General features: G+C 53.0%; 39 protein-coding genes. 6 read left to right on the top strand and 33 right to left on the bottom strand.

The features are described from left to right. Positions 1–237 precede the first annotated feature (237 nt). From Poly41_RS31720 to Poly41_RS31650, 15 genes are all read right to left on the bottom strand, one after another. Positions 238–540: a hypothetical protein gene (locus Poly41_RS31720; protein ID WP_146531390.1), complete on the bottom strand. Its 303-nt coding sequence runs from the start codon at positions 538–540 to the stop codon at positions 238–240. Between the two features lie 136 nt (positions 541–676). Next, entirely contained in the window at positions 677–2,566 is a 1,890-nt protein-coding gene (gene asnB, locus Poly41_RS31715; RefSeq protein ID WP_146531389.1) for an asparagine synthase (glutamine-hydrolyzing), read from the bottom strand. 89 nt (positions 2,567–2,655) lie between these two features. Beyond that, positions 2,656–3,297 carry an acyltransferase gene (locus tag Poly41_RS31710; RefSeq protein WP_146531388.1) on the bottom strand — a complete coding sequence of 214 codons (642 nt, stop codon included), beginning with the start codon at positions 3,295–3,297 and terminating at the stop codon, positions 2,656–2,658. Positions 3,298–3,374: 77 nt separating this feature from the next. After that, positions 3,375–4,490 carry a glycosyltransferase gene (locus Poly41_RS31705; protein WP_197231908.1) on the bottom strand — a complete coding sequence of 372 codons (1,116 nt, stop codon included), beginning with the start codon at positions 4,488–4,490 and terminating at the stop codon, positions 3,375–3,377. A 143-nt stretch (positions 4,491–4,633) separates the two neighbouring features. Beyond that, entirely contained in the window at positions 4,634–5,776 is a 1,143-nt protein-coding gene (locus tag Poly41_RS31700; RefSeq protein WP_146531386.1) for a glycosyltransferase, read from the bottom strand. Between the two features lie 73 nt (positions 5,777–5,849). Continuing rightward, entirely contained in the window at positions 5,850–7,220 is a 1,371-nt protein-coding gene (locus Poly41_RS31695) for a hypothetical protein (RefSeq protein WP_146531385.1), read from the bottom strand. 121 nt (positions 7,221–7,341) lie between these two features. Further along, positions 7,342–9,264 (bottom strand): glycoside hydrolase family protein, encoded by a 1,923-nt coding sequence (locus Poly41_RS31690; protein WP_146531384.1) that lies wholly within the window; start codon positions 9,262–9,264, stop codon positions 7,342–7,344. Positions 9,265–10,054: 790 nt separating this feature from the next. Further along, the gene (locus tag Poly41_RS31685; RefSeq protein ID WP_146531383.1) at positions 10,055–10,912 is read right to left on the bottom strand and encodes an FkbM family methyltransferase; all 858 of its coding nucleotides are present in this window, start codon (positions 10,910–10,912) and stop codon (positions 10,055–10,057) included. 163 nt (positions 10,913–11,075) lie between these two features. Further along, the gene (locus Poly41_RS31680; RefSeq protein ID WP_146531382.1) at positions 11,076–11,864 is read right to left on the bottom strand and encodes a class I SAM-dependent methyltransferase; all 789 of its coding nucleotides are present in this window, start codon (positions 11,862–11,864) and stop codon (positions 11,076–11,078) included. A 90-nt stretch (positions 11,865–11,954) separates the two neighbouring features. Further along, positions 11,955–13,073: a glycosyltransferase family 4 protein gene (locus tag Poly41_RS31675; RefSeq protein WP_146531381.1), complete on the bottom strand. Its 1,119-nt coding sequence runs from the start codon at positions 13,071–13,073 to the stop codon at positions 11,955–11,957. 6 nt (positions 13,074–13,079) lie between these two features. Then, on the bottom strand, positions 13,080–13,973 hold the full coding sequence (locus Poly41_RS31670; RefSeq protein ID WP_146531380.1) for a glycosyltransferase family 2 protein: 894 nt from the start codon (positions 13,971–13,973) through the stop codon (positions 13,080–13,082). A 131-nt stretch (positions 13,974–14,104) separates the two neighbouring features. Continuing rightward, positions 14,105–15,418 (bottom strand): O-antigen ligase family protein, encoded by a 1,314-nt coding sequence (locus Poly41_RS31665; RefSeq protein ID WP_146531379.1) that lies wholly within the window; start codon positions 15,416–15,418, stop codon positions 14,105–14,107. Between the two features lie 194 nt (positions 15,419–15,612). After that, positions 15,613–15,933 carry a hypothetical protein gene (locus tag Poly41_RS31660; protein WP_146531378.1) on the bottom strand — a complete coding sequence of 107 codons (321 nt, stop codon included), beginning with the start codon at positions 15,931–15,933 and terminating at the stop codon, positions 15,613–15,615. Next, on the bottom strand, positions 15,899–16,294 hold the full coding sequence (locus Poly41_RS31655) for a hypothetical protein (protein ID WP_146531377.1): 396 nt from the start codon (positions 16,292–16,294) through the stop codon (positions 15,899–15,901). Before Poly41_RS31655 ends, Poly41_RS31660 begins: the two co-directional genes overlap by 35 nt. 627 nt (positions 16,295–16,921) lie before the next feature. Continuing rightward, positions 16,922–17,965: a glycosyltransferase family 2 protein gene (locus Poly41_RS31650; protein ID WP_146531376.1), complete on the bottom strand. Its 1,044-nt coding sequence runs from the start codon at positions 17,963–17,965 to the stop codon at positions 16,922–16,924. 415 nt (positions 17,966–18,380) lie between these two features. Between Poly41_RS31650 and Poly41_RS31645 the strand changes: the two genes are divergently transcribed. Next, entirely contained in the window at positions 18,381–19,532 is a 1,152-nt protein-coding gene (locus Poly41_RS31645; protein ID WP_146531375.1) for an ISAs1 family transposase, read from the top strand. 50 nt (positions 19,533–19,582) lie between these two features. On the opposite strand, the gene Poly41_RS31640 is transcribed toward Poly41_RS31645, so the two are convergent. The 15 genes from Poly41_RS31640 to Poly41_RS31570 all read right to left on the bottom strand — a co-directional run bounded on the left by Poly41_RS31640 (position 19,583) and on the right by Poly41_RS31570 (position 43,271). Continuing rightward, positions 19,583–20,464, bottom strand: a complete 882-nt coding sequence (locus Poly41_RS31640; RefSeq protein ID WP_146531374.1) for a class I SAM-dependent methyltransferase — start codon at positions 20,462–20,464, stop codon at positions 19,583–19,585. Further along, entirely contained in the window at positions 20,461–21,135 is a 675-nt protein-coding gene (locus Poly41_RS35875; RefSeq protein ID WP_146531373.1) for an acyltransferase, read from the bottom strand. Before Poly41_RS35875 ends, Poly41_RS31640 begins: the two co-directional genes overlap by 4 nt. Then, positions 21,111–22,364 (bottom strand): ABC transporter ATP-binding protein, encoded by a 1,254-nt coding sequence (locus Poly41_RS31630; RefSeq protein ID WP_197231907.1) that lies wholly within the window; start codon positions 22,362–22,364, stop codon positions 21,111–21,113. The genes Poly41_RS35875 and Poly41_RS31630 overlap by 25 nt, the downstream gene beginning before the upstream one ends. Before the next feature lie 26 nt (positions 22,365–22,390). Next, complete coding sequence (locus Poly41_RS35295) at positions 22,391–22,615, bottom strand: four helix bundle protein (protein ID WP_231616115.1); 225 nt, start codon at positions 22,613–22,615, stop codon at positions 22,391–22,393. A 235-nt stretch (positions 22,616–22,850) separates the two neighbouring features. Continuing rightward, the gene (locus Poly41_RS31620) at positions 22,851–23,753 is read right to left on the bottom strand and encodes an ABC transporter permease (protein ID WP_146531371.1); all 903 of its coding nucleotides are present in this window, start codon (positions 23,751–23,753) and stop codon (positions 22,851–22,853) included. Between the two features lie 531 nt (positions 23,754–24,284). Beyond that, complete coding sequence (locus Poly41_RS31615) at positions 24,285–25,739, bottom strand: glycosyltransferase (protein ID WP_197231906.1); 1,455 nt, start codon at positions 25,737–25,739, stop codon at positions 24,285–24,287. 1,405 nt (positions 25,740–27,144) lie between these two features. After that, positions 27,145–28,083 (bottom strand): XrtA system polysaccharide deacetylase, encoded by a 939-nt coding sequence (locus Poly41_RS31610; protein ID WP_146531370.1) that lies wholly within the window; start codon positions 28,081–28,083, stop codon positions 27,145–27,147. A gap of 54 nt (positions 28,084–28,137) precedes the next feature. Beyond that, positions 28,138–29,031: a sugar transferase gene (locus tag Poly41_RS31605; RefSeq protein ID WP_146531369.1), complete on the bottom strand. Its 894-nt coding sequence runs from the start codon at positions 29,029–29,031 to the stop codon at positions 28,138–28,140. 109 nt (positions 29,032–29,140) lie between these two features. Then, positions 29,141–29,830, bottom strand: coding sequence for an exosortase-associated EpsI family protein (locus Poly41_RS31600; RefSeq protein WP_146531368.1), 690 nt, complete (start codon positions 29,828–29,830; stop codon positions 29,141–29,143). 252 nt (positions 29,831–30,082) lie between these two features. Then, positions 30,083–34,921, bottom strand: coding sequence for a tetratricopeptide repeat protein (locus Poly41_RS31595; protein ID WP_197231905.1), 4,839 nt, complete (start codon positions 34,919–34,921; stop codon positions 30,083–30,085). Between the two features lie 162 nt (positions 34,922–35,083). After that, the gene (locus tag Poly41_RS31590; protein ID WP_146531366.1) at positions 35,084–37,342 is read right to left on the bottom strand and encodes a polysaccharide biosynthesis tyrosine autokinase; all 2,259 of its coding nucleotides are present in this window, start codon (positions 37,340–37,342) and stop codon (positions 35,084–35,086) included. Between the two features lie 146 nt (positions 37,343–37,488). Beyond that, positions 37,489–38,571: an exosortase/archaeosortase family protein gene (locus Poly41_RS31585; RefSeq protein ID WP_231616113.1), complete on the bottom strand. Its 1,083-nt coding sequence runs from the start codon at positions 38,569–38,571 to the stop codon at positions 37,489–37,491. Between the two features lie 1,022 nt (positions 38,572–39,593). Next, complete coding sequence (locus Poly41_RS31580) at positions 39,594–40,085, bottom strand: hypothetical protein (RefSeq protein WP_146531365.1); 492 nt, start codon at positions 40,083–40,085, stop codon at positions 39,594–39,596. A gap of 956 nt (positions 40,086–41,041) precedes the next feature. After that, positions 41,042–42,313: a polysaccharide biosynthesis/export family protein gene (locus Poly41_RS31575; protein ID WP_231616112.1), complete on the bottom strand. Its 1,272-nt coding sequence runs from the start codon at positions 42,311–42,313 to the stop codon at positions 41,042–41,044. Between the two features lie 292 nt (positions 42,314–42,605). Continuing rightward, a complete protein-coding gene (locus tag Poly41_RS31570; protein ID WP_146531364.1) occupies positions 42,606–43,271 on the bottom strand; it encodes a hypothetical protein in 666 nt (221 codons plus the stop codon). Between the two features lie 344 nt (positions 43,272–43,615). Between Poly41_RS31570 and Poly41_RS31565 the strand changes: the two genes are divergently transcribed. Both Poly41_RS31565 and Poly41_RS31560 read left to right on the top strand, forming a co-directional pair. Further along, positions 43,616–45,115 (top strand): sulfatase-like hydrolase/transferase, encoded by a 1,500-nt coding sequence (locus Poly41_RS31565; protein WP_197231904.1) that lies wholly within the window; start codon positions 43,616–43,618, stop codon positions 45,113–45,115. Continuing rightward, on the top strand, positions 45,112–46,887 hold the full coding sequence (locus tag Poly41_RS31560) for a hypothetical protein (protein WP_197231903.1): 1,776 nt from the start codon (positions 45,112–45,114) through the stop codon (positions 46,885–46,887). Before Poly41_RS31565 ends, Poly41_RS31560 begins: the two co-directional genes overlap by 4 nt. A gap of 289 nt (positions 46,888–47,176) precedes the next feature. Here Poly41_RS31560 and Poly41_RS31555 read toward each other — a convergent pair whose 3' ends face one another. Both Poly41_RS31555 and Poly41_RS31550 read right to left on the bottom strand, forming a co-directional pair. After that, positions 47,177–48,544, bottom strand: coding sequence for a sulfatase family protein (locus Poly41_RS31555; RefSeq protein ID WP_146531362.1), 1,368 nt, complete (start codon positions 48,542–48,544; stop codon positions 47,177–47,179). 101 nt (positions 48,545–48,645) lie between these two features. Further along, the gene (locus Poly41_RS31550) at positions 48,646–51,018 is read right to left on the bottom strand and encodes a hypothetical protein (protein WP_197231902.1); all 2,373 of its coding nucleotides are present in this window, start codon (positions 51,016–51,018) and stop codon (positions 48,646–48,648) included. Between the two features lie 572 nt (positions 51,019–51,590). Here Poly41_RS31550 and Poly41_RS31545 point away from each other — a divergent pair. The 3 genes from Poly41_RS31545 to Poly41_RS31535 all read left to right on the top strand — a co-directional run bounded on the left by Poly41_RS31545 (position 51,591) and on the right by Poly41_RS31535 (position 56,933). Further along, complete coding sequence (locus Poly41_RS31545; RefSeq protein WP_231616114.1) at positions 51,591–53,924, top strand: PSD1 and planctomycete cytochrome C domain-containing protein; 2,334 nt, start codon at positions 51,591–51,593, stop codon at positions 53,922–53,924. A gap of 3 nt (positions 53,925–53,927) precedes the next feature. After that, the gene (locus tag Poly41_RS31540) at positions 53,928–55,391 is read left to right on the top strand and encodes a DUF1501 domain-containing protein (protein WP_146531359.1); all 1,464 of its coding nucleotides are present in this window, start codon (positions 53,928–53,930) and stop codon (positions 55,389–55,391) included. 138 nt (positions 55,392–55,529) lie between these two features. Then, positions 55,530–56,933 carry an outer membrane protein assembly factor BamB family protein gene (locus Poly41_RS31535; RefSeq protein WP_146531358.1) on the top strand — a complete coding sequence of 468 codons (1,404 nt, stop codon included), beginning with the start codon at positions 55,530–55,532 and terminating at the stop codon, positions 56,931–56,933. A 123-nt stretch (positions 56,934–57,056) separates the two neighbouring features. Here the strand turns inward: Poly41_RS31535 and Poly41_RS35290 are convergent. Next, positions 57,057–57,327 (bottom strand): hypothetical protein (locus Poly41_RS35290; RefSeq protein WP_231616111.1); only part of this gene is annotated, 271 nt, incomplete at its 5' end.

The following is a 57,327-nucleotide window of genomic DNA, read 5'->3' as shown; positions in this document are numbered from 1 at the left end:
CCCCGACGAGAGAATTAAACTTAAGTTCTAGTCCTTCAATAATATGTGCGTCTTGCATCAACGCATTATCGACGAAATAGGTGTTTTTCTCCTATAGCAGTTCGATACTTTATTTGCGGACGGTCCCTAGCGGAAGTCGCAGAGACTTTCGGACCGTGCAAAAATACACCAAGCTCATCGAAAGTCTCTGCGACTTCCGCTACAGCCCCCACCCAATCACTCCACGTCATTCCGCCCCTAGCTACTCGCTTCTAGCTCTTCAATAAACGCTACCAGCGTTGGCACATCGCGGTACGGGCTGGACTTGCGTGACATCGCTCGTGCGTCACTCAAACTTACCTCGACCCCTTCATCGGCCAGTGCATCTTCGATATCCATCAGCAGCGTGACCAACCCGAGCGACTCGAGCGGACTGCCTTGACCAAAAATCCGGGCGTCTTCGGTCGTATCGAGTTGCTGGTCGCTCTCACGGCCCAGGTTCAGGTTCGTGATTGCATCGAGAATCAAATCACGAATCTGACAGTCAGTTAACGTTGTCATCACTGGACTCCATAAGGAACAAAGGCGGCGCGTAGTGGAAGATCCCGTAGCGGAACTCGCAGAGAGTTTCGGTGGATTTGGGGATTCTGCGGGTCCGAAAGTCTCTGCGACTTCCGCTACGATTTCGAACGATAGCTTACGTATTTCTACCCCAAAGTTCTAGAAACAGCAAACTCCAGATCCGGTCACCGTGGCCCCAGTGGCCTGCTTGATGTTCGTGTAATATGGACTCGACTGCACTTGGCTCAAAGAACGAATGACAAAACGCATCCGACGACATCAGCATCTCGCGAGCAAAGCCCTTCAGGTCGTCTCGGAACCATCGGTCCAGCGGAACACTGAAGCCCATCTTCGGCCGCCTTCTCAATGATGGCGGAATCATTTCAAGAAACGTTTGCGTTAGCATCGGTTTGATCTTGCCAGGCTGTGACAACGCAGCGAACGAGAACCGCCCAGCCAACTCGACGACATGATGATCCAAGAACGGACTGCGGCATTCCAACCCATGGGCCATGCTGGTAATATCGACTTTCGATAACAAATCACATGGTAAATACGAACGCAAATCGGTCCGCATCGCTTGCATGCCAGGCGTCAAGGATGAAGATCGTCGCATCAAATTGGCAACGAACGAAAGTGATGCATCCGCAGAAACCTGATCACGAAACTCGGGGCGATACAGCGAATCACGGCGAGATGGTGGGAAACCAGTTAGCCACTGTGCATAGCGCTGATCCGCTGGCTCTCGCAAGATATCTAAACGATGCTTTAGTCGTTGGCGCACCGTCTTTTGCCCACCGCCAGGAATCAAATAACGCCACGGACCTGTCAACAATGCCTTCATGGGTCTCGGCAAACGATCGAAATACCTTAGTCGATCCACCGTTTGATAGCGATCGTAGCCAGCGAATAATTCGTCGCCGCCGTCGCCGGTCAGGGAAACTTTTACATGTTGCCGAGTCATTTGTGACAGGTAGTAGGTCGGCACCGCACTACTGTCCGAGTACGGTTCGTCAAACAGCCAGACCAACTTCTCCAGAAGGTCCAGCGAGTTTGGGGTGACTTCCATCGCACAATGATTTGTCTTCAGATACTCCGCTGCAGCGTGGGCATACTCGGTCTCATCAAACTCATCGACCGGAAACCCGATCGTGTAAGTATTGGTCGGCTGAGCCGCATGTTTCTGCATCAATCCGGTAATGATCGTCGAGTCAATTCCGCCTGATAAAAACGCACCCAATGGGACGTCGCTGCGCATGCGCAGCCGCACCGAGTCACTGAGCACGCACGTTAGTTGCTCTTGCAGCTCCAAAGTCGACGCTGTTTCATCAGGACAAAGCTCGGGATTCCAATAGCACGATGTTGTCAGGCGTCCAGACTCAAAAACCGCAATATGTGCTGGCGGCAACTTTTGGATCGAATCGTAGATCGTTCCCGGGTGCGGGATATAGCCATAGGTCAAGTATTCATCGACCGCTTGATTTCGAATTCTCAGCGGAACATGGGAGATCGCCTTGATCGCCTTAATCTCACTGGCGAATAGCAAACGATCCGCTTGATGGCAATAAACCAGCGGCTTCTGTCCAAGTCGGTCACGAGCTAGCACCAAGCGACGCCGCCGTTTGTCCCAAATGGCAATCGCGAACATGCCTCGCAAGTGGGTGACAAAATCGTCCCCGTACTGCTCATACAAATGGACAATGGTTTCCGTATCCGAATTCGTTCGAAATCGATGCCCCTGTTGCTCGAGTCCCGGCCTTAATTCCCGGTAATTGTAAATCTCGCCATTGAACGATATCCAGACCGATTCGTCTTCGTTGCACATCGGTTGCGCACCGCCACCAAGATCGATGATCGACAAACGACGATGGCCGAGCAGCACTCCAGATCCATCGTCGAAATCATCGCGATACACACCGCGACCATCGGGCCCGCGATGAGCAAGCGTGTCCGTCATCCGATCGAAATCAGCCGAATCGACGGGAGGGCTATTAGGCAACCAAACGGCGCCGGTGATACCACACATAGGAGATCTAGCAAGTAGCGGAACTCGCAGAGAGTTTCGTCACAACAGGAAAGACTAACTTCGGATATCGAAAGTCTCTGCGACTTCCGCTACGGGGAAACACATCGCCACTCGCGAACGACTTTCGCTGGCACGCCTACTGCGACGGCATAATCCGGGATCGGGCGATTGACGACCGCACCGGCTCCGATGATCGAATGTTCGCCGACATCCGCCATGATGATCGCGCCGGCACCAATCCAGGCGCCCTTTCCGATAAAGACCCGTGAATAGGTTTGACCTTGTTCGTGCATCGAAGCCTCAGAATCCTCGCGGTCGTGTTCGCGACCACCGCTAAGGATTTGGACTCCATCGGCCAGCATCACTTCCTCGCCGATATCGGCATACCCGATGCTGCAGTAACGACCGATGTACGCACGCTCGCCAACACGCGCTTCGGTCATTGAAAAAACACTGTTCCAACCCAAATAGACGTCACGCCCGCAAGCGTCAAGCACCGAGCGGTAAAACGCTTGACGCAAATAGACACCACGCAGACCGGGGATACGTGCGATCGATTCAGAGGACGAGGTCAGAGCTCGTGGACCCAGCAGTGCTTTCGCAAGGAAAAAACATGTAAGTCGAGGTAGTACGGCGATCAGGAATCCGAACTGAACCAGTCGCTTGACCAAAAACGACGCGGAGAGGCTCGGAGGACGAATTACTGTCCCGGGATCGTTCTTATTCATCATATCGTAGCGGAAGTCGCAGAGACTTTCGGACCGAGCAAAAAAAACGTCAACCTCATCGAAACTCTCTGCGAGTTCCCCTACTCTAACACTTGGTCATAGACAGCCGCCATTTTCTGCATCCGTTTTTCAAAGGCAAATTCTTCGATGACATGGTTACGAGCTGCAGCGGCAAATGCGCTCCGTCGATCGGGATCGTTCGCCAAATCATGGATCGCATCGGCAAGTGCATCGCGGTTCCCAGGATCAACCATTACCCCGTATTGACCTTCGCCGAGCAGTCGCGGCACTCCGCCAATCCGAGTTGCAACGATCGGTGTCTCAAGTGCCATTGCTTCGAGCAGCACATTGGGCAACCCCTCACTGATACTGCTGAGCACAAAAATATCCGCAGCCTGCAGCATGATTCGGGGGTCGATAACGTGCCCCATTAATCTAACCGACTGGCTCAATCCCAATCGCTCGATTTGCGCTTCGAGTATCCCCCGGCAACCTCCCTCGCCACCAATCCAAAGCGTGACGGGACATCCTCGGCTGTGAAGTTCAGCCACGCTGTCAATGAGGATGTCAAATCCTTTTTCCGCGGACAAACGCCCTAACGCCAATATGACGATCCCATCGTGTGCGTTAAGCTGCAGCTGTGTTCGGGCCTGTCGGCGAGACAAAGTTCGGCGAAACGAATGGGTATCGATTGCATTTTGAATCATGTATGCCCGCTTCTTTGAAACCCGCCAGCGCCTTGAGCTCAGATAAAGGTCATCCGAAACAGCAACCACCGCATCGTAGAACGGCAAACATGCTTTTCCCACCGTGGCATACAAGTGGTTTCGGCCGCCCACGACGCCCCATCCGTGCGTGGTGGTCACCAGTTTCATCGGCCAGTGACGACGGACCTGTAACCCCAGCACATTCGTCTTGTAATCATGTGCATGCCATATGGCGACGTTGCGATCCTTACAGAATTGCGACAATCGTTTGACCAGTTCAAAGTCGATCGGTTTGCCATCGGGCCAAGCAATCATCTCAGCCTCGGACTCAATCGCTTTTTGTTTCAGCACTTCAATCCCAGGGTCGCCGTTGGGATGCAAATACAGGCACGCCGAATCGTACCCAAAGTCCTGCAAATAGCGAGGCGAATTCAAAATCGTCTTGTCAGGCCCACCCCCCACATCGGTAACGATCCGCGTATGAAGCACAAAAGGTTTCGTAGCGGAAGTCGCAGAGACTTTCGGACCCATCGAATCCCCCGTAGCGGAAGTCGCAGAGACTTTCGACCCCATCGAGTCCCCCGTAGCGGAAGTCGCAGAAACTTTCGGACCGTGCAAAAATGACCTCACCCTTATCGAAACTCTCTGCGAGTTCCGCTACTGGACATCTGGCGATACAACCCTTGATAGGCTGCGTGCATCGTCGAATCACTAAAGAGTGTTTCGGCTCGCTCACAACCTTGCTCACCCATTCGTTTTCGTAGATCGGCATCCTTTGCGAGCCGCATAACGCTTGCTGCGATCGCTGCATCATCACCTGCCGGCGACAGCAATCCCGTCACACCGTCGAGGACAACTTCAGCAATCCCGCCCGCGTCGGTTGACACACAAGGAACTCCATTTGCCATCGCTTCGATCAACGTCAGCGGAATCCCTTCGGAAACACTCGTCATCAGGAACATGTCGGCGGCGTTAATCAATCGTGGTACATCGTTACGCGTACCCAGCAAGGTGATCGAACGATGGAGCCCGAGCTTATCAATCAGTCGTTCAATCGAGGGCCGTTCTTCACCATCACCCACCAAGAACAACCGCACCGTAGGGCAATCGGTTAGTCGCGCCCAAGTACGCACGGCGGTCCCATGGTCCTTCAAGGCATTTAGCCGTGCGACCTGAAACACCGCAATGTCCGCGTCGGAGATTCCGAGTTCTTGTCGCACCTCCGCTCGCACGCCGGGAGAGTGCCTAAACGCGTTGATGTCGATCCCGTTATAGATCACCTCAATCCGGTTTGCAGAGATTCCTTCGTTATCAATCAACGCTTGTTTGACTTGTTTTCCCACTGCAACGATGTGGTCGCATCGCCGCAACAAAACCTTGTTTGCGAAAACTCTTTTGGAACGACGATAATCCGGGAACGACCGTCCGTGTTCAGTGAACAGGATCGGAGGTCCGCCAAAAGGAATACGACTGAGTGCAGCGTAAAAAAACGGCGTGTACTGCTGAGCATGGATCACGTCGACGTTGTGTTCACGACACAAACGAGCGAGTTTGCGGGCGACCGCGAAGTCGAATCCGGATTGACGACCAAGCGTCTCCACAACCTGTCCATCCCGGCGCAAGTTTTCGCCGAGTGAACCGATCTCGTCGAGACAGGCAAACAGCGTATTGCACTGATCCCTGGACCGCAACGCATACTCCCGCGCGAGAATCTCGGCACCGCCGACATTCAAGGTATGGACGACCTGACAAACCTTCAATAAATCTTGATTCATATGAGGTGATGCGGACCGGTATTCCAAGACCTGACTACGAGAGTCGTACGATTTACCAGCCGACCAAACATGCCTAATTCGCCGGTTCTTTCTGTTCTTTAAACACGTGAATGACTGGCGTATGCTCGTAGAACTCTCCTGTTCGGTCAGCTTTTGCCTCAGCCAAGTAGAACAAATCCCTCTGTCTAATCAATGACGTACAAATCCGACACCGGCTTTGCGTTCTCCCTTCGCTATCAACGGAAGTGTCCCACAAAATGGATGTGATATCCTCGAACGTTATGTTCACATCCGACGCAAGTCGAGTTCCTTCGCACACTTCAATCAGTTCTTTCGCCTGAGCGAAAGCAAGATATGCATGGACCGGCGATGCGTGGTGTCCCTTATCCGGTTGCGACATATCGGGAATCCAATTTTCAGGCTTTGCAACAAAATTCCCAAAGCCATCTGTTCCATCTGCCATCCCGTACCATCCACCAACGCCATTTCGGTGCGGCCAGACGAAATAGTCGTCAATAAACACGCCGCTGCCGTCTGACATGTAGTTCGTTGCGAGCGAGTGCTGACAATCTCCTGTGTAATAGATGAGTTTTGACCATAAAAGAGAATCACCGGAAACCCTTAGTATGGACTGCCGTGGCCCATATGCCTTGTCAAGCCAGGAGGCTCGCGCCAGAAAATCTCCGTACTTTGCGAGCGGCGTCCCCGCTAAAGGTGTAAGTCGTCCATTGGGGTCCGATGGGTGCTGGCCTGTGAACGTCTTCCGATCCATCGTTTTAAACGGCGAGATTCTCTGTAAGGTGTGTGGATCGTATTCTGCCAACGAGGGTACGATGTCTCCTTGAACGTGATAGCCTCTCGCAAAGTTTAGGAATAGACGCCCCTCAGCGCAGCACATGCCAGACAGGCCCGACGAGAAGCCTTGATTGGCGTTCGCAACGTAATCAGATAAAACCTCAAAACGCTGGTCAGGGCACGGAACCGAGGGAGTCTGATTGGGATCCGCATGAGGATCCAATAACGATGGCTCCGGAACGTCGATGATATAAACGCGGGTTGCCGACTGTGCCCGTCCGGTGGCAAGATAGAGCCGTTTCCCATCAGGGTGCGGAGCAATCAGAGTTGTGGCCGCACTCAAATCTCGGGCAATGTCGCCCTGCTTAATTCGGAAAGCACCGAGGTACTCGAGGCATCCAAATACTTTCGCCGGTCCGTTCGGTTGGCCGGTCACTAAGTCGGACGACCTGCCATCGACCACCTCGTTGTCGAGACCGCTACTCGCAGACTCAGTCAGAACATCAATCGTTTTGCTCGTGCTCGGATCCGATGCTTCGTGATTAGCGTCACCTGGAGAAATTTGGGCGGAGGTGATGACAACTTCGTCGCAACCGCCACCGAACAGCGGCGTGAAGAGCAACAGCACAACGGAGGCAAGGTTTTCCATGCAAATTCTATTTGTTACCACAATTTTTGCTCCACGACAAAATGAGAAGACGGCTGAAATCGGAGGCCAGAGGGATCCTATTCGAATCGACAGGGCCTTGCACTGGATGACGGTACGATCTTCAACGCGAAAAATACCGATTGAGTCGCGTCGCCAAACTGGTTTGACGAAACGATCGTATCCAGGGTCTTGGACGCAGTGCCTGCCCGAGCATCGTGACCATGTCCCGAGGCGATCGCAACTGCTCGCGAATCCGTTGCTTTTGCGAGCGAAAAATCTGCTTGGGTTGCCAACTGCTTGATGATGTTGTGCCTTCGCTGGTTTGCAAGCGTGAACCAATTGACGACGCATACTGAAAAATCGGAAGTTGCTGTAACGCGATCGCAAGGGGGCGTGTGAAATCACGTGTGTTGAACGTTTGCAACTGGGCCCAAGCCGTACCAAACAAATCGCGTCCTCTTGCAAACATCTTCTCGCCTTCTTCGCCGCCCACGACGGAGTGACCAATCAACATCAACGTCGTTCCCTTTCGTAAATCTTGCGCCGCCCAAGTCTCGGTCGGAAACTCCAATTGCTCCGGTGCATCCAAGTAAAGCGATTCATTCTCTAGCATCCAATGCCCATACTGATCCAAGCAAGCACGGACGTAAGCATTCACTTCGTGACTTTGCGTACCGGCTATTTCTAAATATCGGATCAATGACTGCAAGCAAACGGTGTACGACCAGCGAAGTTCAGCATTGTCCAATTGCAATTCCTGCGGACAGTCGTTGGGGTGAACCACACGAAAAATCAGTTCAGTGGTCTTCTGCAAATACTTTTCATCGTGCGTTAACTGCCATGCATCCAGTAGTGCATTGATTGAATTACCTGCACCACGCCCTGGACCATGGAAATCAGCCTCCGACGTAGAACTCGCGTTTCCCGTCGGTGCACTACTGAGTGGCGCTAATAGATGTTGGCTGCCGTCGTCCATTGCGATCACCCAATCAGCCAGCGAAAGAACGGATTCTTTGCTGCGTTGGTCACCGGTCAGGAAATAATAGAGCAACAGCCCGGTCGTATAGTTGTGTTCGTTCCCAGGACCGCCACCGCCCGCAGGATGCCGTTGACCTAACATCGTTCGCGACATACTGCGGTGCGTACAAGTGCCCGCGTCGAGGTAATGTGCAGTGTGCCAGAACAACCCTCCATTATAAACCGATCGATCTAGTTGGGTGTGGTAAATGTCGATGTCGATGATGTGGCGTGCGAGTGGTGAGGCCAATTCCCACCATCGATTGTCGCCCGATAGGAGGTACTGCCGAAGCAAACCGTGCAGTAAATCATATTGATTGTTGAAATGGGATATCAGCGGTTTAGGTTGGGTGGCGTATGCTTCTTCATGATCGGCCCACGTATCGCCAAAATTTCGCCAACCGTACTCGTCAATTGATTCACGTTTGCGAAAAAAATTTCGCGGACCTTCTACGGCATCTTGAAGCAGATCGTGACAGAATGAATCATTGACGGAAGTCACCGGCGAAAACCACTCCAACCCACCACTATTCCTCAAACAATCGACCGTGGGAGCGGCGGTAGCTGGTTGATGCACCCAGTCCAAAGAACTGGAGTCCCCTTCGCCACACCCTAGCTCTAACCACAATGTGCTTGTGGTCTGTTCACCAGGCTGCAATTCATGAATCCACCCTTCTTGCTCTGGAAAGATTTGAACCTCAATATCCCCGCCATGAACATGAATCGCGTTGGGGAATTTTTGCCAGAATTCTGGAACGGCTACTTGAATATGAGCATCGGAACTGCACAGTCCAACGGAAGGTGAGGCGCGCTGTCCCTCGAAATGTTCCGATTCAAAAACGACTTGGTAACCGTTCGTAACACGGGGTGCTTTACCGTGTGCATCAAGATGTACACGGCTATTCCAGTTTTCGCCACCACTGGTTTCTTGAACCAGACGCCATTGCTCGGCATTCGTCTGGCGAGTCGGTTCGGTCGGTGATTCTTTCCAGAGGATTCGTCGATCAATTGGAAGTGATGTCGACAACTTTACGCTTAGAGAATGCAGGCGTTCAGAATTGAAATCACCCAAATCCCAAAAACCGCCGGGGTGCTCGGCCCTGCGTGGATTTCGAACCGAAATTTCGAGTTTCAGGAGCGGGCGATGACAAAACAACGTCAAATCTGCAAAGAACTGTATGCACCGTCGAGTTCCTAGATCGCCCTGAAGATGGACGGTTGAGAAGAGCGGACCTGTCGCGGTTAATTTCGATTTGCATATTTTGGCCTGCATTTTTTCGCCAGAATGACGATCTGCCGACATTCCGATTTCGAGCTTCGGTGTGGCATCGGTGTCTTCCCCCATGAGTACCAGTAATTGCTCGCTGCTGGCGTCGGTGGTGACGTGACCCCATGGCACGGTGAAGCATGCTTTATGTAAATCGAAAGTCGTTTCGTCAGAGATACGCGACACCTTTGGCACACAACTAAAAGAGAAGTGTTGCGTCTTCCCTGCGGTGATACTCACAAGAGTTGTAACAAGTATCCACCGCGGGTTTCCCGATGGCCAAGTCGCCAGGATTTGCGATTGGTTCGCACATTCCTCACCTCTCTCATCTGTAACGACCCAATTTGCTGTGTCCGACGTGTTCCGGTCAGGGACAGGGACACCGACGGAAATTGGCTCATCACACATGTTGCGGCACCGGGGTGCACGGATCCACCATTGAGCAACAATTTCTTGAATTTGCCTTATATCTGCAGAATTGTCGGCAGGTCTTATTGAATTCAATGTGATTCGTGCTAATTACTGTTAAAAGGTCGGCTGGAGAGTGTAATTACGAAGTAAATTCTGCGTCATTGCCTTGAGAATAGTCGCGATGGTACTTAGAAGGAGCCGCAACCTTTCGAGCAACATCCTCACGCGATTGGTGGATCGCAATGTAGTTGGGTCCCAGGAAATCCTCTTGGTCGTAACTGTAGGATGCAAAACGAACGCCGTTCGGCTCTAATTTCCCGATTTTAAAACCGAGCGGTACGAGCATCCCGTAGAAATCTTTAAGCAAAAAGTGCGTTTCGATATTCACTTGACCATACTCAAACTGAATCATGTGAATCTTCTCCGCTCGTAGCATCTGCTCGAACCCGGCAAGTACCCGATTCTCCGCTCCCTCTGTATCAATTTTCAAAAAATCAATTCTCTCGATATGTGCATTGCGACAAAATTCGTCTCCAGTTTCGAATCGCACCCGCATACTGTCGACATCCCCCTGGTTGTTCATTCTCACAAGTGAGCTTCGGGTAGGCCGTTCAGAGACCGAAAAAAACTGTTCTATTCCGCCGACATCGGACAACCCAAAATCAGATACATGCACCTTTTTTTCCTTGCCAAATCGTGCGAGTAACTTTGCATTCAAGTGGGGCAAAGGTTCAAATAGAAACAGACTTGCATCAGGCAAGGTTTGCTTACAAAGATGTGTCCAAGCTCCATCATGCGCTCCAACGTCGAACACACAGCCGATATTTAATCCTGCTAACTGATGAATTAACCATGCCTCACCATTTAATTCCATGTCGTAGCATGCCCTTCGTTTTGCAGACTCAACGATGCCAGCAACACGTCGCAACAGTGAACCTATTGGGCTATGCATTGATTGGGCTTTTTGCATCAGATATGCATAGATATGTTGTTTCAATTTCTACTTCCTCAGGCGATTCAATGATAAATGAGTTGAATTCTGCAATTGGTACCGCGAACTTACTGACATCAACCCTGCGACGAGCTCACCATCTTGAAAATGGTCACCAGCTTAAACCGTTTCAAATGAACCAGAGGATCACCATGTTCTCGCATGTTCATCAATCACTTTGTGGTTTCTTTGCGGCGGCGAGCATCGAGGCTCCGTTCGGCAGCATTCGAAACATCGAATAATCGCCCTGCATCAGCCATTCACGAAAAGCCGCAAATCGATACATCGGCGGCGTATAAGTTGCCAAAAATGAAAACAAATGGCTCCGCATTCGAAAAATGGGGCTTTCAAATCCGATACTACAAACACGATCAGCCGCTTCCGTGGTTCTTATCCTCCGTACGTGCGTTGGATCTTCCCATGTCCAGCGGCGGTATCCTTCTGGCGTTGATTCAATTTGGCCGCGTATCATTGACCACATGTGCTCTACCGAAAAGCGATTGCCGCAGGGCGTGGTCCAGACAAACGTGCCTCCTGGGCGCAATATCCTGAAAATGTCTCGGAGATAGCAATCCAGGTCTTGAACATGCTCCATAACCTCGACACTAATAACGTAGTCCATGCTTTCATCGGAATAGTCCGCCATCCCATTACGAATCATTCGGTAATGTGTCTTGCGTTCGTGGAAGTGCTGTGCGAATACACTTGCCGCAGTTTCGCTGATGTCGCAATAAAAGATGCGTTCTGGAGCAAACAACTCTTCCCACAAGGGCAGATGCAAGCCGGCGCCCGCTCCATAGTCTAGCACGTCGCAGTCTCGATTTACTCTACAAACTTTGCTCAAAAAGTGCTTCAGCGCCGCAAGTCTCGCGTACTCGCAACCCGACAATTGTTGACGATATCCGTCTTTGTACAAAGCATCGTAATCACTCGCCGTAGCCGCTTTTATCATGTTCATGTTCTTGCTTGTTCACGCAGTTTTCTAGATGAATGCTTTCTTTACATTGCACCGGCAAGATTACTCAGAGACTGAAAACATCCCGGCAGATCATGTTACTTTAAGGCAACGCCTAAATACCTGAAGGTGCAATTCCGCACTTTTTTCCCAACAGAAGGTTCTTGCCCAGAGACGACTCACCGCACGTGCATCTCGTTTCCCTTCAAAGCAGATCTTGAGTTGCTGGCACCATCCAGTGAAGTCCTCCGGTTCGACCACGATTGATGAGGGACCAACCAGCTCTTTGAGACTTCCCACCGCCGAATGCAGCACAGGAACCCCAAACGCATTCGCCTGCAAGACGGGAAATCCAAACCCCTCGTAGAGCGTGGGGTAAAGAACTGCGGTCGCGTGTGAGTAAAGAGCAGCAACTATTTCTTCACTTAGAAACGGAAATACGACGATGCGTGGTCGGATGCTTTCGGGGATCTCCGCCAGGAAATTCTTGTGGTGAATGGCGTCAACGCCAAGCATGACCAACTTAGCCGACTCAGACGCTGACTCGCTGAACACTTTGATGGCCCAGTCGGGGCGCTTCCGCGGGATGTTCCCTCCTACGTACAGTACGTAGGCGCTTTCGGACAATTGTTGCGGCAAATTCAGTCGGAACGCCTTCGGTTTTTCGCAGATGTCTTGGTACGAGGGGTCCAAACCGTGATGAATAACAGTGCAGCGGTTTCGCAAGAATGAAAAACGGTCTTCAATGTCTCGTTTGGACGAGTTGCTGATCGTGATGATTTCTCTGCACTTTCGATACGCGAGAGGCAAAAGCCGATGACGTATAAAACGGTCTCTAACGCCGAGCGAGCGTGATTGCCAGCCGATGGTGTCATGAATTGTAACGATTGTTGGAACCGGCTGCCAAAGCGGTACGTAAGTCCCAGGGCAAAATAAAAGGTCAACCCGACGTGCTTTGGCTCGCCGAGGCAGCCCGACTTGTTCCCATGCGGAAAAGCGATCACCTCGGAATTCAAAAATCTCGTGTTCGGCGTGTTCGTTTTCAGAAAAAGCAATTGGATATTCAGGACGATCAGCGAACAGTGTCAAATGAACCGAATTCGTTTCCAACAACTGCTCCATCAAACTTCGCAGATACGTACCAATTCCACGTACGAAGGGTAGATTTAAGCTGCGTGCGTCGACACCTAGGTGAATTTTTCGCTCGGTCATATTTGCCTACCAGCCCCGTAATCCAGACCAAGCAAGCATCGCTTTGAGAAGAAATTTGTACCCTACGAAATCAAACGGCATTTGCAGAGCCGACTTCGCAAACAAGGAAATCGCTGTATTCCACTGCCCTCTTCTTGCGGCTTCGGAAGCGACGACCCGGTACGCATTAGAAAAAGCTCTACCACGAAGATTTTGGAGTTTCCAAGCCAGGCCACCCTCTGAGAATGCATCTTCAAGAACAGTTAAATGAGCAGGTAGTGTTTTCGAAATATCGCGGGTAATGCTCGTCGCGCAGACGTTGTACTCAACTAAAGGAACATTAACAAATCGCACCTGGTGCTTTGCGGCGATTCGAAGCCACAGTGGCCAATCAACAACTGCTCGCAAGTGCGAGGGATATCCACCCGCTTCGAGAAGTGTGTCTTTTCTAGCAACAACGCTCGAATTTGTAATGAAGTTCCCAAGCAAAAGTGGCTTCAAAATGTCTCCCTCGTAGCAAGGAGTCACTTCTGAAAGAACGGTCCTGTCGGATCCATCGACAACAATTGCGTCCGTATAAGAAAAGGCCGCGTCTCGACACAAATCCTTAAACTGCATTTCAAGCTTACTGGGCATCCATGCATCGTCAGCATCCAAAAATGCGATCCAATCACCCTTTGCTTCTTTTATGCCATGGTTGCGTGCTGCCGCGACACCGCCGTTAGGAATCCGAATCAGAGTGACTTTCGGTTTGTACGCATCAACGATCTGTGCCGTTTTGTCGGTCGAACCGTCATCGACCACAATGATTTCATCAGCTTGTCGAGATTGCGTGAGCACGCTATCTAGCGACCCTGCAATTGTCGTTTCCGCATTAAACGCGGGCATGATCACGGATAGGGTTGAATTTTCTTGAATCACGATTTTGTACAGGCGCAGAATACGGAGAGCGAAACAAACTAACGTCCAAAAACTTCGAGGTTTGCGAACCACACTGATCAAGCGTCACGCCGACATCCGAAGGACTGTTGTAAACCGTGTGAGGATTGTGGTCAGGATACCAAATTTTGCAGAACCGCAGATTCAGAGTTCTCAAGCGAATCAAATTGCTTCAACGCAACCTCCTCATTGGTGAGGCAAAAAGTGGCAATCCCTATCGCAGCAAGCAAGTAAGGAACCTCGACAAGGACGCCACTATTGAACAAGCTGGCAAACCAATACGCAGGAATCGCGGCGAGCAGTCCTAGGGTGCAGGTAGCGAGAATGGGATCGCTCACTTTCTCGTAACGATAGGCACGACGGCGAAACAATGCCCACAGTGGTGCAAAAAACAGGGCCAAATAACCGAGTAAGGAAGGAATCCCCGATCCGGTAGCCACCTCAAGCGGCAGGTTGTGTAGGGCTTTGCGGCCCACGGTATCCAACTCGTAATTATAATAGTCGGCCATCGCGTACTCCGCGGCCCAGGGCCCCAATCCGAGCAATGGGTAGTCGGCACAGATACGCATTCCAGCTGACCAAATGTAAAAACGGCTTTCTGCTGAAACGTCTCGCTCATCCTCAAACGTCGACGAAAATTCTTTTATAACAGATGGACCAGCCAACAGCATCCCCATAACAAAAAGCGTTCCTAAAATGCCATAGTTCAACCGAGTTTTTGGCATGAACATGACTAACACCACGACGGAAAGGATGGCCCCAAGCATCCCACCCCTCGATTCAACAATAAAGATCGCATGCATACACAAAACCGCGATTAATAAAGCGACCCCACGAGCTACTCGAGATTCCACTGTCAGTGCAGTGGCCATTCCCATCGTGAAAATGAGCAACAGCACAAGGGCATAACCATTAGCATTCATCAGCGCCCACCCGTTCTGGTTAATAAGAGAGTATCCCTTGCTAAAATAATCGCTATTTATCTCCCAGGCATTCCATCCAACAGCAACCAAGACGATCCACAGTACCACCCTCAATCTCGCTGGTGAATCCATGAGCCGCGAGACCACAACTGTCATCACAACAACCTTCCAGATAGCATCCATAAAAAAGGCTGTCTGATCTGGCTTAATCGAACCATATGAACTTAGCAGGCAGAGAGACCAGAAAATAACAACTCCAACTACCGCCATCAAGGCAGCTCCACGAAATCGATTGCCGGGCATTCCGGACAGCAAAAAACCCGCAAGTGTCGCAGCGACAATATATTTTTGAAAACCAAAGTCCGGGTCTGGAAGCGTGTACCGCCACAGCCACTGTGGGCAGAGTACGACGAACAACACATATCCGTACATTCCAACCTGTGGACGGAATATACCCCCAGCAACGGCGATAACGAACGCAGTATAGACAAATAGAGGTCCCAAAATGATTACCGTAGATTCTATGCCAACATCGAACGAGGAGATCGCCTCAGGTAGATAACACCGGTATTGACTGGAAGGCAACTTTTTTAAAACGCTGCCAAATTGCTCGCGTGTAAAAAAGTCTTATAAAAGTGTCAACATGACGGCGCCCTGCCAACTGCCAAACCAAACGGGTGTAACCGGCGTTCCGCCGGTCAACATGCGAGCTTTGGTGGAGTGTAGTACTGAATCAGGTTTCGATTTGGGTGAGCTTGATTGATTTCGTTTTGCATATGCCAGTCGATGAAGGTTCGCCAGTGGTCGCTTTGAAAGGCCGCCCTGACATTCAGCATTGAGCGAGCACCTTCGAGTGTCCAACGCATCCCGCTACGTTCCATTCGATCTTTAACAAGATGACGACATGTACCCTCGATGACACCCGAAGCGATCGGGTAGCCACGACGAAGATACTCGTCGTAGCGCATTCGATCCGAGTTCTTCTCAAGATAACCACCGATTCCTTGCCGCATCTTCATCCGGTTCATCGCGAAACAATGCCGCCGTAATGTCTTCGGCGGTGCGGATGTGTGGATCGACCGAATAGACGCTCGCGACAGTCGCCATGCGCCGATTACCTGGGTTGGTCTTGGCCGATTCAAAGGCGGCGACTTTCTGGCTGTCGTTCTTGACCAACGGAACTCCCTTGCAATCGCCCGTGGCGACCATCAGTTTTCCTTCGCTTCCCTCGACTGGCAGCGGAAGATCACCAAGAAATTCGCCGGCGTTGCGTCCCATGTTTCCGTTGATTCGCTCGGCTGTATCGACGCTGAAGTGGTTGCCGAGAATCTTGCCGAGGTTTTGCATCGCTTGGTCGTAAGCTTGATCAACGCCAAGCATCTGGGAGAACTCTTGCAGCAGAAACGACCAGCGGGCAGTGGGCAACGACAGACGGGCACTGATCGGACGCAGATCGATCGGTTTGTTCTTGCCCGTCGCGAGGTGATTTGTTCGAAGGAATGCTCGCCGAAAATGGATCGCAGTTTGGTGATCGATTTGGTTTGGCTACGTTTAATGATCTTGTCGTCGGTGGTCTCGATCTGCTCACCAAGATCGCCGTCACCTTGGAGAGAAAGCAGCAGTTCAAGAGCTTGGTAGCCCAATTGAAGCACGCTGAGCAAAACTTTTCTTTCCACGCTATCAAAGCTGTCTGCCGACGCCGCAGCCGATTGCACGGTGGTTTTGAGCTCTTCGACCATCGAGTTCATGTTGGCTTGGATCTGTTCGGGGTTGCATTGTTGAACGGAATCGGCGATTTTCATCATGGCGGCCTCCTTGCCTTTGTGAAACGGATAGTGAGATACCCGAATCATGGCAGGTTGGCCGCTTTTTGTTTACATCAATCCCAACTGCCGCTCGAACGAACCGGCGGAACGCCGGATACACCCAAACCAAACTTGCTTCAGGCAGTACGAAACGTTTGCGTTCAGGGTCTTCGGACAAAGCCTGGATCATCAATGCGTGTTCTCACTTTGCTTGGAGGTTCCCTCGCTGATCATCCATATCGATGAGCGGAGCAGAGCGTGCCAATGTATAGTCCTCTTTAATCATCCCGGCAACAATTGAAATTTGGCACCTTCCATAAAACCGCTGTCTCGCACTACCGGTCAAAGCAAATCCAACATACCGGATTATTTCTAAAACTATCTGGCGAAACAGGTAGCGTTTAACACCGAATATTCGTTTAGCAACCAATCCTTCTTTGTGCTGGATTCGAGACAACACTCTGCCTGTTCCTTCCAGACGATGGATAAAATACTTCTTGCTGATTTGGTCTTTCTTTAGCGGATGCCAAACGCAAGCGTCTGCTACGTAGCAAAAGACGTGTTCCTTTCGCTTAACTCTGTCAAAAAATTCAGCCTCTGCCCCAGGAACAAGTGACCCTGGCCTCAAACCAAAACTCGTGTCAAACTCACCAAGTTCTTGAAAAATTTGCGACCTGAACGCCATGTTAGGCCCAGCTGGTCCACCTCCACGCTGAATATCTACGAATGGAACCAATAAGTCCGTTGCTCCAAGATCACACCTGACGACTATAGAGGGTCGTGAATATGTTCCATCCAAATCAAGCCACGCCGGTAGCCTTGACTCAATTTTCCCCACAAGGATCCGCCCAGCAAAAATACAACAAGAAGGTCTTGCATCAAATGCCCGAAGGTAACCTGATATCCATCCTTCAGCAAAAACAATGTCGCTGTCGACGAATATTATATATTCTGAATTGGAATTCCTTAATCCTCTATTGCGGGCAAAGTTTACGCCAGCCTCCGATTCGCAAATCAATTTCCACTTCAATTTTGCATTTAAGAGTTCGGATCGGATGATTTCTATCGAATTATCGCTCGAAGCGTTATCAACAACAAGTAAGTCAACAGCCCAGTCGTATAGTTCGCTGTTCTCAAACGACTTCCGGAATGAACTTAAACAACTCCTAAGCCACTCACCGCCATTGTGATTGATCAAAACGATCGTAACGGATCTAACACCGTTAGTAGTATCACCATCAAACATGCTGAACGATTAAAATCAAGTACGAGAATCCAATTTCAACTAATCTGATTTACGCGGACGACGGAACGGTGCAGTGATGATGCAAACGCTGGAGAGGATAGGCAAGTGCCTATCCGATAATTCGATCCAGTTTGTCTGGTTGTGGATGACGATTTGAGTATTTGAGCAAGTGTCTGCGAACATTTTGATTGGCGACATAACTGGCTAGGTTTTAGCAAAGCAATTGATCTTGAGTCAAATTCGGTACAGTGTAGCTTTCCGAGTCGTATCCAAAGTAGCGCAAGCCCAGCGGACAGGGCCAACGCGCACTTTAGGTAGGCTGCGAAGCATAGTGAGACTTGCGCCCGGCGTGCTTTTCTGGGAGGATTAATGGCTTAACGATCGATGCCATTTACCATCTCTGAGGAACCTCTTCGTGGCCGAAATCCAGTTTGATAATGTTGATTCCATTCTTGAAGAATTCAAAGATCTAGAAGATCCTCGTTCTCCTATTAATCGAAGACATCCACTTGGCGATCTGATCGTCATTTCAATCGTGGCAGTCATTGCAGGTGCCGATGGCCCGACCGCAATCGGCACTTGGGCCGAGAACAATCGAGAGTGGCTGGAGAAACAGCTAACGTTACCCAATGGCATTCCCTCACACGATACCTTCGACCGGCTGCTAAGAGCATTAAAACCCACTGCCTTTCAATCTTGTTTTGAAACTTGGATTGTTCGTGTTCTTCCCACTGACGATAGCTCTGATCCAAAGCAGATCGCCATCGATGGAAAGGCGTTACGACGCAGTCACGACCGGAGTAAAGGACTCGGGCCGTTGTTTCTAGTGAGTGCATGGGCGGTAGACGCTGGAGTCAGCTTGGGGCAGCTGGCCACCGAGGAAAAAACAAATGAAATCACGGCGATTCCCGAGTTAATTGATCAAATCGAGATTGAAGGTTCTGTGGTAACGATCGATGCTGCTGGGTGCCAAACAGCGATTGCCGACCAAATCATTAAAGCAAAAGGCAACTATGTTCTAGCCCTCAAAGGCAATCAGGGAAATCTTCACCAAGCTGTCCAAGAGTACGTCATCGAACACATGGAAAACGACTTTGCCGACATCCCTGCTCGCAAGTATTTCGAACGACTCAAAGGACATGGTCGAGTAGACGAGATCACGTATTATCAAATGCCTGTTCCTCCCCATTTGGCAAACAAGGAAAAGTGGTCGCGACTGAAGACAATCGGGGTCGCGATCAGGATCAGCGAAAGTGCCGGGAAAACAACATCCGATGTGCGCTACTACATCTGCTCGGTTCCAATGGGAGTCAAAAAGTTTGCAGCTAATGTTCGAGGGCACTGGGCGATTGAGAACACATTACACTGGTGTTTAGATGTAACTTTTCGTGAAGATGAAAACCGTGTTCGTGATCGGACTTCGGCGAACAATTTGGCTTGGTTAAAAAGGTTTAGTTTGAGTCTATTAGAGCAGCAGAACGACAAGTACAGTATAGCAATGCGACGTCGCGTAGCCGGCTGGAATATCAACTACTTAGCGCAAGTCCTTGGAATACCAACGGTTTAGTGTGCGTTGGCCCTGGCCCAGCGGAGCTGTGGTGTTCAAATTCGAATGATTCACTTTTTTTGGAAAACCACTCTGATATGCTGAGTTTCGACGTCGGCTAACGACAAACCTCGCCCATAAAACGCCTCTGGATACGCAACAATTGTCTCCAAGAAAAGTGGTTTCTGTTCGACGCATTTTTCTACCACTACGATCACGCTGCCAAAATTTCGCCAGAGCGACTCAAATTGCTCAGGTGTCCATCTATTTGTGTATTGCAAGCTTTCACGCTCTTGACCAAGATCCTTTATGCCTCGCTCGTTCAACCTTTCAGCAATAAATCCTTCTCCAAACAGGAATTGAGGAAATGGAATGTGCAGCGTTCTATGTGCATGAAGCCCCCATGGCGAGCAGTACAATGGCCCGAAGTCGACAACAACGAATCCGCCTGGTGAGCATATGCGCAGCATTTCTTGAAAAGCGATGTCAGGCTTTGGCAGGTGCTCAAATGTGTTGTAACACGTCACCATGTCAAAAGTTTCATTTTCAACCGGCCAGACCGGTGTGCTAGCGTCGATCGACAGAAACTGAATTCCTTTGGCCCTCGAATCTCGCCAGTCAGTAGCATCAGCTAGGACTACCTGATGACCGTAGGCCTTCGTAACAACTCCCAACATCCCATCACCACAACCCAAATCGAATAGCCGTTTTCCAGCACGATCAAAACCATCGCACGAAAGCAGGCGATCGAAACGCTCACAAGCTCGCCTCCAGCACGAAACTTCATCGTATCCGTACTCAGGTAAGGGCTTGAGCTTATTCTGTAGGTGCTCAAAGTCTGATTCAGCGCGACGTGTATCAGGCGGAAGACTGCAACTCAGAATCCGCTCCACTCTATAGCGCAATCGTTTAAAGTAAAAACATTCTCTTACACGGTTTAGTTCATCAATCATTTGGTCGAACGGTTGCTTGAGGAGTTGCTCCGACGTTTGATAAGCTGGGCTGGCACACCGCCAACCACTTGATTAGACCCAACATTCCGTGTAACTACGGCTCCTGCAGCAATTACCGCGCCATCGCCAATTTCAACTCCATCTGTGATGGTAACATTCGCCGCAACCCAAACGTTGCACCCGATTGTAATACCAGACGTTGTTAATCCCTGCTTATAGATTGGAAGCTTGCTATCTTCGAATCGGTGATTCGCAGGAATGACAGTGCAATGAGCGGCAATACGGGTACCAGACCCAATCGTTAGACCACCATGCCCGTATAGTATTGTGTACGGATTCACAGAGACGTCATTTCCAATTGCGATCTCACCTCCGTATGTGGCAATTATTACGCCTCGATGTACAACTGTCCTGTCTCCTATGGTAATTGATCCGGATGGTTCAGTTTCCAGCCGACAAAAACTTTGAAGATGAGATGCCGCAAGAGTAACATTCGGTCCAATTACACACTCTTTACCTAGTTTCAATCCTGTGATACCAAAAATTGAAACGCCGGAATCAATCGTTGTGCCCACACGCAACTGAGACTTTCGGAATCGAGCCAACCGGAAGTGATCAACCAGACGCTGCAGCTGGCGAGTTGACCTCACCTGACCGCCTCCCAGAAACATGGTAAAACCACATAACCTTGACGCTCGTTTGGTAATTGCCCTGTGCCAAGAAGATCTTGAAAAACAGATTCAAAATGAATACAAGCCAAAGCTTCATCAATGGTTGTTCCACCATCACCAAGGATCACATCGATGCGATAACGCCCCGGAACTAAAGGCAAGTGAGGTATATTGCATTTTACAACCTGGCCCGACTGATTGGTCAATGAAATCCCGCCATGGTAACTTGTGTGGAAAACAACCACTCGTTGACCGTTTGAGTTGCTTATTACAATCCCGCAATGGAAACGCCCGACATTTGCATCACCAAGGACAATTTCCAATTCGACTTGAGATCCGCATGGGATTCGGTGCGTCGGAATTCCACTGCACAATAATCTAACTTGCTGAATTGCACGTCCTTGACGATGGACTGCAGCAATCCTTAGACCGGAATCCGGTTCATGATTGCTGCTCAAATGCATTGCGATGGCATCGTCTGCCGACTGCCATGGCGAATTGGCTCCAGCTTCCATCACCATTGCTAAAGCACAAAGGCTTTGTATCGCTCCAAGGTTGTGGCTGACGAATAGGACAGTACGACCGCTTCCTGCTACCTCACGCATCTTCCCAAGGCATCGTGATTGAAACTCTGCGTCGCCAACTGCAAGCACCTCATCAATGATCAGAATCTCGGGTTCTAAGTGTGCGGCGACGGCAAATGCTAGGCGGACCTGCATTCCTGAACTATATCGTTTCGTTGGCGTGTCCAAGAACCTCTCGACACCGCTAAAATCGACGATCTCATCGAACTTGCTATCGATCTCACGTTTGGTCATTCCCAAGATCGTGCCGTTCATGTAGATGTTGTCACGGCCGCTTAATTCAGGATGAAATCCGGTGCCGACTTCCAGCAAACTGCTGACCCGACCTCCGATCACCGCTCGGCCGCTGGTGGGTTCTGTAATCCGACTGAGGATTTTTAGGAGTGTGCTTTTGCCCGCCCCGTTGCGTCCTATGATTCCGACAACATCTCCTTCATTGACCTCAAATGAAACGTCTTTCAATGCCCACAACGTGTCTTCCTCTTCTTGATGCCGGTTGGTGTCCAACCGTTTAAGATTACGAAGATTCCTTAGTGGTGCACGTAGAATGCCCTTGGCGGCACCAACAAGTGTGTCGGGAACTTCTTCCCTCGTACCGATACGGTACGCTTTGGATAGATTTTCAACAGAGATGACAGCGGACATTATTTTTCGTGGGTAGTGGCTAGGAGCTAGGAGCTAGGAGCTAGTTTTTTACGGTGATGTCGGATTAGGGCGGCTAGCATTTCGCTGATTTGTTGGGCTTCGTCTGCCCATTGCGTTGCTGGCGTACGTTGCAAAAAATCCGCTTTGATGCCGATCAGGATTTGGGTTCGTAGCTCGCCGGCAGAGCCTTTGGCGATCGTTAAGGAGCGAGCGATCTCGGCATCGCTATCTCGCTCGTAACCTTCGGCAATGTTTGACGGAATCGATAGTCCGCTTCGTGTTAACTGTTCGTGAAAACCGAAGTCTCACAATTCCTTCGTTTCTTGATACAACGTCACCGAACTACCTCGCCGAACGCTTCCAAACATCCAAGTCTTCATAGCTCATTTATTCTAGTCACTAGCCGCTAGTTTCTAGTTTCTAGTTTCTAGTTTCTAGTTTCTAGTTTCTAGTTTCTAGTTTCTAGTTTCTAGTTTCTAGCCGCTCTCAAGCTACATCCGCAAAGGTTCTTTCTTTGCTTCGGAAGAAGGCTAGGCCGGTGATGAACAAGACGCTGGCACTGAGTATTCCTACAGCGATCAAATCCCAAGGCATCGGCTGGGTTCCTAATAGCGCACTGCGGAATCCCTCGATCACTCCGACCATTGGGTTGATCGCATAGAGCAGCCGATATTGTTCCGGGATCAAACTGGTGGCGTAGACCACAGGCGATCCGTACATCGCTAATTGAACCATAAATCCCATCGCATGCTTCACGTCACGATACTGTACTGCCAAAGCCGTTAACCACAGACTGATGGCACTAGCCGTCAACATCATTAACGCAACCAGCAGCGGCAATGCTAGGATTCCAAGACTCGGTGCGTGGCGATAGAAGATCATCAAGATCGCCAACATGCACATCGCGATTGTGAAGTCGACTAGCTTCGCTGCGACGGCCGATAATGGCATCAGGATCCGCGGAAAATAGATCTTCCGTAGCATGTTGGCTTCACTGACGAGCGCGTTTACACCGTCAGTGACCGCGTTGGAAAAGTAGGTCCAGGGCACCAGAGCCGCGAAACTGAATAACGCATACGGCACCCCGTCACTTTCAACTTTGGCCAACCGTCCAAACACGATGGTGAAGACCAACATGGAAAAGAGGGGTTGTATGATGGCCCAGCCGATCCCAATCGCGCTTTGCGCATAGCGTACTTTGATCTCACGCCAAATCAGAAAGCGGAATAGGTCGCGGTAGGCAACCAGTTCTTTCCAGTCGAGCAAGTGCCACCCACTTCGCCGTTCGATGATCGTGATATGCTCTGGCGCGAACGTGTCATTGACGGCGTTTTGTCGTGGAGTCGCATCGCGGGTGACGGACGGAGTTGTATCGAGAACGCTAGTCATGTTTCTTCTTAGATTCGTGTCGCATACGTAGCGGAAATCGCAGAGATTTTCGAGGGGTTATTGTGGGAAGTGTGCTGCTTGGGAAACGAAAGTCTCTGCGACTTCCGCTACGGGTGGTGCTAACAGAGTAATGTAGGCTGGGACGAGGCTTTGCGAGTCCCGGCATGTCTGTGCGGGTGAGCGATTGGCTGCGTGCGTGATGCCGGAACGAAACCGTTCATGAGTCTAATTATTTAGTCGTGGATCGCTCCGCCGATCCATCGTTTTCGCGATTGCGTAATCCAGTAGTAGGTTTGATCGCGACGTTGACAAAAAAGTAACTGATCAGCGGAGCGATCAGCAACTATCGCGATGCCGGAACGTGAACGTTCACGAGTTTGGCAATTTAGTCGTGGATCGCTCCGCCGGTCCATCGTTTTCGCGATTGCGTAATCCAGTAGTAGGTTTGATCGCGACGTTGACAAAAAGCAACTGATCGGCGGAGCGATCAGCGACTATCGTGATGCCGGAACTCCCGTTGGTCGGTCCAGCCTACTTGGATAATAACTTAACGAATTCACTTAATCGGGCGGGCCAGGAATACTCATTCACGACGAGGTCTCGGGCGGCTTGGGCCATTCTTGTTCGGACATCTTTGTTGTTCGCTAATTCTGTGATTGCCGTGTGCCACTGGTCAACGGTGTTGGCGATCACGAAGTGTTGGCTTGAGATGGCATCGATCCCTTCGGCGGACTGCGTCGTCAAGACGACGGGCAACTCCGATGCCATCGCCTCCAGCACCTTGTTTTGGATTCCTCTGGCCAACTTCAACGGGGAGATCGCGATGTCCGCACCGTGAAGATAAGGCCGGACGTCGGGGACTTCGCCTACCAGGTTGACTCCGGGCAGCGTGGCTAAGTCTTGGACTTTTGCATTGGGACGGCGACCGACGATGGTAAGGGTAAAGGGGAGATGGGGAGTGGTGGAATGAGGGAGTGAGGGAGTGAGCGGGACAGCTGAAGGCTGGGTAGCAGCTTGCTCTTGGGCGGCTGACGCCTGGGTAGCAGCTTGCTCTTGGGCGGCTGACGCCTGGGTAGCAGCTTGCTCTTGGGCGGCTGAAGCCTGAACTCCAACTTGCTCTGACGAAGTGGGGGATGCGTTTAGGGTGGGGAGCACTTGGCGGCAGAACCAATCGATGCCTTCAACGTTCGGAGCGTAATCGAGGACGCCAGTGAAAAGAAGTTTGAAAGGTGAAGAGTGAAGAGTGAAGGAAGAACAGGACTGTTCCGGTTTCACACTTTTTACCTCACTCTTCACACTTCTTTTTCGTTTCGGATCAGCCGCATTCGGATGACGCGGAACGAAAAAGTCGGTGTCGACTCCGTTGGATACGCCGATGATGGGGGTGTTTGTGTTGACACAGCGACGGAATAGGTCGGCTTCTCTGTCACTGACTAACACGACTGCGTCGGCACGATCAGCGATCCGCTGCTCTAATTGGCGGACTCGGTTCGCTTCGAAGCGGTAGATGGGACGTTTGATCCATGTGGATTCTTGGCCCATCTGTGACCACTTGGCACTGTCGACGTCTACCAAGTCGACAATCATCCGAGTGTCTTTGAATAATGGGTTGTCGACATACGGGAACATGCTGCTGCAGAATACCAGTACAGCGTCAAACGGGTTTGATCGCTGCTCGGATTCAATGGATTTTTGTAGGCCTGAATGATGGAACATACCGGCGGTTAGGCTGCAACCGCGCCCCGCCGAGGTCGCCGCAGCCAGCAAACGCCCGCCACGGCTGAGTGGAGCGACGATGACGGATTCACAAAATGTGTCGACATGTGAACGATCCGCTGTTGAAACGGGTTCGTCCGCCGTACAGGCAAGCGTGATGCGATAATGGTCGCTAAGCACCCGCAGCAAGTTGTAGGATCGGATTCGGTCACCCCGGTTGGGCGGATAAACGAATCGATGCGTTAGCATCAACAGGCGAGGAAAGTGCAAAGCGAGGTGCTCGTTGTGGGCTTATGGAAATTCAGCGGGGCTGGTGCGATACGCGATTTCGGTGGCCATGGGGAGACTTAAAAAAATGGGAATTGCAAAATGCAAAATGACAATTAAATCCCGGGTAACTTGCCCAATTACCTATTCTGGGAACGTTGGAGTCGTAGCCTTTAGGCGATTTGCAGACTGGATTTGCGAGCAACAGCGGCTAAAGCCTGAACTCCAGCAAAGGCGGATGAATAATCCAGGTTAGGCGCTGACCTCTTCCAAAGTAGAGGTAATGGTACCGTAGCTACTCAATGAACAACGATCCAATAAGTGCACGACCCTGAAGTGGGACGCTGTTCTACATTGGTTGTCGCAAAGTACGTTAGCCTTTCTAGGCTGACTGTCAGGCAAGAAAGCCTGACGTACTCTTATACTCAAAACGCGGGCATAAGTGATGTGGGGGAACTCTCTGCGAGTTCCGCTGCCCTGAACTCAAATTTGCATGAACGAATCGGGGCTTGGCTTCCGTCGGCGCAGACTTCGTCCACTTGGGTGGCACCCTGGATCGTTACAACAGGCCGAAACTCTTGACGAGTTCCGCTACCCTTAAATTCAAAAGTCACAGACTAATTGGTGTTCTACTGTACGGAAGGTTTCCGCACTTTTTTCGTTTTCTTTGGTGCTCAATCCACCGCTAAAGGGGGGATTGTACGGCTGATGCCGTTTGTTGTTTATTCTCGCCCGGATGATTCGTCAGTTGGGTGCGTGAATCGGGGCGTTGTTTCAATTGAAATCGTTTGGCGGGCTGCCGCCTCTGTGCCGCGGTTCATCGGGCCGGGGCGCTGCGACGCCCTTCGGGGTCGAATCGATCGGTTTGGATGCGATCCGGCGGTGTTCGCTTGCGCTCGACCGCCGGCTACCTGCTGTGACGCCGTCGGCGTCAGCGGCTCATGGTTGTGTGGTTGCGGTTGTTCATTGCCGGAACTGCCGTTGGTTGTTCCAGCCTACGGGAATGCTTTCGGCGTCAGCGACTCGTGGTTGTTGTTCGGTGCCGGAACTGCCGTTGGTTGTTCCAGCCTACGGGAATGCTTTCGGCGTCAGGGACTCGTGGTTGGTTGTTCGGTTGCGGTTGCTTGGTGCCGGAACTCCCGGTGGTCGTTTTTGCGTACTGCGATGCTTTTGGAGTTAGGGACTCGTGGTCGGACGGCGGCACTTCGTGGGCGATTTACCGTTTACCGGCGGCTAGCGCCTTGCCGCTCATAAAATGACGCTGTTCAGCTAGTGGATTGTTTCTGTGGTCGTTCCAGCCTACGGGAATGCTTTCGGCGTCAGCGACTCGTGGTTGGTTGTGTGCTTGTTCGGTGCCGGAACTCCCGGTGGTCGTTCCAGCCTACGGTGACGCCTTCGACGTTGGGGACTAGAGAATGCTTTCATGTGGTTTTTCCGGTGCTGGGGCTGCCGGTGGTCGTTCCGGCCTATTTACTTCGTGGCTCGTTACCGATTCGATGACTGCGGCCATGGGGCCGAAACGGTGGGTGCTGCAAAGCCGACGGAGACGATTTTCGGTGCGCTTCAAGCCGACGTAGTGCCGAAATCGGCTTCTCTTGTTGATCTGTTTGATTCGTGGCTGGTCCGCATCGATTTCCCATGGATGGGTGTAAAACATCGCTGGCCGGCCTTCGCGGCGGACTGCGTTGATTGCTTGCGAGGTCAATCGGAGCGGAAACAGCCGAAAGTAGCCTCCGCCGACGGGAACGTGTACTCGCCCGGTCGACCATGCGGATGGAGGGAATTCACGGATGGGTCCATGTTCGGTTTGGATTTCATGGATCTCTTTTTGGGCCGTTGCCATTCCGTAGCGGTCGTGGCCGCTGATGGGAAAGATGCTGGAATCGGTCTCGAAGCCGTGTTCGGCCAGGATATCCAACGCCCACAGTGATTTTTCGGTGATCGAAAAACTGGGGGCTCGGTAGGCTGTGACAACGACGCCGCAGGCGTCCGCGATCGCCTCTTTGCTGTCGGCAATGTCTTTAGCGAACGCTTCGGGTGTCAGGTCGTAAACGAGTTGGTGCCAATAGCCATGCGAGGCGATTTCGTGACCGGCATCGGCAATCCGTCGGATCAGCGCCGGATACCGCTCGGCCACCCAGCCGAGGACAAAGAAGGTGCCCCGCACTTGTTCGGCATCGAACAGCGAAAGCAACCGATCGGTGCTGGTTTCCACTCGACATTCATAGCGGTCCCAATCATGACGACAAACACGATCAGCGAACGCCGAGACGTGAAAGTAGTCTTCCACATCGACCGTGAGCGCATTGGGGATCTGCGAGATCGGACAGCAGTCGTCGGCGCTCATGTCAGCGAGTGATTTCTTTCGGATTGAAGGTGTTGACGTAGGCTGGAACGACCGTTAACGCGGATGATGCGGGGGCGCAAACGAATCGGTATTCAATTCAGCGGGCGAGTCTTCATTGAGCACACCGACTGCGACCGGTACCTGTTTTGCGGCGCGCGAGGGACGGGGGACATTCGGGAGCTTTTTGCGGTTTGCGTGCGGGGTCGGGTGAGCTTGAGCGAGGCCTTGTTGAACCAGCAGGTCTCGGCGGCATAACCGCATCCACCGCATCACCGTCTCACCCTTGACCCCCACAATGCGCAGCGCGGTGGCGATCAAAATCCGTAATTCCAGCCAAACGTTGGTTTCGCCGATATAGCAAAGATCCAAGACTTGTTTGCGACGCACATCCTCGATTTTTTCGTCGGGCGGCAAATTGATTTGCGACAAACCGGTGATTCCCGGCTTGACGTGGGTCCGATCGTAGTAGCCATCGATTTCCTCGGCCAACGTCTCACAAATGGAGGGTCGTTCGGGCCGTGGGCCCACAAACGACATTTCACCGCGAGCGACGTTAAACAACTGAGGAATCTCGTCGAGGTGAAGTTTTCGCAGGGTGCGGCCAACGGGCGTTGTTCGAGGATCCCCCTTTTTCGCCCAAATCGCTTTCCCCGATTTTTCGGCATCGACGTTCATCGAGCGAAGTTTGAAAATGTCAAATGTTTCGCCATTCAACCCCACCCGTTCTTGCTTGTAAAAACCGGGACCGGGCGAAGTCAATTTCACGATCATCCACAGCAACAGCGTCAGTGGAGAAAACGCCACCAACAAGACCCAACCGGCAACGCGGTCAAAAAGGTACTTAAGATGGAAGAACCGTCTTCGGATCCTTGGCGATTCGGATTCGACGTTGATGGATGCCTTGCAGCACTCAACCGTTGTCGATTTCGTTCTATTGGAGCAACTCATGAAGGTGTCTCGTCGATGTCAATTCAAAATCCATTTGTTCCGAAACCCCAATGGTTCCGAAAGACAAGTATAACTGTTCAGATAAAAAGGGCTAGTCATATTGAGCGGTTTATGTATGGCCCAGCAGTGGGTCGAGCTGGGGCAAGAGTTGTTTCAAGAAATCCTCACACTGGTCGTCAGTCACCGGATTGATCGGGCTGGCCACTTGGATCTTGTACAGGTTTTCGGTCATCCAATAACGAGGATTATCGGTTGCGACCCAAGGACCACCGTCGCTCCATGCGTACCAGACGCTGAGGGTCGGCTCGGTCGAAGACTCGTCAGCAAATTGAACGGACCACAAGCTCTGATCGCCGTTGGCTGTTTTCAGCGTTTCCTTGGTTCGTTCTCCAAGTTGTTCGGTCCCAATGGAGCTGTAGCAAATCTCAGGCGTATGAACGGCAATTGGACCCCGTGGCCCGAACAGCACTGCCACGGTGACGGTTGCTTGAGTGATTTCGTTTTGGTAGACACGAACCGCCGACCCGTAGCACCGCAGTAATCTGGCGGCGCTTTCGTCCAATTCACTTTCGGTTAGCAGGATCCAATTGCCACAACGCTGGGGCAATTGTTCGAGTCGTTTTCCTTGTTGAATCAAATCAGTCGCGACCGACCATCGCCCATCGAGCAACCCATGCATGATTGCGGAAGCCAGGACGGCAACGATCACGATCACCAGTGGCAACCGTCGATTGCGTGGCGACCCAGTATTGGATGCGGGTTCCCCAGCCTGTTTCGATTGTGATTCAGTTTGGTTCAACGATTTATCTCGAAAGGTTTGTTCGTGGTCGCGAGAAACGGGGCGGACAGTTTGGTGATTATTGTAGTTGTAGGCTGGGACAAGCCGCGTTAGCGGTGATGTCCCGGCATAAATGAGTTGGAGTCGGCTTGGCTCTTTAAGCCGGAACGGCGCCGACGCTTCGTTGGGTTTCCGGTTGTTGGTTGTTTTGGGAAGTAAGAAAATGGTTTCGTGATCGGTTGTTTGGGGCGTCGGTTTGTTCCAGCCTACGGGCTACGTGCCAAATGATTTCTTCATCTCTGCGAGGGTTTCTCGTTCCTCGGCGGTCAGTCCGCTGGGGTTTAGTTTCTCTAAGTCGATTTGATTCCACTGCTGAATGGCTGTGTCTTGATTCCCTTGTGCCAATAGCACCATCACCAAATGGAATCGATAGCGAGGTTCCTCGGAATCTTGCATCGCATTGCGAAACGCACGCTCGGCTTCTTTGAGCTGACCGGCTTTCATCAGCACGACACCTTTGGTATCGAGCAATTCGGGCACCTCGCCGGCAAGGTTGATCGCTCGCTGGATCGGTTCGATCCCTTCGGCTGCGCGGCCGGGGACTTGCGAAAGAACCATGGCCAGATTATTGAGCGTTCGAACTCGCAATGGATCGAGCAGTTCGGTTTTTTGGTAAAGCTCAATCGCGGCGGGAAAGTCTTGTTGTTGCATCCGCAGCGTCGCAACGCTCTCCAGTAGCGCCGCACTACGGTCAAATCTTTGGACTGCTTGATCCACCAATTCCAGGTGCTGTGGATTCATTTCCGAAGGGGTTTTCGTGGCCAGCAATTCCGCTAACAGGATCGCGGACGTTTCATCTTCGTGCTTGGTGTGGTGGTCACAGCAAACGGCCAACGCCTCTTCCACCCGTCCGGCTTTTCCCAGAGTGACAACATACGTTGCCAAAGCGTCCGGATTTAATTCATAAGCTTTCTTAAGCCACTGCAGTGCTTCGTCGTTGAACCCCAATTGGATCAGTGAACTGGCTGCGACCAGTGGCGCTTGGTTAGCCGTGGCCGTGCCATCGGCGACCGCATCCTCGACCCACTGCTCGACCAACTCGGGTGCAGTGTCTCGTTCGCCCAAACGATCGGCGTACCGAACCCCGATTTCCATCGTCGCCAGCGATCCAGGCTGCAGATCACGCAGGCTCTGAAGCAATTGCTTGATTTTAGGCAAGTCCTTCTCAACCCCTAGAACCAGCAGAAAATCAGCGTAGCGGTAGACGTCGACCAACTGGGGAGGGCTCTTTTGCAGCAGCGAATCGAAGAGTGCCCGTACTTCGCTGTCGAGCCGAGTCAATTCGCGAGTTCGCTGCGGGGTCGCGGCCTGAGCCGATTGTTGATTTGACGTTTTGCTGTCTTCGATCTGTCGACGGAGTGCCGCGGCAAGGACGCGAGTTGCATCTTCGCTAAGCGAATTTTTTTCTTGAACCAATTCCCGCAGGATCTCGATCGCTTCGTCTTGTTCTGTCTTTTCGCCATGGGCACTGAGCAGAATCGCATAGTAAAAACGATTGGATAGCGTGGTTCGATCCGCTCCCTGAAGCAGCTCTCGTAATTCCGACCAATCGGTGTTCTTGCCATCGCGAGCGGCCAATGCTTGAGCCAACTGATTTCGCAGCTGCGGGTTGTCGGGATCTCGCTTCTGAGCCAGCCGAAGCGCCGCAACTTCATCGTCGCTACGTTTCAATTGTTTGTACAACGCCGCCAGAACCAATTGAGTTTGTCGGGAGGGCTGAATCTCGTCGGCGCGTTTCGCCAACGGCAATGCCGCCTCGAAATCGCCGATCGCAACATAGGCTTGACTCATCAACCGCAGCGAATCGAATTCGGCCAAGTCGCTGCTGCGAATCTTCTCAATTTCACCGCGGATGACTTGCTCGTCCTTGGTTACCAAGGCGACCGCGAGCTTCGCCGATGCAATCGACGCAGCATCGGCACCCTCGATCCCCATTGCTTTTTCGATCGCCGTTTTCGCTTCGTCGAGCAGTTCGCGGCGTGATTCGGGCAGCGCGGACTGAGCCGCCGCGACCACCGCGGCGCGAGCCAACACAAGCTGGCTGACGTAATCACTGGGACGTTCCTTGACAGCTTGCCGAGCCACTTCGACACTGCGGTCGAATTCACCTTGACGTTGCGCCAATCGAATTCGGGCGGTGCCGTATTGGTCCAACGGTTTTCCCGTCGCCGACGCGGCTATCTCGATTTCGTTTTCGACTTCGTTTTCTCGTCCAAGTAGAACCAATTGTTCCCACAACCGCAGTCGAGTCTGCATGCGGCGGTCCCCCGCCTCAATCCCGCGGCGAAGCTGATCCACGGCCTGCTGCGGTTTGCCTTCGATCGCCAACAACCAACCATCCAGGGCGATGGCTTCACCCCATTTAGGCCTCAAGGCCAACAGTTCCGCTAACAAGGTTCTGGCTTGGCGAAGCCGTGGATCGCTTCGTTCTATCTTGCTTCGGCTACGACGCATTTCATCAATCAACGCGGTGATGGCCAGTGAACGCCAACTTGTCCCTGATTCACCTTCCTTGGCACGCAGCTCGACCTGCCACTGCCGAGACAATTCGTTGTTTGTGAGTGATTGTCCGTCTTGCTGTAGAGAGGGCGAATCGGCGGTCAAACCCAACGCCAGCTGTGCAAGCGAAACAAGCGTGCTAACGGAACGCTGAGCATCAGGGATCTTCAGCAGCATCTGATAGGCCAGCTCGGCATCATTTCCTTGTAACGCCAGCGAGGATGCAAACGTCAGACATTCCGCCCTCTCCGTTTGGCGTGCAGTTTCGAGCGATTCGGCGTGCTGCAGCAACCGCCGCGCTGCCTCAGCCGGCTGACCGGCGCCGGCTTGTGCTCGAGCCTGAACTCTGGCGAACGCTAGACTGTCTTTTCCAACGGACGATTCGAGTCGCAGAAGCGCCGCGTCGGATGCATCTTTCCGGCCACAGCCCGCCAAACGCTCCGCGGCAAAGGCTTGGATTGCAGGATCATCGGGGTATTGCTCGGCCAATTCGACCGTGGCGTTCGCCATCGGATCGGAACGCAAATGATCTTGAGTCTCGACGCCAGGGGGCGGGAGCAAAATCTCGACCATTTTCAACTGATGCAACGCCGCAACCTCCGCTCGTTGCTGGGGATTCACTGGGGACCACGAGGTTGCCTGTGCACTTTCCTCATTCTCGACGCCGTCATCGTACTGTTTTCGGGCACGACGAATCAAAGCGCGAATCCCGCTGAGATCCCTTTGTGAAGCTGGCAACTGCAATTGTTGGTTCAGTTGCGCGGTGATCGCGGCAACTTGAAGTGGAAGCGAATCGGAATTGCCCGCCACCCGCCAATGCGATAATGCCTGGGCTTTGTTACCTGCTCGCGTCCACGCTTCGGCTGCTTGGGCTCTTAACGGGATGTTCTCAGGGGCCCACTGAGTTGCACTTTCCAAAACGATCGCCGCTTGATCCCAATAACCCTGGTTTTGGTAAAGTGCTGCCAATTGCTGCGCGACCAACAAACGTTCCTGAACTTGCACCTCGGCAGGGGCCGTCAATGCATCGCCGAAATTCACGATGGCATCAGCCGTTTTGTTTTCCAGAAGGTCCAACGAGCCTTCGAGGACCAGTTTTCGCCAACGAGCCGTTTCGAGTTCGCGACCCAGCGTCAAGCGCGCTTGGCGAGTCAGTTGGTACTCGGACGCATTTAGCAACGATTTCGAGACTGATTCAATCGCTCCGCTGAATTGTTTCAATGCAGCGCGTGCTTCGCGAATCGTTTGGGGGGGGGCTGGAATCGCATTGGCATTTGCATCGAAAGGCGAGTCGGCCGACTGATTCGCGGCACCTGCCCGCATCGCATCGTAGCCGCGTTGCTGGGCGATCATGCCCAACAGCGAAAGGCTGCTTGAATTCACCTCTTTGACGCCTCGCAACCACGTTTCCAAGGCTGCTTCGCGATTACCGTCCCTCAGAGCCAATTGCCCGGACAGCAAGAAAACGTTTTCACGAAGCAAACGAGGAGACGAAGGCACCTCCGATGCGGTCAATTGGTCATAGTAATCGCGAGCCAATTCGGGGTCGGACGCCGTGGCCAATCGAGCGGCTTCGGACAACAGCACAAAATCCCAATATTCAATCTCTTGCTGCTGATCCGTCTGGTCTATCGAGACGCTGCCTCTCGCTAATCGTGCCGCTGCCTCATCCGCCGTTTGGTAAAGGATCGATTTTGCTTTTTCGGGTTCACCACAGCCCGCGAGGAAGCGATATCGGACCCATTGAGATCGACTGTCGGTGTTGTCGGCAAGCCGAGCCACGAACGGCTCTATTCGCCGCTCAACCGATCGCCGACGTTCTTGTTGCGATTGGCCTTTGAGTTCAAAAGCATCCAGCGACATCTCGGTCGCTTCGACCAAACTCGCGATCAACTCGACATCCGCAGGGTTTTGGTTTGCCGCGATGATCAGGGCTTCGCCTGGTTTTTGGTAGGCGAGCCAATTCCAATAGTCCTCGCCGGAATCGAATTTCCCGGGCGATCGCAAGTTTTCATCTGCACTGGTCCATTGACCGATTCGAGCGGTGGCCATCCACTTGTTGGCATCCGCGTCATTGGCATCGGCACCAAGCTGGATCACTTGGCGTTCCGCTTCGGCTAGCCAAGCGTTGCCCAGGGAGAGCAATCGCTTGATCAAACGCCGACGTAGGTCGTTTTGCTTTTCCGCATCGTCACGCTTCAGCAACGCGATGGATGAACTCAGCAGCTTCCGGGCTTGCTCGGTTGTCTGATAGCGCTGGTCGATCGGAGCTGCATCGGCGGCATGATCCGCCGCCAAAGCCATCTCAAAGATTGCTTGTTCATCATCGGGCCGAACCAGCGAATAACGCTGAAGCCATTTTGCTTGAAGCGCATAATCGTTGTCTGCGGCGGCTACTGCCGCTCGGGCTCGATAGGTTTCTGCGGTTTGACTAGAATGATAGAGATACGACGCCACCGAACCCGCGACCGTGATCACGATGATCACCGCGCTGATGAACAGCAAACGTCGATTCCAACACCAATGGAACCGTCGCTGTTGAATCTTTTCCACGTATTTTATAGCTTCAGAAGTAGGCAAAACGGTCGATGTCGTATCGGACGATGGAAGATCGAGTTGCCGTTGCGAAGTCGGAGCGGAAGCCCTGTCCATCATATGAGGCTTATTGGAGGGGATTTTGAGTTAAAACACGAAATACTTTATCTAGCAAAGGCATCAATGAGCCTCGCTGCTGCTTACGGCATAGTGATAGTCGCCGTAACGGTAGGCATATTGCCGTGCGGTAACACCACTAAAAACGGTCCCTGTCAACGTGGCTCCCGCCGCCTGCAACCGCCGTGTGGTCAGTTGAACGGTTTCAACTCGGCTGAGGTCACGCATGACACATAACAAGGTCGAATCGACGGACGCAGCAACCGCTAAGGACTCGCCTGCCGAAAGGACCGGTGCGGTATCGACGACGACAAATTTGTACTGCTTCAATGCTTGACTGATGAAGGCACGCATCGTGTCGGGATTGATCAATCGGTGTGGGCTGGAACTTAGCGGCCCAGCAGGCAACAGATGCACGAGGTCTCCGAGGGATTTGTCAGTGGCATCCGATAACTTTGCCTTGCCCGAAAGAACGGCGGACAAACCAGGGCCCATTTCCAAGCCGAACAATCGATGCTGGTCAGGGCAACGCAAGTCGGCGTCCACTAACAACACCGTATTGCCGGTTGCTTTGGCAATCGATAGAGCCAACTGTGACGCCACACTGCTCTTCCCTTCCCCCGACACACTGCTGACGACCGCGATCGTCCGCGTGTCTTTCCATTCGGTCGATAAAAACAAATTGGATCGAAGCGAATCGATACTCTCCTCGAACACGCGTCGACTTCGCGACGACTGAGGCCCCGACGGTAATCGGGAAACCTCGCCAACGACAGCAAGCGACGTACACATTGAACTGTCGGTTACACGCCGAACTCTCAATTCCCACAACAGGCCTAACAGGAATGGGATCATCAGGGCGCCACCGCCGAAAACCGCCATCTGCTTCACCGGCAACGATTCAATGGGAGTTCGTGGCGGCGTTGCGGCGGCGAGAGTACGGACCGCCCCATCTTGCCTTCGCTCGGTCCGAATCGCAGCCACTCGATCGCGAAGCTTTTTCAGCACATCATTGGCGACCGCTAACTCTTCTTGAGCAAATTGCAATTCGGCAGTCGCACCGCCAAACTGTTCCATGCGGATCCGTTCTTCTTCGTATTGCTTGTTCAGAACATCCAACTTCATTTGGAGCTGTTGACGTGTTTGCTGTTTGCTCGCAACGCGATCTTGTGCACCGAGCTGCTGCTGCAACTTCGCCTCGATACGGCTTCTTTCCAATTGATCCTTGGCCAGTTCATTTAGCTTTTCTAGGGCGACGACACGAGCGGCTTGCCGCGATTCCTCGAGCGTCTGTTCCCATTTTTTTACTTTATCCAATGTTTCGCGATAGTATTCCCCTTGGATTCGAACTAAATCGCTATCTTCCATGTTCATCGCAATCGACTTGTAGCGCTGAATCATGCTTTTGGCTTCAACAACGTCTGTGTCTGCATTCACCCAGCTTGCGATCTCGCCTTCACTTGGTTCCGGTATGACCAACGAGTCCGACATTGGATCGCCTGAGACCAAAACCCCACTGTCCTTCATCGCCTGCTGAGCATCGAGGACCGAAATCTCAACATTTAGTTCGGCGATTTGTTGCCGCAGTCGTGTCATCAAGGAGAAACTGCTCGAATCTTCCAGCGTCGAAACCCGTTCGCCAGGCGAATAGCCCAACGTTTGCTCACTCAGACTCTGGACCACTCGCTGCCGGTCGCTGACCTCACGTTCCCAACGCTGGATTTCTGGCTCGAGCCAGCGTTCCAGGTTACTGACACGGGTGCTGTCAAACGAATCACGCTGCCGCAAATAGGACTCCACGACCGCGTTACAGACGAGCGCCGCCGCCTCGGGGTCGGTATCCTTGTAGCTGACGACCAAGCGTGTGGAAGTCCCGCCGCTGGCGACGCTTAAATTTCGCTGCAAGGACTGCTCTGCCGATTCGGGATCCGAAAGACTGGGTGCCATGCGATTCTCAGGATCGGCCAGTACCGGATCGAGTACGATGGGATTGAAAAACAGAGACGTTTCCGTCCTTGCAAGATCTTTCACCATCGGCATGACGCCTTGAAATACCACGTAGTCTTCATTGGCTTCGAGCAGATGTTGGGCGCGGTATTCGGGAACAAACGTTCGTTGGACAGCCAGCGCGGCAGCGCCCGCCAAGATGATTCCGATAGGTAGCGCCCACGGCCAACATCGGCGAAAGGTGTGCCAAATTAACCACGGATCAAATTGTCCGGCGGAACTCGTCGCCGCGATCGACTTGCTGGGCACCGCCGTGGGAAGGGGTGGAGGAGCGATTCGCCCCGCATGTCCACTGGTTGCTTTATGATCGTTCATCGTGGTTGCAAATTTGTAAAAATGATTGCGCCGGCACTAAAACTGGATCTTATCAAGTGGCTGATTTCATTCGGCCGACCTGAATGAGGAAGCGTCAACAGGGTTTCAAACCCGCAGCGTCATACAACGGGTAGAGTGTTCACACGCTACGAGGAGCCTTGCAGCCCAGCGGAACTCAAGAAATCCTTTGCCGTCAGCTGCTCGATCGGACGGTAAAGGTGTTCCCAGTAAGTTTTTAGGAGCCACAATAAACTAAACGCGACAGGAATCATGATGTACCCAGAAACATCATGAATGGTGTGGCGAATTTGTGGATCACTGAAAAACTGATACAACACACCAATCGAAGCAATGCGCAGTGCGTTGACGAAAATGGCCAACGGGACGGTTGCGGCCAGGATAATCAGACGGTCCAACCAGGTGCGGCTTGCCATCGACGCCCAAAAAAATGCGAGTGCGGCGACACCGATAAAGATCCTCAAACCCGAACATGCTTCCTCAATCATGAGCCGCTCGTCGTTGACCCAAACGATGTGCGCTTCGGAGACCGCGGGCTGGCCCAACACACGCAGCATCGCCGTGCTTACATGAGTCGCGACGCCCTGCAATTTCCAACTCAGCAAGCTTTCGGCTTGAAAGGGCAGCGGAATCATGAAAAACAAAAACAACACGGCCGGCAAACTCCAGCGGAGCATCCGCCATCCGAGCAGGAACCAAATCGCACCGGCCACCATCAACAAAATCGACCAACCGTCGAGGAAATCGGCATAGACCAGTCGTCCCAGCCAACGCATACCAATCCCGGCTGCTATCAGCAGTAGGCCACCCAAACTGATAACCGATCGCATCGGAGGAACCGAATCACGACGACTCCATAACAAAAACAGAGCTAGAGGAAGCACCAGATAGCCATGAGAGTAATCAGGTTCGTTTCGCCACGAATCTTCCATCCAACGAAGCGTTGGCAGGTAGGCGTACAACATTGCGATAAAAAATACGGCGGCGGCAGGCAGGATCGACGTTAACCAAACACGTCTTGAGGGAGGCTGCATCAAGTAGTCGTCCGCAATCGGCTTGCCCAGCCTGGGATCCGCTGCAACCGACGGTTTTCCGCCGCTGGCCGGGTGCGGCGCCTGAACTGCGCCCGACATCGCCTGACTTGAACGGGCATGTGCCGAAGGGCCGACGGGCGTCATCCGGCGGCGTCTTTTTCTGCTTGATTTTTTCATTGTGGATCAGCGAAGTTGTCTTTAAACCAAGATCTCACATCCGATGCTGTACACGAAGTCACTCGCTTGTCACGATACCCCGCTCAAGCAGGGTGTCAACACTCAAATTTCAGATTGAGATCGGAAGATCGAGAAAGGTGGAGGAATCGCCCTACAAGGTAACCAGAACGATGAAGTCTGACATTACCGGTCACCTTAATCCCAGTGGACATTTGGTGTTGATGAGGCGTCTATCAGTCGCATTCCGTATGATCCAGTGTCAATTTGAGACAGCCTTGCGAGCAATTGGTAGAAATCACCAGCTGTTGCAGCTCGAATCAGCGATGGCTTCGTTTCCGTCGAGTCTGGATTGCCCACCCGGGTCGCGTCTTTACCGGGATTTCCGCGATTTTCATTACGATCCCCCCGATATCGGGTTGAGCAATTTTTGCAGTTGTCGACGGGCTTGGCGCGCCGATTGCTTAAGATAGTGCATAATTGGTATTGCACTGGCAGTGACTAGCTGTTATCCCAATGCAACTCTCCTCATCGTTATAGGCTCGGGAAGCAGACTTATGCTCCTTTATCTTACCGTAATCGCTTGCATTTTTGCCGCCACGACCGTGGTGGTGATCTTTTTATTGAATCGGGCACCTCAATTAAAAGTTGAGGAAGATGCTACGGAGGAGGTTGTTCGTGCGTGTCAATCGCGAACCGGTCGCCTTACCCGAGCGTGGCCTCAACGACAGGAGCAAGCGTCAGGAAAATCGGTCCACATTTCAGGTCCAGCGGCATTGCCGCGTCCGATGAAGCAATTCGGCCCCAAGGCGGGTTGATCGAAAGTCTCGTGGACCGTCAGCATTAAGTTTTAGGGTAGTGGATTTCGCCAGAAATCCGTAACTCAAATGTTCTTACGGGACTTCTGGCGAAGTCCACTACGTCGCAACTCGCAGTTTTAAGCTTGACGGTCCGCTAGAAACTACCACGACATTGTGCCTATCAAAACCTTGATCCACGGCGGAAATCGGCGATCGGCCTGGATTTCAGTGCACTGCCGTTTGACGCTCTAAAATGCTGACACGCGTTTCAAGCTGCTCGATCTTGGCTGCCATTTTCAGTACGAGCAAGCGGAGCTGTTGATCGGTTAGTTCGGCAATCGAAATGGGCTTCTCAGCGCGTTGTGAGGTCGTGCGTTTCCCTGGATCACGGGCAAGCACGTTAAGCTCTTCTCGTATCGTTGCGATTCTTTGCTTCACATCGCCGAGAGCTGGATGATTTGCCCCCATTCCCGCTTCCGACCGTTGCAGCAGTTTCAGCTCATTTGCCAGCTTAAGCTCGCGTTCAGTGAGTTCCGCTGGCGCCTCGCCGTCCGATTTCGCATCCCGACTTGCCGCCGAGGCCGATTCGTCGGCGGGATGAAATGGATTCGGAACATCCTGCGCAAGCGTGATCGAGACGCAAGTTGCCGAGCCGGCGAGCACGATGCAAGCCGCAACCCAGTTCCGAAACGAAACGTGGAGCTTCGATTGGTTCATCTTCGATTTCTCTTTCCAGGAACGATAGGGACGCCATCGCGTACGTCAAACGACGCGACGTCTAGTTTCTCGCCGTTTATCCAACTCGGTCCTATTAGGTTAGCGTAAAGAAACAAGAAGATCCAATCGCTTGGTCTGATCGAGGCAGGGAAGGTGAAGATGCAGAATGGGTGCGATCACGGAGCACCCGAGGAAACTGGCTCCGCTCGTCCCGTTTCGAGGTCGAGCCGTTTTGAAGCTGTTTGTCCGTTGGAGCTTCGCGATGTCGCCTCGAACACGTACGCGGAGGAGGTCGATCCCAAGGATCGCGAGGGGGCAAGAGCCAAGAACGCATTCCCGTCGGTTAGTCAGGATGATTCACGTAGGCCGGCAACAAGGTCGCACGTGTTGCCGGAGCGGCGTCAATGCCTTTGTCCTCATGCGCAGTGTGCGAGCAGAGATGACGAGCAATTTGCGACCGAAGTTCCGGCACGGCAAGCATTTACTTGATCCGGCCTACATCGGTCATGGATAATTTGGGCGAGCCGCCGTCATCTCCAAAAGGAGAGGTAGCGACGACTTCGCTTCATGATAAACGGCTCATTCGGCGAAAGCGTGCGCAGAAGGTTTTCCAGGCATTTCTCCAGTGTCCAATCATTGCTTGCAGGAGCTATTTTCTCTTGGTATCGTGCGGTTGCCGGGAGAAACGGAGTCGAGCTCTGCAGAGGTGCAACTTGACAAGGGATATCCCGGTCGACGGTGCGCCAATGGTGCTACCGGTTCCCGGCGGACGACCGTCCGTCGGGGACTCTTTTCAAACAGATCATTGGACACTGGAGCCAAACCTCCAAAACCTCGAGTCTGGGTTCCGCGCGCTTCCGCGGGATGAGCCAGATAAACAACGTATTCAAAACGGAACGATTTGTTTCGCGGGCAGCGGCAATCGAACGCACAACTTGGCTCCACGTTTTGCGAAACTATCGATTCTGGTTGAACAGCTGACTGATGCCGTAGGTAAAGAACGTTCCCAAACCGAAGTTGAGCAGTTCCTCGTGCGGTTTGTATCGAAGGACGAGCGTATCGCCAGGTTGGACCAAGATGTTCTCTGCAGAACTGTTTAGCGCCAACTGCAGGTCAACCGCGATGTTAAAGGTGCGACCGCTGGGAAGTTTGCGGATCACGAATAGCTGGGTTGGCTTTGCGCCGCCGAGTCCCGCAACTCCTCCACCGATGCCGCCGGCCGAGCCGCCTTGACTATCGATGCCCATCCCAGCCAGCGCCATTGCACCGAGCACGTCCAGGTCATAGTCGCGAGGAATTGGGAATTGGCCGCCGCGCAACAAACCGCCCGTATAGAACAGTTCGCTTTCTCTTGATTCGACATAGACAATATCTCCTTCGGCCAATTCAACGTCTCGTGGATTGATCGTCGGCAGCCGATTCGGCGGTACGCGAAGGGGCACCTTGATAACGTACTGATTCTCAACGCCTGTGTCGATCATCATTGGATCCGCGCTGTAACACTCCAGTTCGGGCTGTTCGATGCATTGGCAAGACCCTGATGCCAATTCTGCCATCAGCTGTGTGCGAAGATGGAGAGGGATTCGCGAAGTCTTGAAGATTGTCACCTCACTCTTCTCATTCACTCCAGGCAAACCGCCGGTGAGCGTCAATGCGTGCAGTAGATCATTTTGGTAGGCAGGCAACTTGAGGGGCGTGCCTCTTGCCGATTGGTCATTTGGGCTGAGCCCTTGACGAGCACTTTCTCGCAAGACAGTGACATTGTAGGTTCTTTCTCGAATGAGCGTCACGATTGGCACGATGTTTTTCGAGGCCAAGACATCTTTTTCAATGTATTTTTCTTTGATTTTTGTTCGAGCCTGATCGATCGTCATCCTTTTTACACTGAACGGATCGATCAAGGGTAGAGACAGCATCCCGTCTTCTTGCACCGCGATCGGGAACCCCACCGAGGGTGGCAGCACACTGTCCGAATCAGGGAAGTGCACCGGAGGAGGTTGCGGAATCGCCGTGGGACTCGAGAATGGCAAAACGCTTTCGATGTACACGCCCAGAATGTCGCCTTCATCCAATTGATAATGATCGCTAGGCTGGACCGCTAACATCACCGCGGGCACGTTTACGTACTCACTACGGCGGATTCCAAGCAGTTCAGCAGGCAGGTGCGATACGGGTGTCCCTTCCATGGGCGTGAGCAATGAAGTGCATCCGGTGGAAAAGAGGATCACGATCGTTGCCGCCCAAGCGAACATCCTAGACGCTGGCTGGACGACGCCACTTTGTGCGCGATTTACCGTTTTTTTCTGAGTTAATCTCGGTTGGAGCGGCAAGACGCTAGCCGCCGGTATTTCGTGGGCATGACCGGCGGCTAACGCCTTGCCGCTCTCAAATTGGCGCTGTCCAGCTAGACATTCGTTTCGTCGACCGGCGACTGATCTTTGTTCGTGTGATTGCATCATCTTGGCTTCCATGCCATGAGCGAAATTGGGAAAAATTTTTCTATCGAATCCGACCGCTACGCTATTGAGGTTCGATCACTACTGGTTCGATCGCTGCCGGTTCGATCGCTAAATCAGACTGTGGCGAGACGGTGGGTTCCGTGGATGACAGCCATTCAGGAACCGGGTGCTCATCCATCATCGAGTCGGTTTCGATGGGATATTCGATGGGCACGCCAAGGGAAGAGTTTGAACACTCACACGGCGAACACATTAGCGCTGGATCGATTTCCGCGAGTCGCCATCGATCGACGCCTCGTGACAATGCGGCCGCTTGTCCATAGTTGTAGCCGTCGTACCAGTCGCTGGCGCAAGGGTACGTGTGATGGATTGTGTGGCGGCTTAGCAAGGGTCGCAGTGGAACGGGTGGTGGCGAATCCGCAGTTCCTAAAGCGGTTTCGACATACGCGGTTACGAACCCGTGTTTCGCATCCGCAGCAGCACCATCACGCTGCTGGTACCGTTGCTGGTGACAGTCTTTCCAGATCCGGTTGGCCTGGCGTTCGGCAGCCCAACGAAGGACCGTTCGTCGTTTCAGTTCTTCATAGGGCGCACATGTTGCCCGCAGGCTGGCGGCGCAACCGCTGATCAGGACCGCGAGTAACGCCAGATGAAGCGTTAGGAAAATGGGTAGCAGTTTGGCGGACGCCAAGTCGCTACCCGATCTGAATCGAAATTTGTGTATCATGTGAATTGCACTCCATTGCCGTCGACACCCTTGCTAACTGTTCGGCCGTCTAAGACGCTATTTCGCAATCAAACCAGCTCGCCATGCTTGAAGCGTTTCATCGATGAAACCCTGTTTGCTGTGTCGACCCCCATAACCGTCAAAACCAGCAAGTGGGTTTGCGCGAATCGAAGAAAGAACATGCCTGATCTGGCAAAAGTCAGACAAGCTGTCGTCGACCTAACCGATGCCGTTGTTCACCAACCGCGGAAGTGATACATCCGTTGCTCGCTAGGTGCCCGGGCTGGACACGTTACAATACACCGGGTGTCAACGTCCCTCAAAAGCTCAAAATGCCATTAAATATGAAATGGAACACAACTCTCGTTCTTGGGTTGCTTCTTTCTTTAGCCGCTGCGAATCGTGGGCAAGCTGACGAGAACCCTCTCGCTGGCCGCCCCAATCTCGTGATGATTTTCACGGACGATCAACGCTGTGACGCGATCGGCTACGCGGACAATGAAGCAATTCAGACACCCAACCTCGACCGACTGGCACGGGCCGGCTTGATCTTCGAGAACTGCTTCGTCAATACCTCCATTTGCGCCGTGAATCGCGCCAACCTCCTTTCGGGTCAGTACCCCGCTCGCCACGGTATCGATGATTTCTATAAGTCCTTTACGCCGGAGCAGCTCTCAGACTCGGTGCCCGGTCGATTGAGACATGCCGGCTACCAGACAGCCTTTTTCGGAAAGTGGGGTGTTGGCGATTCACCCGAGCGGACTCACCAGGGGGCCGCCGTCTTCGATTACTGGGCTGGGCAGCCTGAGCAGACGAACTATTTTCACGAGTCGGATTGCCGTTACGTGAACTTCGACGGATTCACGCGACCTCTTGATGATCTCTGTGACTGTCCGGCGGACTCACGTGGGAAAGCAGGCCACAGCGTTCGCATTGGTCGAGAGAACCTGGTGGAACCGATCCATGTCGACTCACAAGTGACACCGCTCCATGTAAAGCGGTTCCTTGACGGTCGCGACAAAAGTCGCCCGTTCTGCATGATGCTTTTCTTCAAATCGCCCCACAGCCCGTTTGGCGATTGGGATCCGTCGCTTGCCGGTGCGATCAAGCCTGGCAATATCCGGTTCCCCACCGCCGCGACTCAGGCCAATGCGGATCGCGAACCGGAAATCGTCAAGCAGTCGCTTGGCTGGCCGGCCGGGCAAACGCTGCTGAGCAGTCCCAGCCGACACGACAAGACCATCCGTGACTACTATCGTTCGATCGCCAGCATGGACCTCGGCGTCGGCCGCGTGATGGACGAGTTGATGCAGCGGGGTCTGGATCGAAACACCGCGGTGCTGTTCACGTCGGATAACGGACAATTCAGCGGCGAACATGGCCTGGCCGGAAAGTGGTTGATGTACGAGCCGTCGCTGCGAGTTCCCGGGTTCCTCTATGACCCACGCGTTAACGGCGGTCAGTCCACCGACCGCATGGTCATCACAACCGACTTCTCGGTTACAATGCTCGCGTTGGCCGGACTGGAAATCCCCGATTCGATGACGGGTCGAGACCTGACCCAACTGGCCGAGAACCCACAAGCAGCTTGGCGAGAAGACTTTCTCTACGATCATCCCTATGGCCACAGGGGACGCATCCCGCGCACACTTGGCGTACGGACGACGACTCACAGCTACACGCGATACATTGACCCTGCTCCACCATTTGAGCAGCTTTTCAATCTTCAAACCGACTCCGATCAACTGCACAACCTGGCCGAAAATCCCGAGTACGCCGAACTGCTACTTCAACTCCGCCATCGCTGTGATCAACTCGCAGCAGAGGTCGGGCCCGTTCCATGATTTGCTGTCGCCTTGGGATCCTTTCGTTCTTGCTCCTCGGTCCGATACTCTCGGCAAGTTTGTTTGGGCAAGGCCTGCCAGAAAACATCGCGGATGGATGGGTCGCCACCGACGCACTCGGGCGAAAGATCGCTGATCACGCGAGGGCGGGGGACCGCAGGAAGGACAAGCAAATCGCGATGTTCTACTGGAATTGGCATACGTCGCCATTTATTGACGTGGAGCCCGTCAACGTGGAGAGCATCCTGTCTCGTAACCCCGATGCGAGCAATGATTACGAACATCCCGTCTGGACCAGGGGCGGACGTCATCACTGGAGCGAGCCTCTCTTTGGTTACTATGTGAGCACCGACGACTGGGTACTGAGGAGACACGCGGAAATGCTGGCCGATGCTGGGGTGGACGTCGTCGTTTTCGATTGCACCAACCATACGTTCATGTGGGATGACGCTCTTCATGCGCTGGGACGCGTTTGGTCGCAGGCGCGAGACGATGGCGTGCGGGCACCTCAGATTGCCTTTATGTGCCCTTTCAGTCCTTTGGACAACTCCCGGGTACTGATTACGAAGATCTACGAGAACATCTATAAAAAAGGGCTCTACCGGGACCTCTGGTTCGACTGGGAGGGCAAGCCGCTGATCATGGGTTATCCGGACAACCTTTCCAAGGAAGTGCAAGACTACTTTACGTTCCGCCCCGGTCAGCCGTCGTACAACCGAGGGCCTTCCCGGCCCGACCACTGGGGCTGGCTGGAATTCTATCCACAGAACGGGTACGTCGAATGCTCGCCGGGCGAGTTTGAACAGCTGACAGTCGGTGTCGCCCAAAACGCAACCGATTCCCTGACCCCCGCTGCGATGAACGACATCATGCAAGTGTTCGGGCGCAGCTACACACAGCGAAGTGGGATGGATAGCCGGCCAGACGCAGTCAACCGTGGGCTCAATTTCCAAGAGCAGTGGGAGCGAGCTTTTCAAGTCGATCCCAAGTTGATTTTTGTCACCGGATGGAATGAATGGACTGCGGGAAGATATAAGGAGTGGCAAGGGACGACCAACGCACTGCCCGATCAGTGCAACCAGGAATACAGTCGCGACATTGAACCCATGAAGGGCGGACATGGTGACAATTACTACTATCAACTCATTGACAACGTACGCAGATTCAAAGGCGTTTCGGCACCCCACACGCCCTCGGAGCCGATGACGGCCGTCATTGATGGATCGTTCGACGAATGGGATCGCGTGAAACCTATCTTCCGAGACCACCGAGACGTGATTGCACCTCGTGACCATCGAGGCTACGGAAGTAGCTGGTACAAAGACGATAGCGGACGTAACGACATCGTGATCAGTCGAGTTGGCCGAGATGCGGAATGCCTGTACTTTTACGCAGAGACGACCACCGAGATTTCGCCTCCTTGCGACAAGTGGATGATGCTATTGATAGACGTCGATCGAGACAAAAACACCGGTTGGGAAGGATATGATTTTGTCATCAACCGTAAAGCTCCGCGCAATGGCAAGGCGATCCTGGAATCTTCTCTCGGTCAATGGAAGTGGAATGAGGTTGCAGCGGTTGATTTCAAGGTCAGTGGCACGCACCTTGAGTTGCGGATTCCAAAAGCTCGACTCGCACCCGCAAAGATCGTCGACGGCTTCGAGTTCAAGTGGTCGGATAACATGCAGACCGAGGGGAACATCATGAGCTTTTACCTCCATGGGGACGCCGCCCCCTCAGGACGGTTTAACTATCACTACCCGGCATATTGACCGGGCGACTTTCCAGCCCAGATTATTCGTTGGAGTGGTAGGCTTTAGCCGATTGCCTACTGGATCCTTGCGGGATCGGTTAAAGCCTACGACTCCAACGTGCGCAGTCTGTTTTTTACTCAATCGATGTCAGCTGATTGCATACAAGGAGTTGCGGGGAATAGGTTTGGACGGATGAATAGTCCGGGCCCGAGAAGTCGATTCCGACCAACCTGGAATCGAAGCAGGGACAGCCGAAGGAACTCCGAGGGACGCTTCGCAAGTTCCGTATTCGGCTGTCAAAGCGTTTTCAATCATTGTCCTTTCCGGGTGCAAACGCCCAACCGTGACCCGTTGGAATGATCGGTTCTCCAGTACGAATCTTTGGAATCTCTCCGAGGGGCGTGAGTGTCCGAGTCCATGCTTCGTGCTGTGCAGCCATTTGCGTGACGACATCGGGATGCTGTGATGCGATGTCGTGTTCTTCCCGTGGGTCGGACTCCAGATCGAACAACTGCCACGGATCCTTATCGTACTTCTTGTACAACCGCCAATCCTGCCAGCGGACGGCGATCAGGTGCCGGCGGACGGCGTCACCGGGTTCGTTGTTCAGCCAGTGCAGGTACTGGTGGGCGTCACCTGATTGTTCGCCACACAGATAGGGAAACAAATCCACTCCGTCGCAGTGCTGCGGGATTGTCTGCGTCGTGAGGGAAGCGATGGTGGAATAGAAGTCAAAGTTGGCAATCAGTCCGTCGTACTGTTTTCCCTCGGGAAGCACGCCTGGCATGGAGAAGAGGGTCGGAACGCGAACCCACCCTTCCTTCTGAGTCCCTTGTCCTTTTCCACCAGTGTACGGCCTTGAAGATCCTCCCTCACTTCCATTGGCTCCGTTGTCACTGCTGAAGATCACCAGCGTGTTGTTCCGCAGACCATCCTGATCGAGCGCTTCGAGCAGTTTCCCAACTTGATCGTCGACCGACACGATCGCCCCAGCCAGTTTCCTGCGGTTGTTCGGAGCGCTGGTTCGATCAGTGAGTCTCTCCGGCACTTCCTTGTTGGAGGAGTGGACGGCTTGCGGCGACCAATAGAGAAAGAACGGATCGGATTTGTGACGTTCAATGAAGCCCGTCATCAAATCGCCATCGTAGTCCGTCAACCAAACCGTTTCGCCACCTTCATCGACGCAGAAGTACTTTGAGGGTCCGCCTGTGTTGGACTTCTTCCTCGGCGGATTCTTCGACACCTCCGTGAATCCAACGTTCAGCGGTCCCTGTCGTTGCGTCCCAATGTCCCACTTACCGATCTGACCGGTCACATAACCGTGTTCTGTCAGAAACCTAGCCAGCGTCGGTCGGTCTTCCGGGATCGGCAGCCCGCGAGACATGCCATACTTTCCGAAACGCTGCCCGTATTGCCCCATCATCAGACTGCAGCGACTTGGACAGCAGGGCGGATTCGTAATGTACGACGCGGTAAAGCGAACGCCTTCTTTCGCCAGCCGATCGATGTTGGGGGTCGGTATGTCCGTGCACCCGTAACACCCAAGGTCGCCGTATCCAAGATCGTCGATGTAAATGAGGACAACGTTCGGCTTGTCTTGTGCTTGAGCGACCTGGCCGCATGAGGTGAGGAATCCGCATAGAATCCCCAAGGCGATTTTCGTTAAAGATTTCATGATGATCTTGATTTTTTGGGATAAGAATTTTTTCGGTTTGACGATTGATCGCAAGGGAAGGCCATCCTACTTCTCCGGGACTCGCGGTATCGTTCTTGGATTCATTTCATCTTAACCGATAGAACGGTTACGCAATCAAAGGGGGCAAGCTTGACGCTGAACGTGTCTTCGCTTTCGGATCGTAACAACTCCTCGCCGGTCATGGCGTCGCGGATTTCAGAAACTCTGTCGGCATCGCGAATCACGATCGACACGTTTTCACATCTCGGTGGCAGCGGACAATCGATTCGCTCTTGAATCCCTGCAATCAGTTTACCGGACTTTGAGGTCTTCGCGCCAGTGAATACCCAGGAGAAATCGTTCACCAGTGCGATGGTCATTTGCTTCTCTGACGGGTCGGCATAGTAAATCGCATGCACTTTTGGCAGGTTGCATTGGACTCGCACGTTCGGCGGTTCCACAGAAGCCACGCTTTGTGCGAGCCGTTCACTCGCGTCCGCCGTATCGTCAAAGTAAACGACCTGACCACCCGCTTGCTGAAATTGATCGACCGATCCTTGCATGCGTGTCGTGAGGTGGTCGCGACTGGGTAAGCAGAGCACCCGATAGCCATCGAGATGCCCCTGCTCCAATTGGCTGTCGGTAACCATGCTCACCGGAAGGTGCGCTCGCAAGAAGAAGCGGAAAGCTTCGTAGGTTGGACCCAAGACGTGCTTCCAGGCGAGTCCTTGGTCCGGCAGGTAGTGGTCGCGAGCATATTCGTTGTAGTGGATCGCAGCCCAACGATAGGGTCGCTTCCCAGCAAACGCAGGTGCCATTTGATTGCCCAAAGCGACGGCGTCACGAAACAACCCCGGATCCGGGATGGTTCGTTCGTTGTGATCCAGGTTGGCGACCCCACCGTGAGCAATCACGCCCGCCGTTGCAAATTTAGCGTGAGTCGCGTTGGGGAGTCCATGAATCCAAACATGAGGTGGGCGGCCATCGCATGCGTCGCGAGCAATCGCATAGCCAAGTGCCAAGCGAACATCATCATCGGGTTTGGCAAGGCTGGAGTTACCCTCAAAAAGCTGATTGGCCGTGGGGCGAATCGGCAGCGAGAATTCCGTCTTCATCGAATCGCTGATCCGGTAAAGCCGATGTGTCGTATGTCGGTCAAACATTTGCGGGTACGTGTTCGATCCAATCAACAGAACCGCATCCGAGTTGACCTCATGGATCGCTTTTCTCCAAGAGCGAAACACTCGCTCGATGGTGACGTTCTTAAACTCAATTGCTTTCTGGTAATGTACATCGAAAGGGTTGTTGCTGGTCGGGTAACGCAGCCCGGTTTCCTGTGTGAATCGTTGCTGACAGTTCTTGCACCAACAAAACGGCTTCGGCATGTGGACTTCATCAAAATAGAAGCCATCGGCTCCCATTTGGGTTAGCTCGATCAACCGAGTTTTCACAAAATCGGCGTAGGGCGTGTTGAAGCAGACTTTGGGGCCCCGCTTCTCGACGACCTCTCCGTCTATGTCTCGTACCGTCCACTCAGGATGCTGGTCCGCAACGTATTTGTCCTCCATGTGTCGGTGGTAGACCATGATTCGGCAGCCCGCCGCATGCGCTTCATCAATGATCTGTTTCGCGACATTCGTATCGAGCGTTTCGGGAAAGGATTCACCGACACTGCTTTGCCACCACGCCGGTTCGCTTCCCGAAACAATATGTCGAGCGATTTGGCTGAATCCAAGGGAGGCGAAGTGGTGCCCCGCTCTCTCGAATAAGTCGAGATCCGACGATCTCCATGGCCAACTCAATCGCGTGTGGGCGCAGACACGCGTCTCGTCATACCACCGTGGCAGTCGATAGTCTTCCAATTCATCAAGCCAGACAGGGGTGATCGGCTCGATTGGATCGTCAAGGTGAGAACGAACCCCAGCAACTCGCATCGCTGCGATCTGCTCCTTACTCGGTGGAGTACCCTCCCGGCCGATCCATAGGCAGTCGATGCGTATCGGAGATCCATACAGGGTTAGCTCATGAGTCCGTTGTTCAAGTGGAAACTCTCCCAGCGGTTCCCACTTCCAAGCCGATACGCCTGAAAGCGAACCGGTCGCGGGAAGGTCCGCTTGCTGCGGGTTGGAGTCAACAGAGAAGCGAAACCTCTGTGGATGGAGAGATGCGTAGCGCAGCCAGATCGTGTGCTTTCCCGGTTCAGCAGAGTCGATGCGATACACGCAGCGTCCTTCTTTGGGGAACAACCGAGAAACGGCTTTACCACTTGCTGCATTTTGATCATTCATGACCACAGCGAAGGAATCATCGTCGGGACGACGAGAAACATAGTGTTCCGCCTCGATCAAGAGGCCGCCTTTCGGGAAACGCTCCGACTCTCGCGGGACTTCGCCGTTCTGGGGCTGTGCTTCACTAACGCCCAGGAAACTGGCAATGAACCAGAAGACGGCTGCGGTTCGAATGAGGTGATTCATGTCCAATCCAATAGGTAGAAAAACAGGGACAGCGATGTCATCGGAGTCTCCGGTTGTAGTCATGATAAACGAACATGGCTAGTGGCTGGTCACAGCTAAGAATTGGGTTAGGACGGACTTCCCGTCCGTCATTTCGGTCAACAAAGAACGGACTCGAAGTCCGTTCTACAAATTCGCGGCAACCCCGAAAGGAGGTGTGACAGATCACGAGGGTCGCAATCCTGGACTGACAACCGTTTTGGCCATTCGGGTCTTTGCGGTTTACGCGGGGCGGGACGCGAAAGGCGATCCGTTCCAGGGGTACAGCATCGTCGTATGCTCTGGGATCAGAATCGCCCGATCCATGTTACCCCATCGGGATCTAAGAAAGTCGGGAAATCCCAACCGGGAAAGACGAGCCCTTCCAAATTCAATCAAGCTGGCTGTGATGTCTTTCCAAGGATGACCCTGGGGTAGATCTAGGTTAAAATCGGCGTACCAAGGCATCCCAGCCGAAATGGAGTGGAGGATATTCCTGTAACATGTTGAAGATGTATACGAAAACGATAGCCCTATTGGGTTTTGTGTTGCTGATGAGTCCCCACTCGGTGTCGGCTCAAGAGGTTTCTTTCAATCGAGACATTCGTCCGCTACTTTCCGATCGCTGTTTTGCTTGTCACGGCCCCGATGCTGAGTCTCGAGAGTCGGGTTTGCGTCTGGACCAGCCCGGCGGCGACGAGGGGGCCATTGGGTTTGTGATCGAGCCTGGCTCGGTTGCCGACAGCGAAATGTGGAACCGGATTACGACTGACGACGAATCCGAGATCATGCCGCCACCGGACTCCCATTTGAAGCCACTCTCGAAACAGGAGCTTAGCTTAGTCAGGCGGTGGATTGAATCGGGCGCCGAGTATGAAGGTTACTGGGCGTTCGAACCTCCGGCGCTGCCCGACGTGCCCGTCGTCAAGGACCCATCCTGGAGTGAGCAGACAATCGACTTGCATGTCTTGAAGAAGTTGGAGTCGATGGGGCGGTTGCCTGCAGCAGAAGCCGATTCGCGCACGTTGATTCGGCGAGTCACGTTTGATTTGACGGGCCTGCCACCCACGCGAGCTGAAATTGCACAATTCCTTGATGAGCAACAACAATCTCCCGATCAAGCCTGGGAGCAACTTGTTGATCGATTGTTGTCGCGGCCACAGTACGGAGAACACGTCGGTCGCTACTGGTTGGACCTCGTACGATTTGCCGACTCCGCCGGCATGCACAAAGACTTTTACCGAAACCATGTTGCCTATCGGGACTGGGTGATCCGGTCCTTCAACGCCAATCTTGGTTACGATGATTTTCTGCGTTATCAGCTGGCCGGAGATTTGTACCCGCATCCGTCGCAAGATCAACTCATCGCCTCGGGTTTCAATCGACTGCATCTGATCATCGACGTTGGCACCGCGTTGCCCGAAGAAAGTTTTTCAAAAAATGTGATCGACCGCGTGACATCGGTAGGCACAGCGTTCATGGGGCTGACAGTTCATTGTGCCCAGTGCCACGATCACAAATTCGACCCGATCACGCAACAAGATTTCTATTCACTCTCGGCGTTCTTTAACAACATCGACGCACAGCCGGAAACCGTTTCTGGGCGTGGTCCGAAAATGGGCTTGCAGCCTCCCTTTATTTCGTTGGCGACGCCCGATCAGCGAAAGCGGATTGATGAATTCGATCAAGCCATCGCTCAACTTGAAGAACTGAAGAAGCTTGCCGCGGAGGTTGAGGCGGAAAAGGAACTGTTGGCGTTATCCAAACGGCTAGAGCAGGGACGAGAAAAGTTCGACGAATCGATCCCCAAAGCGATGGTGATGAAAGAACGCGAGGAGATCCGGCCAACCTTTATTCTGCAGCGTGGTCAGTATGATGCACCGGGAGCAGAAGTTTCGAGGAACACTCCCAAGTTTTTTTCGCCACTGAAAAAATCGGGTGAGGTGGCGTCGAGATTGGATTTGGCTGAATGGTTCGTCGACCCAAGCAATCCACTGACAGCCCGCGTGGCCGTCAATCGGTTCTGGCAGCAATGTTTCGGTGTAGGACTCGTCAAAACCTCGGAGGATTTCGGCAATCAAGGCGACGTCCCCTCTCATCCGGAACTACTCGATTATCTGGCGGTCTCGTTCCGGGAATCGGGCTGGGATGTCAAAGCGCTGTTGAAACAGGTTGTCATGTCGAAGACGTATCGTCAGTCATCGATTGCCACACCCGAGGAATTCAAGGCCGATGCGGAGAACCGTTTACTCGCCCGTGGATCTCGCTATCGGCTCGATGCGGAGATGATTCGTGATCAAATCCTTGCAACGAGCGGCCTGCTTTCCGACAACATGTATGGCCCAAGTGTGAAACCGCCTCAGCCCAAAGGGCTCTGGCAGGCCGTCTCGATGATTGGCGAACGCTATCAGCCGGACACGGGCGAAGCGACTCATCGTCGCAGCGTCTACACTTTTTGGAAGCGTTCGATGCCACCGCCGCAAATGACGATCCTGAACGCACCGCTTCGAGACGCCTGTATTGCGAGACGCGAACGAACCAATACGCCCACGCAAGCGTTGTTGCTATTAAACGAACCTGAGTATCTCAGAGCCGCTCGCGAGTTGGCAGTCCTCACGCTCAAGCAACCCGCCGGCCAGCGACTCGATTTCGTTTGGGAAACGGTCTCAGCCCGACTGCCCGACAAGAACGAAAAAGCCGTCTTGGAAGAGTTGCTTGTTGATCTTAAAGCAAAGTACTCCGCCAATCCAGCACTTGCCAATGAGCTTTGCCAAGGCATCGAATGGTCGGCTGAGGAATCGACGGCCCAGCAAAATGCTGAAGTTGCCGCTTGGACAATCCTCGGCAATGTTGTCTACAACCTTGATATCACCAAAACCAAAGATTGAATCATGGCATCCGCTGAAACAATGGATTCGTCGCACAATCGGCGGCGTTTTTTGACCAACGCCGGTATGGGATTGGGCGTCGCTGCCTTTGCCAACCTCCTCGCCAGCCAAGGCTTTGCGACCCCGGCGGGGGCCGCTTCGATATCAGGTGGAACGAGAGGTCCCCATTTCCCTGCCAAAGCAAAGCGGGTTATTTTTCTTTTCATGGCCGGTGCCCCCAGCCAGATTGACCTGTTCGATTACAAACCCGATTTAGTGAAACTCTTCAAAACCGAGCTTCCGAAATCGGTCAGCATGGGGCAACGCGTCACGGCCATGACCAAAGGCAAGTCCCAATTGATCGCGCCGTCTAAGTTCAAGTTCTCGCAGCAAGGCGACAGTGGGATTTGGATGAGTGAATTGCTACCCCACCTTTCGGGTCATGCGGACGAGCTCTGTTTCATCCGATCGATGAATACCAACGCCATCAACCACGACCCCGGCAAGACCTCGTTTTGCACCGGATCGGAGATTCCAGGCAAACCCAGCATGGGCGCTTGGTTGAGCTATGGCATCGGCACGATGAATAAAGACCTGCCGGACTACGTGGTTTTACCTTCCGCGTTTTGGAGCGGCAAAGTCAACGTTCAAGCACTTTACTCACGGCTGTGGGGAAGTGGTTTCTTGCCTTCTAAACATCAGGGAACCAGTTTCCAAGCGGTTGGCGATCCAGTTCTATTTTTGTCAAACCCCTCCGGTGTCGATGCGAAGATCCGACGCCGAATGCTCGATTCCTTGAGCGAACTGAATACAAAACATTACTCTGAAATTGGCGATCCGGAGATCGAAACGACGATCGCTCAGCAGGAAATGGCGTTTCGAATGCAGACGTCTGTTCCCGAATTGACTGACATTTCCGACGAAACGCCAGAAACGCTGGAGATGTATGGGCCCGATATCGACAAACCCGGTTCCTATGCGAGGAATTGTTTGTTGGCTCGGCGTATGGCTGAACGTGACGTGCGTTTCATTCAGCTTTTCCATCGTGGCTGGGATCATCATTCGAGGCTTCCCGAAAACATGCTCGGCCAGTGTCGCGACGTTGATCAACCAACCGCCGCCTTGCTGACCGATTTGAAACAGCGGAATCTGTTGGAGGACACGCTGGTTGTGTTTGCTGGCGAGTTTGGCCGAACGGTCTACGGCCAAGGCAATTTGACGGTTGACAATTACGGCCGCGACCACCATCCACGATGTTTCACCGCGTGGCTTGCAGGCGGCGGTGTCAAAGGCGGGTTCGAGTATGGCAAGACGGATGAATTCAGCTACAACGTGATCGAAGACTCGGTTCATGTTCGCGATCTGCACGCAACCATGATGCATCTGTTGGGAATCGATCACACCAGACTGACTTTTCCGTTTCAGGGTCTCCAGCAGAAATTGACTGGCGTCGAACCAAGCCGCGTGGTGAAGGAAATCATCGCCTGAACTGTGGCGAATCGCCATCCCCTTTTCTGGCTTTGGGCCAAATGCACAGAATGCGGGTGAAACGGTGAAAGAGTGTTTGCTTGACGGGTGTCGATAATTCAAAACCAAGCAACCTCCCTCTTTTAAGAGTCATCCAAGATGCGAATGCACCGAAATCTTCAATGGAACATGCCGCTATGGGGGTGCGTTGCTGTTGTTAGCCTCTTCGGATTCCAGATCGAGACGCTCGCGGATAACTGGCCGCAATTCCGCGGATCCGGCGCGAACGCGGTTTCCTCGGCGCCCTTGCCGTTGCGATGGTCCGTTGAAGATGGAGAAACTCATAACATTCGCTGGCAGATTCCGGTTCCCGGCGAAGGGTGGTCGCAACCAGTCGTCTGGGACGGACGAATCTTCTTGACTTCTGCCGTGCCCGTTGCCGAAACGGAAGGCACCGGACCAGAAGAGAGCGTGGGGGGCGATGGCTATCGGCAGGACGATCTGATGGGCACAGAATATCGTTTTCAAGTGATGTGTTTCGATGTCGACTCTGGTAGCCAATTGTGGGAGACGACATGCAAGCAAGGTTGTCCACCGATCCCGAGGCACAGCACGAACACCTACGCCACGGAAACGCCCATCACCGATGGGCAGCGGATCTATGCCTATTTTGGGATGAATGGCGTCTACGCATTGGACCTACAAGGCAACGTGCTGTGGAAAAAGGATCTTGGCGTCTATGAGATGCGAGCGGATTGGGGAACGGCCAGTTCGCCAACTCTATTTGACGGTCGGATTTTTATACAAGTTGACAATCAAGTTGATTCCTTCTTGGTCGCATTGGACTGCAAAACGGGTGATGAGGTTTGGCGAGTTTCCCGTGACGAAAAGTCGCAGTACAGCAGCCCTATGGTTTGGCGTAATTCGGTACGCAACGAGTTGATTGTTGGCGGCATGGTGTACCGATCCTACGATCTGGATACTGGAGAACTGCTATGGCAGCTCGACATGGCCAAGGGCCGCAGTTCGGCAACGCCGATTGCTCACGGCGACCGTCTGTTCGTCGGCAACGAGTTCAGAGACCGCGGTGGCGAAGACGACGGCGGAGGGAGGCTGTTTTGTGTCAAACCCGGTGGATCCGGCGATATCACTCCTCCCGAGGATGCTTCGAAAAGTGAATTCGTCGATTGGTGGATCGAGAAAGCAGACATGCAGATGGCATCGCCCACAATTTGCCATGGAAAGATGTATCTTTTTGAACGTCGAACGGGCAACATGCACTGCCTTGACATCTCGAATGGAACGACGGCCTATCGAAAGCGGGTTCGTGGTGCCAGAGCATTCTGGGCGTCGCCGTGGACCGACGGCAACCGTGTTTATGCACTCGACTCCGATGGCACCACGCATGTCTTTTCCGCTGGCGATGGGTACGAACTGCTTGCTGCCAATGAACTGGATCAGCAGTCATGGGCGTCGCCTGCTTTGGCAGGGGGTCGAATCTATCTTCGCACGGTGGACCAGCTCTATTGCATCGATGACCTTAACGAGCAGGAACTGGATTAATCCTGCATGACGCAACGGCAAGTTGAACCCCGCAGTCCGTCGCCATCTTCCTCAGGGTCCGGATTTGCAGACAATCAGCAATCGGCCTGTTGGCGGGTTTTTAAGTTGTGACGAACACAGTGTTTAGGTATCCAACCACCCCTGCCCGCGCAGCGCTCGTTGTACCCCACATCCTAATCCGGTGATATGTTTTTGGCTCCTGGTCCGAATGTGTTCCATGCGTTGGACAGGTCGTGGCAGCGTTGCATCCCGATCCACAAGGTCTGCGTCGGTATCGATCGGTAAGGTGGTCACCAGCATCCAGCAAATCGGATCCTCCCCTTCGGGTACATTGACCTCTTCGCACAGCACCACGTTGACGCGGACGCTCGGGGGAAGATCCTTCGAGCCAACG

This window comes from Novipirellula artificiosorum (assembly GCF_007860135.1).
Lineage (GTDB): Bacteria > Planctomycetota > Planctomycetia > Pirellulales > Pirellulaceae > Novipirellula_A > Novipirellula_A artificiosorum.
The sequence above is the reverse complement of the archived record's forward strand: the minus strand, read 5'-3'. Positions and strand labels throughout refer to the sequence as shown.

What these genes read in the sequence shown, in the direction of transcription:
- Poly41_RS31720 (WP_146531390.1), bottom strand. Translation starts at nt 540, where the DNA reads ATGACAACGTTAACTGACTGTCAGATTCGTGATTTGATTCTCGATGCA.
- asnB (WP_146531389.1), bottom strand. Translation starts at nt 2,566, where the DNA reads ATGTGTGGTATCACCGGCGCCGTTTGGTTGCCTAATAGCCCTCCCGTC.
- Poly41_RS31710 (WP_146531388.1), bottom strand. Translation starts at nt 3,297, where the DNA reads ATGATGAATAAGAACGATCCCGGGACAGTAATTCGTCCTCCGAGCCTC.
- Poly41_RS31700 (WP_146531386.1), bottom strand. Translation starts at nt 5,776, where the DNA reads ATGAATCAAGATTTATTGAAGGTTTGTCAGGTCGTCCATACCTTGAAT.
- Poly41_RS31695 (WP_146531385.1), bottom strand. Translation starts at nt 7,220, where the DNA reads ATGGAAAACCTTGCCTCCGTTGTGCTGTTGCTCTTCACGCCGCTGTTC.
- Poly41_RS31680 (WP_146531382.1), bottom strand. Translation starts at nt 11,864, where the DNA reads ATGAACATGATAAAAGCGGCTACGGCGAGTGATTACGATGCTTTGTAC.
- Poly41_RS31675 (WP_146531381.1), bottom strand. Translation starts at nt 13,073, where the DNA reads ATGACCGAGCGAAAAATTCACCTAGGTGTCGACGCACGCAGCTTAAAT.
- Poly41_RS31660 (WP_146531378.1), bottom strand. Translation starts at nt 15,933, where the DNA reads ATGAAGATGCGGCAAGGAATCGGTGGTTATCTTGAGAAGAACTCGGAT.
- Poly41_RS31655 (WP_146531377.1), bottom strand. Translation starts at nt 16,294, where the DNA reads ATGCTTGGCGTTGATCAAGCTTACGACCAAGCGATGCAAAACCTCGGC.
- Poly41_RS31650 (WP_146531376.1), bottom strand. Translation starts at nt 17,965, where the DNA reads ATGTTTGATGGTGATACTACTAACGGTGTTAGATCCGTTACGATCGTT.
- Poly41_RS31640 (WP_146531374.1), bottom strand. Translation starts at nt 20,464, where the DNA reads ATGATTGATGAACTAAACCGTGTAAGAGAATGTTTTTACTTTAAACGA.
- Poly41_RS35875 (WP_146531373.1), bottom strand. Translation starts at nt 21,135, where the DNA reads ATGTTTCTGGGAGGCGGTCAGGTGAGGTCAACTCGCCAGCTGCAGCGT.
- Poly41_RS31630 (WP_197231907.1), bottom strand. Translation starts at nt 22,364, where the DNA reads ATGTCCGCTGTCATCTCTGTTGAAAATCTATCCAAAGCGTACCGTATC.
- Poly41_RS31620 (WP_146531371.1), bottom strand. Translation starts at nt 23,753, where the DNA reads ATGACTAGCGTTCTCGATACAACTCCGTCCGTCACCCGCGATGCGACT.
- Poly41_RS31610 (WP_146531370.1), bottom strand. Translation starts at nt 28,083, where the DNA reads ATGAGCGCCGACGACTGCTGTCCGATCTCGCAGATCCCCAATGCGCTC.
- Poly41_RS31605 (WP_146531369.1), bottom strand. Translation starts at nt 29,031, where the DNA reads ATGAGTTGCTCCAATAGAACGAAATCGACAACGGTTGAGTGCTGCAAG.
- Poly41_RS31590 (WP_146531366.1), bottom strand. Translation starts at nt 37,342, where the DNA reads ATGAACGATCATAAAGCAACCAGTGGACATGCGGGGCGAATCGCTCCT.
- Poly41_RS31585 (WP_231616113.1), bottom strand. Translation starts at nt 38,571, where the DNA reads ATGAAAAAATCAAGCAGAAAAAGACGCCGCCGGATGACGCCCGTCGGC.
- Poly41_RS31580 (WP_146531365.1), bottom strand. Translation starts at nt 40,085, where the DNA reads ATGAACCAATCGAAGCTCCACGTTTCGTTTCGGAACTGGGTTGCGGCT.
- Poly41_RS31570 (WP_146531364.1), bottom strand. Translation starts at nt 43,271, where the DNA reads ATGATACACAAATTTCGATTCAGATCGGGTAGCGACTTGGCGTCCGCC.
- Poly41_RS31565 (WP_197231904.1), top strand. Translation starts at nt 43,616, where the DNA reads ATGAAATGGAACACAACTCTCGTTCTTGGGTTGCTTCTTTCTTTAGCC.
- Poly41_RS31560 (WP_197231903.1), top strand. Translation starts at nt 45,112, where the DNA reads ATGATTTGCTGTCGCCTTGGGATCCTTTCGTTCTTGCTCCTCGGTCCG.
- Poly41_RS31555 (WP_146531362.1), bottom strand. Translation starts at nt 48,544, where the DNA reads ATGAAATCTTTAACGAAAATCGCCTTGGGGATTCTATGCGGATTCCTC.
- Poly41_RS31550 (WP_197231902.1), bottom strand. Translation starts at nt 51,018, where the DNA reads ATGAATCACCTCATTCGAACCGCAGCCGTCTTCTGGTTCATTGCCAGT.
- Poly41_RS31545 (WP_231616114.1), top strand. Translation starts at nt 51,591, where the DNA reads ATGAGTCCCCACTCGGTGTCGGCTCAAGAGGTTTCTTTCAATCGAGAC.
- Poly41_RS31540 (WP_146531359.1), top strand. Translation starts at nt 53,928, where the DNA reads ATGGCATCCGCTGAAACAATGGATTCGTCGCACAATCGGCGGCGTTTT.
- Poly41_RS31535 (WP_146531358.1), top strand. Translation starts at nt 55,530, where the DNA reads ATGCGAATGCACCGAAATCTTCAATGGAACATGCCGCTATGGGGGTGC.